At 55.6% G+C, this 57,671-nt stretch carries 50 protein-coding genes and 1 tRNA gene (2 of these 51 cut by a window edge); 6 read left to right on the forward strand and 45 right to left on the reverse strand.

The window, feature by feature from the left end; all coding sequences use genetic code 11:
* The 11 genes from argT to pdxB form a co-directional block, all read right to left on the reverse strand.
* Positions 1–305 carry the 5' portion of a lysine/arginine/ornithine ABC transporter substrate-binding protein ArgT gene (argT, locus tag ACEPLT_RS15810; protein WP_008502593.1) on the reverse strand. It extends 478 nt beyond the left edge of the window, so only the first 305 of its 783 coding nucleotides appear in the window; it begins with the start codon at positions 303–305; its stop codon lies off the left edge, out of view.
* A 291-nt stretch (positions 306–596) separates the two neighbouring features.
* On the reverse strand, positions 597–1,166 hold the full coding sequence (locus tag ACEPLT_RS15815; RefSeq protein WP_023344598.1) for a UbiX family flavin prenyltransferase: 570 nt from the start codon (positions 1,164–1,166) through the stop codon (positions 597–599).
* Positions 1,167–1,255: 89 nt separating this feature from the next.
* Entirely contained in the window at positions 1,256–2,773 is a 1,518-nt protein-coding gene (gene purF, locus ACEPLT_RS15820; RefSeq protein ID WP_021241570.1) for an amidophosphoribosyltransferase, read from the reverse strand.
* A gap of 33 nt (positions 2,774–2,806) precedes the next feature.
* A complete protein-coding gene (gene cvpA, locus ACEPLT_RS15825) occupies positions 2,807–3,295 on the reverse strand; it encodes a colicin V production protein (protein WP_000262116.1) in 489 nt (162 codons plus the stop codon).
* Positions 3,296–3,460: 165 nt separating this feature from the next.
* Positions 3,461–4,159, reverse strand: a complete 699-nt coding sequence (dedD, locus tag ACEPLT_RS15830; protein ID WP_008502596.1) for a cell division protein DedD — start codon at positions 4,157–4,159, stop codon at positions 3,461–3,463.
* Positions 4,149–5,417 (reverse strand): bifunctional tetrahydrofolate synthase/dihydrofolate synthase, encoded by a 1,269-nt coding sequence (folC, locus tag ACEPLT_RS15835; RefSeq protein WP_232929079.1) that lies wholly within the window; start codon positions 5,415–5,417, stop codon positions 4,149–4,151. Before folC ends, dedD begins: the two co-directional genes overlap by 11 nt.
* A gap of 70 nt (positions 5,418–5,487) precedes the next feature.
* Positions 5,488–6,393: an acetyl-CoA carboxylase, carboxyltransferase subunit beta gene (accD, locus tag ACEPLT_RS15840; RefSeq protein WP_008502598.1), complete on the reverse strand. Its 906-nt coding sequence runs from the start codon at positions 6,391–6,393 to the stop codon at positions 5,488–5,490.
* Between the two features lie 154 nt (positions 6,394–6,547).
* Positions 6,548–7,207: a DedA family protein gene (locus tag ACEPLT_RS15845; protein ID WP_008502599.1), complete on the reverse strand. Its 660-nt coding sequence runs from the start codon at positions 7,205–7,207 to the stop codon at positions 6,548–6,550.
* 28 nt (positions 7,208–7,235) lie between these two features.
* On the reverse strand, positions 7,236–8,048 hold the full coding sequence (truA, locus tag ACEPLT_RS15850) for a tRNA pseudouridine(38-40) synthase TruA (RefSeq protein ID WP_021241572.1): 813 nt from the start codon (positions 8,046–8,048) through the stop codon (positions 7,236–7,238).
* Complete coding sequence (locus ACEPLT_RS15855; protein WP_023325776.1) at positions 8,048–9,061, reverse strand: aspartate-semialdehyde dehydrogenase; 1,014 nt, start codon at positions 9,059–9,061, stop codon at positions 8,048–8,050. The genes truA and ACEPLT_RS15855 overlap by 1 nt, the downstream gene beginning before the upstream one ends.
* A 67-nt stretch (positions 9,062–9,128) precedes the next feature.
* Positions 9,129–10,265, reverse strand: coding sequence for a 4-phosphoerythronate dehydrogenase PdxB (gene pdxB / locus ACEPLT_RS15860; RefSeq protein WP_023294134.1), 1,137 nt, complete (start codon positions 10,263–10,265; stop codon positions 9,129–9,131).
* A gap of 113 nt (positions 10,266–10,378) precedes the next feature.
* Between pdxB and flk the strand changes: the two genes are divergently transcribed.
* Positions 10,379–11,383: a flagella biosynthesis regulator Flk gene (gene flk / locus ACEPLT_RS15865; RefSeq protein ID WP_232929075.1), complete on the forward strand. Its 1,005-nt coding sequence runs from the start codon at positions 10,379–10,381 to the stop codon at positions 11,381–11,383.
* A gap of 88 nt (positions 11,384–11,471) precedes the next feature.
* Here the strand turns inward: flk and ACEPLT_RS15870 are convergent, their stop codons facing one another.
* Both ACEPLT_RS15870 and fabB read right to left on the reverse strand, forming a co-directional pair.
* A complete protein-coding gene (locus tag ACEPLT_RS15870) occupies positions 11,472–12,650 on the reverse strand; it encodes an MFS transporter (protein WP_063435553.1) in 1,179 nt (392 codons plus the stop codon).
* 207 nt (positions 12,651–12,857) lie between these two features.
* Positions 12,858–14,075: a beta-ketoacyl-ACP synthase I gene (fabB, locus tag ACEPLT_RS15875; RefSeq protein WP_008502605.1), complete on the reverse strand. Its 1,218-nt coding sequence runs from the start codon at positions 14,073–14,075 to the stop codon at positions 12,858–12,860.
* Between the two features lie 158 nt (positions 14,076–14,233).
* Between fabB and mnmC the strand changes: the two genes are divergently transcribed.
* A complete protein-coding gene (gene mnmC / locus ACEPLT_RS15880; protein ID WP_232929073.1) occupies positions 14,234–16,231 on the forward strand; it encodes a bifunctional tRNA (5-methylaminomethyl-2-thiouridine)(34)-methyltransferase MnmD/FAD-dependent 5-carboxymethylaminomethyl-2-thiouridine(34) oxidoreductase MnmC in 1,998 nt (665 codons plus the stop codon).
* Positions 16,232–16,328: 97 nt separating this feature from the next.
* Here mnmC and ACEPLT_RS15885 read toward each other — a convergent pair whose 3' ends face one another.
* From ACEPLT_RS15885 to prmB, 6 genes are read right to left on the reverse strand one after another with little or no spacing between them, the layout of a single operon-like run.
* On the reverse strand, positions 16,329–16,604 hold the full coding sequence (locus ACEPLT_RS15885; protein ID WP_008502607.1) for a YfcL family protein: 276 nt from the start codon (positions 16,602–16,604) through the stop codon (positions 16,329–16,331).
* 13 nt (positions 16,605–16,617) lie between these two features.
* Positions 16,618–17,163: an elongation factor P hydroxylase gene (locus tag ACEPLT_RS15890; protein WP_126324835.1), complete on the reverse strand. Its 546-nt coding sequence runs from the start codon at positions 17,161–17,163 to the stop codon at positions 16,618–16,620.
* Complete coding sequence (locus ACEPLT_RS15895) at positions 17,163–17,972, reverse strand: sulfite exporter TauE/SafE family protein (RefSeq protein ID WP_032652837.1); 810 nt, start codon at positions 17,970–17,972, stop codon at positions 17,163–17,165. Before ACEPLT_RS15895 ends, ACEPLT_RS15890 begins: the two co-directional genes overlap by 1 nt.
* Positions 17,972–18,796, reverse strand: coding sequence for a penicillin-insensitive murein endopeptidase (gene mepA, locus ACEPLT_RS15900; RefSeq protein WP_008502610.1), 825 nt, complete (start codon positions 18,794–18,796; stop codon positions 17,972–17,974). Before mepA ends, ACEPLT_RS15895 begins: the two co-directional genes overlap by 1 nt.
* 2 nt (positions 18,797–18,798) lie before the next feature.
* Positions 18,799–19,884 carry a chorismate synthase gene (gene aroC / locus ACEPLT_RS15905; RefSeq protein ID WP_055321853.1) on the reverse strand — a complete coding sequence of 362 codons (1,086 nt, stop codon included), beginning with the start codon at positions 19,882–19,884 and terminating at the stop codon, positions 18,799–18,801.
* A 60-nt stretch (positions 19,885–19,944) separates the two neighbouring features.
* Positions 19,945–20,877 carry a 50S ribosomal protein L3 N(5)-glutamine methyltransferase gene (gene prmB, locus ACEPLT_RS15910; protein WP_232929071.1) on the reverse strand — a complete coding sequence of 311 codons (933 nt, stop codon included), beginning with the start codon at positions 20,875–20,877 and terminating at the stop codon, positions 19,945–19,947.
* Positions 20,878–21,022: 145 nt separating this feature from the next.
* Here prmB and smrB point away from each other — a divergent pair, with 145 nt between their 5' ends.
* Complete coding sequence (gene smrB, locus ACEPLT_RS15915; RefSeq protein WP_023344606.1) at positions 21,023–21,574, forward strand: endonuclease SmrB; 552 nt, start codon at positions 21,023–21,025, stop codon at positions 21,572–21,574.
* A 46-nt stretch (positions 21,575–21,620) separates the two neighbouring features.
* On the opposite strand, the gene sixA is transcribed toward smrB, so the two are convergent.
* From sixA to ACEPLT_RS15935, 4 genes are all read right to left on the reverse strand, one after another.
* Positions 21,621–22,106 (reverse strand): phosphohistidine phosphatase SixA, encoded by a 486-nt coding sequence (sixA, locus tag ACEPLT_RS15920; protein ID WP_014884683.1) that lies wholly within the window; start codon positions 22,104–22,106, stop codon positions 21,621–21,623.
* Positions 22,107–22,315: 209 nt separating this feature from the next.
* The gene (gene fadJ / locus ACEPLT_RS15925) at positions 22,316–24,463 is read right to left on the reverse strand and encodes a fatty acid oxidation complex subunit alpha FadJ (protein WP_232929070.1); all 2,148 of its coding nucleotides are present in this window, start codon (positions 24,461–24,463) and stop codon (positions 22,316–22,318) included.
* Positions 24,463–25,773, reverse strand: coding sequence for an acetyl-CoA C-acyltransferase FadI (gene fadI, locus ACEPLT_RS15930; RefSeq protein WP_045414722.1), 1,311 nt, complete (start codon positions 25,771–25,773; stop codon positions 24,463–24,465). The genes fadJ and fadI overlap by 1 nt, the downstream gene beginning before the upstream one ends.
* Positions 25,774–26,051: 278 nt before the next feature.
* Positions 26,052–26,336, reverse strand: a complete 285-nt coding sequence (locus ACEPLT_RS15935; RefSeq protein WP_008502617.1) for a YfcZ/YiiS family protein — start codon at positions 26,334–26,336, stop codon at positions 26,052–26,054.
* A 372-nt stretch (positions 26,337–26,708) separates the two neighbouring features.
* Between ACEPLT_RS15935 and fadL the strand changes: the two genes are divergently transcribed.
* Positions 26,709–27,992 carry a long-chain fatty acid transporter FadL gene (fadL, locus tag ACEPLT_RS15940; protein ID WP_232929068.1) on the forward strand — a complete coding sequence of 428 codons (1,284 nt, stop codon included), beginning with the start codon at positions 26,709–26,711 and terminating at the stop codon, positions 27,990–27,992.
* 44 nt (positions 27,993–28,036) lie between these two features.
* Here fadL and mlaA read toward each other — a convergent pair whose 3' ends face one another.
* Entirely contained in the window at positions 28,037–28,789 is a 753-nt protein-coding gene (gene mlaA, locus ACEPLT_RS15945) for a phospholipid-binding lipoprotein MlaA (RefSeq protein WP_008502619.1), read from the reverse strand.
* 315 nt (positions 28,790–29,104) lie between these two features.
* Between mlaA and ACEPLT_RS15950 the strand changes: the two genes are divergently transcribed.
* Both ACEPLT_RS15950 and ACEPLT_RS15955 read left to right on the forward strand, forming a co-directional pair.
* Entirely contained in the window at positions 29,105–30,034 is a 930-nt protein-coding gene (locus ACEPLT_RS15950; protein ID WP_063417320.1) for a formate/nitrite transporter family protein, read from the forward strand.
* Between the two features lie 75 nt (positions 30,035–30,109).
* Positions 30,110–30,181 (forward strand) — tRNA-Arg (locus tag ACEPLT_RS15955).
* 40 nt (positions 30,182–30,221) lie between these two features.
* On the opposite strand, the gene ACEPLT_RS15960 is transcribed toward ACEPLT_RS15955, so the two are convergent.
* From ACEPLT_RS15960 to tssB, 21 genes are all read right to left on the reverse strand, one after another.
* Positions 30,222–31,553: a VasL domain-containing protein gene (locus ACEPLT_RS15960; RefSeq protein WP_248248953.1), complete on the reverse strand. Its 1,332-nt coding sequence runs from the start codon at positions 31,551–31,553 to the stop codon at positions 30,222–30,224.
* 104 nt (positions 31,554–31,657) lie between these two features.
* A complete protein-coding gene (locus ACEPLT_RS15965; RefSeq protein ID WP_032675270.1) occupies positions 31,658–32,128 on the reverse strand; it encodes a hypothetical protein in 471 nt (156 codons plus the stop codon).
* 14 nt (positions 32,129–32,142) lie between these two features.
* Positions 32,143–32,598 carry a type VI secretion system baseplate subunit TssE gene (gene tssE, locus ACEPLT_RS15970; protein WP_025912749.1) on the reverse strand — a complete coding sequence of 152 codons (456 nt, stop codon included), beginning with the start codon at positions 32,596–32,598 and terminating at the stop codon, positions 32,143–32,145.
* Positions 32,598–33,143 carry a type VI secretion system lipoprotein TssJ gene (gene tssJ, locus ACEPLT_RS15975; protein ID WP_032675272.1) on the reverse strand — a complete coding sequence of 182 codons (546 nt, stop codon included), beginning with the start codon at positions 33,141–33,143 and terminating at the stop codon, positions 32,598–32,600. The genes tssE and tssJ overlap by 1 nt, the downstream gene beginning before the upstream one ends.
* Positions 33,121–34,206 (reverse strand): type VI secretion system baseplate subunit TssG, encoded by a 1,086-nt coding sequence (gene tssG, locus ACEPLT_RS15980; protein ID WP_032675273.1) that lies wholly within the window; start codon positions 34,204–34,206, stop codon positions 33,121–33,123. The genes tssJ and tssG overlap by 23 nt, the downstream gene beginning before the upstream one ends.
* On the reverse strand, positions 34,170–35,924 hold the full coding sequence (tssF, locus tag ACEPLT_RS15985) for a type VI secretion system baseplate subunit TssF (protein WP_032652876.1): 1,755 nt from the start codon (positions 35,922–35,924) through the stop codon (positions 34,170–34,172). The genes tssG and tssF overlap by 37 nt, the downstream gene beginning before the upstream one ends.
* Positions 35,925–35,966: 42 nt before the next feature.
* Entirely contained in the window at positions 35,967–37,568 is a 1,602-nt protein-coding gene (gene tssA / locus ACEPLT_RS15990) for a type VI secretion system protein TssA (RefSeq protein WP_232929064.1), read from the reverse strand.
* Positions 37,568–41,017, reverse strand: coding sequence for an ImcF-related family protein (locus ACEPLT_RS15995; protein WP_050595305.1), 3,450 nt, complete (start codon positions 41,015–41,017; stop codon positions 37,568–37,570). The genes tssA and ACEPLT_RS15995 overlap by 1 nt, the downstream gene beginning before the upstream one ends.
* Complete coding sequence (locus ACEPLT_RS16000) at positions 41,014–42,150, reverse strand: hypothetical protein (protein ID WP_232929059.1); 1,137 nt, start codon at positions 42,148–42,150, stop codon at positions 41,014–41,016. Before ACEPLT_RS16000 ends, ACEPLT_RS15995 begins: the two co-directional genes overlap by 4 nt.
* Positions 42,140–42,400: a PAAR domain-containing protein gene (locus ACEPLT_RS16005; protein WP_071993462.1), complete on the reverse strand. Its 261-nt coding sequence runs from the start codon at positions 42,398–42,400 to the stop codon at positions 42,140–42,142. Before ACEPLT_RS16005 ends, ACEPLT_RS16000 begins: the two co-directional genes overlap by 11 nt.
* Positions 42,401–42,514: 114 nt before the next feature.
* Positions 42,515–43,645 (reverse strand): T6SS immunity protein Tli4 family protein, encoded by a 1,131-nt coding sequence (locus ACEPLT_RS16010; protein ID WP_032675275.1) that lies wholly within the window; start codon positions 43,643–43,645, stop codon positions 42,515–42,517.
* A 43-nt stretch (positions 43,646–43,688) separates the two neighbouring features.
* Positions 43,689–44,819, reverse strand: coding sequence for a T6SS immunity protein Tli4 family protein (locus tag ACEPLT_RS16015; RefSeq protein ID WP_159427015.1), 1,131 nt, complete (start codon positions 44,817–44,819; stop codon positions 43,689–43,691).
* Positions 44,812–46,434 (reverse strand): lipase family alpha/beta hydrolase, encoded by a 1,623-nt coding sequence (locus ACEPLT_RS16020; protein WP_032652879.1) that lies wholly within the window; start codon positions 46,432–46,434, stop codon positions 44,812–44,814. Before ACEPLT_RS16020 ends, ACEPLT_RS16015 begins: the two co-directional genes overlap by 8 nt.
* Before the next feature lie 3 nt (positions 46,435–46,437).
* Positions 46,438–48,939, reverse strand: coding sequence for a type VI secretion system Vgr family protein (locus tag ACEPLT_RS16025; RefSeq protein WP_232929057.1), 2,502 nt, complete (start codon positions 48,937–48,939; stop codon positions 46,438–46,440).
* Positions 48,936–51,590: a type VI secretion system ATPase TssH gene (gene tssH / locus ACEPLT_RS16030; protein WP_232929055.1), complete on the reverse strand. Its 2,655-nt coding sequence runs from the start codon at positions 51,588–51,590 to the stop codon at positions 48,936–48,938. The genes ACEPLT_RS16025 and tssH overlap by 4 nt, the downstream gene beginning before the upstream one ends.
* Positions 51,591–51,748: 158 nt before the next feature.
* On the reverse strand, positions 51,749–52,240 hold the full coding sequence (hcp, locus tag ACEPLT_RS16035; protein WP_023325816.1) for a type VI secretion system effector Hcp: 492 nt from the start codon (positions 52,238–52,240) through the stop codon (positions 51,749–51,751).
* A gap of 5 nt (positions 52,241–52,245) precedes the next feature.
* On the reverse strand, positions 52,246–53,952 hold the full coding sequence (locus ACEPLT_RS16040; protein WP_232929053.1) for an OmpA family protein: 1,707 nt from the start codon (positions 53,950–53,952) through the stop codon (positions 52,246–52,248).
* The gene (gene tssL / locus ACEPLT_RS16045) at positions 53,949–54,638 is read right to left on the reverse strand and encodes a type VI secretion system protein TssL, short form (RefSeq protein WP_032675281.1); all 690 of its coding nucleotides are present in this window, start codon (positions 54,636–54,638) and stop codon (positions 53,949–53,951) included. Before tssL ends, ACEPLT_RS16040 begins: the two co-directional genes overlap by 4 nt.
* Positions 54,635–55,975 carry a type VI secretion system baseplate subunit TssK gene (gene tssK / locus ACEPLT_RS16050; protein ID WP_032652888.1) on the reverse strand — a complete coding sequence of 447 codons (1,341 nt, stop codon included), beginning with the start codon at positions 55,973–55,975 and terminating at the stop codon, positions 54,635–54,637. Before tssK ends, tssL begins: the two co-directional genes overlap by 4 nt.
* Positions 55,976–55,992: 17 nt before the next feature.
* On the reverse strand, positions 55,993–57,537 hold the full coding sequence (tssC, locus tag ACEPLT_RS16055) for a type VI secretion system contractile sheath large subunit (protein WP_025912767.1): 1,545 nt from the start codon (positions 57,535–57,537) through the stop codon (positions 55,993–55,995).
* Positions 57,538–57,569: 32 nt separating this feature from the next.
* Positions 57,570–57,671, reverse strand: the 3' portion of a protein-coding gene (tssB, locus tag ACEPLT_RS16060) for a type VI secretion system contractile sheath small subunit (protein WP_008501580.1). It continues 396 nt past the right edge of the window; the window shows 102 of its 498 coding nt (coding positions 397–498); its start codon lies off the right edge, out of view; the stop codon is at positions 57,570–57,572.

Here is a 57,671-nt window from a genome sequence, read left to right on the forward strand (position 1 = left end):
TCCTGCTGGCGTTTTTCAGTGATGGAAAGAGAAGAGATAATGGCGTCGATTTTCTTGGCTTTAAGCGACGGAATTAACGCGTCAAAGTCGCTGCCCACCCATGTGCATTTCACCGCAATACGTTTGCACATTTCATTACCCAGATCGATATCAAACCCCACGAAATCGCCTTTCGCATCCTTGGAAGAGAATGGCGCGTAGGTTGCGTCTGTACCGATACGAACCGTCTGTGGAAGCGCTGCGTAGCTACCTGCTGCCGCACTTAACCCCACCAGCAAAGACAGAGCCAGAACCGTCTTCTTCATACATTTACCCTCAAGTACCGTGATTTTATTATGTATTGTGTTGTGTGTTGTGTTGCAGGCTTCATCTTGCAGGTCTTATGCCACATTGCCGTCTGGTTAAAACTTCGACGTTAAATATGTTAATAAAACGTTGCGATACTGCCTTAATGGTGAAAGATAGCAGGTCTGCCGAACGAACCGGAGAGAGAAAAAGGGAAAAAACGAATTAAATGTCGAGGATATGATCGCCGTTGCATAATTGCCCTGAAACAGGGCAACGTGTCTTTTCATGCACCGGCTATGTGCACAGATTCAGGCACCCTGCCAGCGGGTGAAGAGATCCTCGGGCAGGTCGATGTCGAACTGATCGAGTACGCGGTTAACGGTCTGGTTGATAATGTCGTCCAGCGTTTGCGGACGATGGTAGAACGCGGGCACCGGCGGCATGATGACAGCACCCAGCTCAGCAGCCTGCGTCATTAAGCGCAGATGGCCCAGGTGCAGCGGCGTTTCCCGCACGCACAGCACCAGAGGACGCCGCTCCTTCAGCACCACATCCGCCGCACGCGTCACCAGGGTGTCGGTATAGCTGTTCACAATGCCGGAGAGCGTTTTGATTGAACAGGGCAGGATCACCATGCCGGCGGTTTTAAACGAGCCTGAGGAGATGCTGGCGGCGATATCACGGGCATCGTGAACGACATCCGCAAGCGCCTGAACATCACGCAAGGAGAGATCGGTTTCCAGAGAGAGGGTCTGCCGCGCCGCCTGGCTCATCACCAGATGGGTTTCGACGTCCGCCACGTTACGCAGAACCTGTAGCAAACGTACGCCGTAAATCGCACCGCTGGCACCGCTGAGCCCAACTATGAGTCGTTTCATGATTTTCGCCCTTACTGATTTCAGGGCAGACTGTGCAGGATTTTGCGGGGAGTTGCAAGTGAGGGCATACGCCCTCACCTGCCGGAACATCAACCTTCGTTGTGCATCTCTAAGCTTTCGAGATCGTTTTGCAGCTGAACGGCTTTGGCGTCGTCGTTGCGCAGCGAATCAAGATAGTCGAGGTACTGCTGGTCAACGTCTTTGGTCACGTAAATGCCGTTGAACACGGAGCATTCAAACTGCTGAATTTCCGGATTCTCGGCACGCACCGCGTCGATGAGATCGTTGAGGTCCTGGAAAATCAGGCCGTCAGCACCGATGATCTGGCGAATTTCATCCACTTCACGGCCATGAGCGATCAGCTCGTTGGCGGTTGGCATATCAATACCGTACACGTTCGGGAAGCGAATCTCCGGCGCAGCAGAGGCCAGATAGACTTTCTTCGCACCCGCTTCGCGTGCCATCTCGATAATCTGCTCAGAAGTGGTACCGCGAACGATGGAGTCATCCACCAGCAGAACATTCTTGTCGCGGAATTCCGCGCGGTTAGCGTTCAGCTTGCGGCGCACGGACTTACGGCGCAGATGCTGCCCCGGCATGATAAAGGTGCGGCCAACGTAGCGGTTCTTCACGAAGCCCTGACGGTATGGCTTATCCAGAATGCGGGCGATCTCCAGCGCGATATCGCAGGAGGTTTCCGGGATAGGAATCACCACGTCGATGTCGAGATCGTCCCACTCGCGGGCAATCTTCTCGCCGAGCTTCGTGCCCATGTTGACGCGCGCGCTGTAGACGGAAATCTTGTCGATGAACGAATCCGGACGGGCAAAATAGACGTATTCAAACAGGCACGGGTTGCTGACCGGGTTGTCGGCACACTGACGGGTGAACAGCTGGCCCTTCTCGGTGATGTAGACCGCTTCGCCCGGCGCAACGTCGCGCAGGAATTCGAAGCCCAGGGTATCCAGCGCCACGCTCTCCGAGGCAACCATATATTCGGTACGGCCATCGCCGAGGTCGCGCTTGCCGAGCACCAGCGGACGAATGCCGTTTGGATCGCGGAAGGCCACCATGCCGTGACCGATGATCATCGCCACGCAGGCGTACGCGCCGCGGATCTGACGGTTTGTCGCGGCAATCGCGGCAAAAATGTTGTCCGCTTCCAGCGGATAGTGACGGAAGTTATCCAGCTCGCTGGCGAACACGTTGAGCAGGATTTCAGAATCAGAGGTGGTGTTAATGTGGCGACGTTTCTCTTCGAACAGCTTTTTACGCAGCTCATGCGCGTTGGTCAGGTTGCCGTTATGGGCAAGGGTGATGCCATACGGTGAGTTGACGTAGAAAGGCTGTGCCTCAGAGGCGCTGGAACTGCCAGCGGTAGGATAACGAACGTGACCGATCCCCATATTACCTTGCAGACGCTGCATATGGCGGGCTTCAAACACATCGTTTACCAGGCCATTCGCCTTGCGTAAACGGAAGCAGTTGTTTGCATCAATGGTGATGATACCCGCAGCATCCTGTCCACGGTGCTGAAGCACCGTTAACGCGTCATAAATCGACTGGTTTACCGGCATGAAACCGGCGATACCGACAATACCGCACATTCGTCTTTTCCTCGTTAAGCCACATCTCAGGGTTTATGCCCTGGGCAAAAAACTCGACGAGCTTTGCAGATAGTCAAAGAACCATCTGATGATGAAGCTGAACTCTGGAATGAGCTGCGATTTCTGCCAGTCTTCACTTTTGGAGAACCCGGTAAAGGTATCCAGGAAGAACAGGATCGCGGCCACAATCAGCACGCCTCGCAACGCCCCGAAACAGATCCCGAGTACCCTGTCCGTTCCTGACAGACCGGTTTTCTCGACCAGCTGACCTATCACGTAATTGACGATAGCGCCGACAATCAGCGTTGCGATAAACAGCACCGCGATAGCGATTCCATTTCGGACCAGTTCATCTTCAAAGCCCGTGAACCAGACAGACAGGTAAGTGTAGTAATGACTGGCGACAAAGAAAGCACAACCCCAGGTCACCAGCGATAACGCTTCACGAACAAAGCCACGGATCAGGCTAACCAGACAGGAAAAACCAATCACCGCAATGATGGCGTAATCAATCCAGACCATATGTGTCCCACGATTAAACGCCCTGTCATCCAGTTCGGGGCGAATTCTAACAGAAAAAGAAAACGTTTGCGTAGAGATTTCCTTCCCGCGCGTAAATAAAAAAGGCGCTGAAAAAATGTTCAACGCCGTGGCTTATCGCCTCTCTCTTACAGGAGCAGGTCGTGCTTAGTTCGCGCTGTAGCCCATCACCACACCGCTCAGGCCGGAGATCTGCTTCAGCTCACCCAGCGACCCTTTCAGTTTGTCTTTAGACGCTTCTGGCCCCACGAGGATACGGGTAATTTTACCCTGCACCGGCGTGGAAGGTGAAGTGTAAACACGATATCCCGCACTGCGCAGTTTACCCACCACCTCATTCACCTTGTCCGCATTTTTCAGCGCACCGAGCTGCACCACGTAGGCTTTGCCCGTTGGGGCAGCAGCGTCCTGCTGCGTCGGTTTTGCTGGCGGAGGCGTCTCTGACGCTGCGGCGAGCTGTTCTGCCGCTTTATCACGCTGCGGTTTCGGCTGCGGCTTCTCAACCGGCTTCGGTTTTTCAACCGGTTTAGGCTGCTCGACCGGCACAGGATCGATATCGCTGTTGCTCGTGGCCGCCAGGCGAGACGGATCGAGCGACGGTGCGGCGGCATCCCCCGCGCGCACCTCTTCCGCCGCCCCTTCCGGAGGCTGAGCAGGCAGCGCCTGCGTCGCCGCGGGCAGCATATCCGGCTCATCGCGGTCGCCCGGTTTCGGCACCAGCGGAATCGCGGCAAACTCATCCTGATAATGCTTTTTCTGCCCGTCGAGCAGCCCGGGAAGAATAATCACCCCGAGCGCGACCAGCACAATGGTTCCTGTTAAACGGTTCTGAAACTTACTCGCCACCGGTTCTCCCCGCGTCCATCACTTCCATGACATGTGCCACCGTGTGGAATGAACCACACACCAGCACGGTATCTTCTGGTTTAGCCTCCGCCATCGCGGCATGCCAGGCCTGCGCCACACTACTGTAGATTGCGCCTTTGCCGAGATGTTCCATCAGCTGCTCAGCCGTCGCGCCGCGTGGCCCCTCCAGAGGAGCACAATACCAGCTATCGACCACACTCTCCATGCAGGCCAGCGTCCCGCCGATATCTTTATCATGAAGCATACCGATAACCGCCAGCACGCGCCCGGTTTTTGGTAACGATTTGAGACGTCCCGCGAGATACGCCGCCGCGTGGGGGTTGTGCGCCACATCCAGAATCAGGCGCGGTGACTCGCTCACAATCTGGAAACGTCCTGGCAGAATCGCGTTTTGTATACCCTCGCGGATCGCCTGTTCGCTGACCGCGAGGCCGCTGGCGCGCAGTGCCGCCAGCGCGGTTGCCGCGTTTGGCTGCGGGACCTGCGGCAGCGGCAGGTTATCCAGCGCCCCCTGCGCGTCGCTAAAGCGCCAGCCGTTGTCCTGAACCTCATACTGCCAGTCAACGCCGCGGCGCAGCAGCTGTGCGCCCTTTTCGTTCGCCACGTCAGCAATGGTGTGCGGCATGTCCGGCTCGCCCACCACGGCAGGTTTATTTGCCCGGAAAATACCGGCCTTCTCGCGGCCAATGCTTTCACGATCGGGCCCCAGCCAGTCGATATGATCCAGCGCGATGCTGGTCACTACCGCCACGTCTGCATCGACGATATTGGTCGCATCAAGACGTCCGCCAAGACCAACCTCAAGGATCACCACATCCAGCTGCGCCTGTTTAAACAGCCACAGGGCCGACAGGGTACCGTATTCAAAATAGGTTAATGAGATCTCTCCGCGCGCGGCTTCAATTTCCGCGAACGACGCCGTATGCGCGGATTCCGGCAGCTCGCGGTTCTGCACACGAACCCGCTCGGTGTAGCGTACCAGGTGTGGAGAGCTGTAAACGCCAACCCTGTAACCCGCCGCCATCAGGACGGATTCCAGCGTACGGCAGGTCGTGCCTTTACCGTTGGTTCCCGCGACGGTGAACACGAAAGGCGCCGGTTTCAGCACGTCAAGACGCGCCGCAACCTGGCTTACGCGTTCAAGCCCCATATCGATGGTTTTACTGTGCAGGTTTTCCAGATAAGAAAGCCACGCGGCCAGGGGCGACGTGGCTTGGGGAATGCTTTTATTTTCCATAATGCCCGGTTGTCATTAACAGATTAGAAAGCAAAAGGGCAGCGCCAACCGGCCCTGCCCTTTTCAGTTATCAGGCCTCGGGTTCCTGATCCGGTACCACCACGCCTTCACGCGGCTCATCCGGGTTCGGCGCTGGCAGATTCATCAGCTTCGCCAGGATGCGCGCCAGCTTTAGGCGCATTTCCGGACGGCGGACGATCATGTCGATGGCGCCTTTCTCAATGAGGAACTCACTGCGCTGGAATCCCGGCGGCAGTTTTTCACGAACGGTCTGCTCGATAACGCGAGGACCCGCAAAGCCGATCAGCGCTTTTGGCTCAGCGACGTTCAGGTCGCCCAGCATCGCGAAGCTCGCGGAGACGCCGCCCATGGTTGGGTCGGTCAGCACGGAGATGTACGGCAGACCGCGCTCCTGCATCTTCGCCAGCGCTGCAGAGGTTTTAGCCATCTGCATCAGGGACATCAGGGCTTCCTGCATACGTGCTCCGCCGGAGGCAGAGAAGCAGATCAGCGGACAGTTGTCTTCCAGCGCCTGCTCAACGGCACGCACGAAGCGCGCACCGACCACGGAGCCCATTGAGCCACCCATAAAGGAGAACTCAAACGCAGCGGCAACAACCGGCATCCCATGCAGGGTACCTTTCATGACGACCAGCGCGTCTTTCTCACCGGTCTCTTTCTGTGCGGAGGCCAGACGATCTTTATATTTTTTGGAGTCGCGGAACTTCAGCACGTCTTTTGGCTCAAGCTCGCTGCCCAGTTCTACCAGAGAACCTTCGTCCAGCAGGCTATGCAGGCGGTTGCGCGCCGACATACGCATATGGTGGTCACACTTCGGACACACCTCAAGGTTGCGCTCCAGCTCTGCGCGATACAGAACCTGGCCGCAGCTATCACACTTCGTCCATACCCCTTCAGGAATGCTCGCTTTACGCGTTGGGGTAATGTTGCTTTTAATTCGTTCAATCCAGCTCATTGATAACCTTTCTGCCTGAACCTGGTCGTATGCCAGTTTTGCTATAAGAGGCGAATAATGCCATTTTTGCCTCCAACAGACCATGAATGTTGCACATTAAAACATAACAGCCCGAAACTTTGGATAAAAAAGTGGTCGAACCGCCAGCGTGCATTTACTTCGCTTGCTTTGCCGCCGCACGTTTATGACGAATGATTTCGATAACGCCCGGCAGTACGGAAAGCACAATAATCGCTACAATCAGTAACTTAAGATTTTCCTGAACCACAGGGAGATCGCCAAACAGGTAGCCTGCATAGGTAAACAGCAGTACCCAAAGCAGCGCCCCCACGACGTTATACATGGCAAAATGACGATAGGACATATGTCCCATTCCCGCCACAAACGGTGCAAATGTACGCACAATAGGCACAAAGCGCGCAAGGATAATGGTTTTTCCGCCATGGCGTTCATAAAACGCATGAGTTTTATCTAAATAACTGCGACGGAAAATTTTTGAATCGGGATTGCTGAACAGCCGCTCACCGAATACGCGTCCAATCGTGTAGTTGACCGCATCACCGACGATGGCGGCAATCACCATCAGCACCACCATAAGATGCACATTCAGATCGTTGGTGGGCAGCGCCGATAACGCCCCGGCGACAAACAGCAGTGAATCGCCCGGCAGGAACGGCGTGACAACCAGCCCGGTTTCACAGAACAGAATGAGGAACAGAATGGCATAAACCCAGACGCCATACTGCGCGACCAGCTCTGCCAGGTGAACATCAATATGCAGGATGAAATCAATCAAAAAACGAATTACGTCCATATTGTCTAAGCCTTAATTGCACCTTTGTTTAGTCCGCTAAAAACAGCGGCCCCATTGGCGGTTTCGGCAGGTCAAACCGATCCGGATAGTCTACCGAGACCAGATACAGCCCTTCCGCTTTCGCCGTGGCTGCCGCAAGCGTTCTGTCCTTCGCTGCCAGCAGGTCTGCAATCCAGCTCTCCGGCTGGTGTCCGGCACCCACTTCCATCAGGCTGCCCACAATATTCCGCACCATATGATGTACAAAGGCATTGGCTTTGATATCCACCACCACATACGCGCCAAAACGGCTGACGTGAATGTGCATGACATTACGCCACGGCGTGCGGGACTGACACTGCACCGCACGAAACGAGGTAAAGTCATTTTCACCAATCAGACACTGCGCCGCGCGATGCATGCGTTCCGCATCGAGCGGTTCATAAAAATGCGTCACGCCCTGGCTTAACACCGCCGGACGCAGACGCTGGTTGTAGATGACATAACGGTAACGACGCGCGGTGGCGCTGAAACGCGCATGAAAATCATCCGGCACAGCTTTCACCCAGCGCACCGCAATGTCACCAGGCAAATTCGCATTTACACCCAGCGTCCAGGCGGCATCCTTACGCACGGCGGTGGTCTCAAAGTGTACCACCTGCCCCGTGCCGTGAACGCCTGCATCCGTACGGCCTGCGCACAGGACGTTAATCGGCTCGTTTGCCACCTGAGAGAGCGCTTTCTCCAGTTTCTCCTGGACGCTGCGCACCTCATTCTGACGCTGCCAGCCATAATATTTACTGCCATCGTACTCAATACCGAGGGCAATTTTATGAACCGGCTTTTGTTCCACGTCTGACATCAGTACAGATACTCCTGCACCAGTTTTTCAGCGATCTTGACCGCCATCAGCGCGCCGCCGAAACGAACGTTGTCGGCAACGGACCAGAACTGAACCTGCTCCGGCATACCGTAGTCGTTACGCACGCAGCCAACGGAAAGATGCGCGCTGCCGGTGGCGTCGCCTACCTGCGTCGGGAACTCACTCTCTTCAGAGAGAACGATGTCTTCCCCGCGGCCAAACGCATCGCGCGCCTCTTCTGCCGCCAGGGGACGCAGCGCTTCAAAGCCGACCATCTGCGCGTGACCGTAGAAGACCGGGGACTGCACGACGCTTGCGGAGATCATCAGGCCATCGTCCTGCAGAATTTTACGCACCTCATCAACGATACGACGCTCTTCGCGCACGGAACCCTCGCGGTCCGGCAGCAGCGGCAGCATGTTGAACGCCAGCTGGCGGCCAAAGAAATCATCTTCGTCAATCGGGATACCGTTCAGCAGCTTCGCGCTCTGCCCGGCCAGCGCGTCAACGGCCTTTTTGCCGTTTGCGGACGCGGACAGCAGGCTGGTCACGGTAATGCGCGACAGGCCGCCGTCGTCGATCAGCGGTTTCAGGGCGGTCAGCAGCTGGCTGGTCAGGCTGTTCGGTACTGCAATGACGTTACGGTTGCGGTAGTCAGCCAGTACAAACGGGTTCACGTCCGGCACCACCAGCGGCACATCCGGCTCCATGGAGAACAGACCGCTCAGATCGATGACCAGGCAGCCTGCGTTGGTCGCCTCTTCAACGTACGCCGCAGTGGCTTCAGCGCCCGCGGCGAAAAACGCCAGCTGCGCCTGCGTCCAGTCGAACGCCGCCGCATCCTGAACCATGACGGATTTATTGTTAAAACGCAGATGCTCACCCGCGCTATCCGTTCGCGCCAGCGCATAGATATCGCCCACCGGGAACTGACGCTCAGCAAGCGTTTCGAGCAGGGCTTCGCCCACGGCACCCGTGGCACCTAAAATGGCAATGTTCCAGCCTTCAGACATGGTGGTTTACTCCAGAAATAAAAAAGCGTCCCTGTCGGAGTATCCGACAGGGAGCATTAAGAAGACATTAATGCGCCGGGTGATGAACGGCGTTAAACCCCAGCTTGTGCAGCAGCGTCGCCGCCGACGCGTCGTCGCACATCACATAGAGGGAAGACCACTCGCGGCGCTCAACGTAGTTCTTGCGCAGCTTATCAAACTCACCCGGGATCCCCGCCACTTTACGCAGCAGCGCATCATCGCGGCGCACATCATACACCAAATGCACCAGCCTTTTCAGCGTTGCCTGATCGAGCGGACCGTGAAGGGTAATGCGGCCAAATTCAGGCGCGGGGAGTAAGGTATCCAGCGCCACCTGCTGCGGATGGCCGATAAAGGCGCTGTAGGCTTCGAAGACCTGCGTCGTACCGCGGGCTTTCCCTTCGAGGGTATAACCAGCGATATGCGCCGTGCCCACATCAACCTTATTTAGCAGCTCAACGTTGAGGTCCGGCTCAGGCTCCCAGACGTCCAGCACCACGCTGAGGTCTTGTCCTTCGTTCAGACACGTCAGCAGCGCGGCGTTATCGACTACCGGACCACGGCAGGCATTTATCAGAATAGTGCCAGCCTTCAGACGGCGAATTAACGCCTCATCGGCCAGATGCAGAGACTTATACGGCCCCTCTTTAAACAGCGGCGTGTGGAACGTCAGCACGTCGCACTGTTCAACCAGCTCGTCCAGCGAACGGAAATCCCCGTCATCGCCGTTGTCTTTGCGCGGCGGATCGCACAGCAACGTGCGGATCCCTAACGCTTCCAGGCGCTTTTGCAGGCGTCCGCCGACGTTACCCACGCCGACAATCCCCACGGTGCGGTCTTTCAGCGCAAACCCGTCGCGCTCGGCCAGCATCAGCAGCGAGGAGAAAACGTATTCCACGACGGCAATCGCGTTACAGCCCGGCGCGGCGGAGAAACCGATTCCGGCCTGCTTCAGCCATTTATCATCCACATGATCGGTCCCTGCCGTTGCGGTCCCAACGAACTTAATCGCCTTACCGGCGAGCAACGCCTCATTTACTTTGGTCACCGAGCGCACCATCAGGGCGTCGGCATCGTCCAGTTCGTTGACCGGGATCGGGCGACCAGGAACAGCCTTAACGTTACCCAGGCGGCTAAACAGCTCACGGGCGTAAGGCATATTTTCATCAACGAGGATTTTCACGTCTGAGTACCTGTTTGAGAGGAAGAAAACCTGCCAAGTGTGCCATAATCTGGCCGCCAGGCATATACGTCTGCCAGGTTTACGCTGAGTTTTGACTTTAAGGATTTTTGACGATGCAGCCCATTTCAGGTACGCCGCCACGCCCTCCGGGTGAAGGCCCCGTCACGCCAAACGTTGCCGGTGAACAACCGCTATCCACGCAACAGCGCACCGTGCTGGAGCGACTGATCACGCGCCTGATTGCGCTGACTTCACAGCAAAACGCGGAAGTCTGGGCCGGGGTGAAGCATGATTTAGGCGTGAGGAACGACGCACCGCTGCAGTCGCGCCATTTCCCCGCTGCCGAGCAAAATCTGAACCAGCGTATTACGAACGCGCAGCAGAACCACACCACGCGCCAGATTGTTTCTCAGCTGACGGAGCTGCTGGGCCAGGGAAATAACCGCCAGGCGGTGAGTGATTTTATTCGCCAGCAGTATGGTCAGACCGCGCTGGGCCAGCTTACGCCCGACCAGCTCAAAACCGTGCTGACGCTGCTGCAGAACAATGAGCTGTCGATTCCGCAGCCGCAGGTGCGCCCGGCGACCGAGCGTCCGCTGCTGCCCGCCGAGCACAATACGCTCAAGCAGATGGTGACAAAGCTGGCCGCGGCCACCGGCGAGCCGACGAAGCTTATCTGGCAATCCATGCTGGAGCTGTCGGGCGTGAAGGCAGGCGAGCTGATCCCGGCCAAACAGTTTACCCATCTGGTGACCTGGCTCCAGGCACGCCAGACGCTCAGCACCCAGAGCGCCCCTACCCTGCATACTGTGCAGGCCGCACTGAAACAGCCGCTTGAGCCGCACGAGTTCGAGGTGATTCGGGATTATGCCCAGCAGAACTGGCAGGCCACGCCGCAAACGGTACTGACTACCGCGCAGGTGCAGGATCTGCTCAACCAGATCTTTATTCGCCGCGCCGAGCGCGAAGGCGGCGTACCGGAGGTGAGAAATATTCAGCCGATCTACAGCCCGCTGTTTGCGCCGGTCATGGAGACCTTCAGAACACTTTCTGCGCGTCCGGGATTGATGTTTATTGCATTACTGATTGCGCTGGCGATTTTCTGGCTGGTTGCCTGATATTTTGCCCGGTGGCGCTGCGCTTACCGGGCCTACAACGGCTCGAACCGTAGGCCGGGTAAGCGCAGCGCCACCCGGCAACAACGACTCACGTTCTGCGAAACGCCACCAGCGTCACCACGATCCCCACCACCGCGGAAACCGCACCGGCCAGGAAGACGGACGGATAGCCAAACGAGGTGGCTAACACCCCGGCCAGCGGCCCGGTTACCCCGTATGAGATATCCTGAAACGCCGCATAGCCGCCGAGCGCCGTCCCGCGCACCTGCGGAGCCACGCGCTTCACCACTTCTACACCGAGTGCCGGGAAAATCAGAGAACAGCCGCAGCCGGTCAGCGCCGCACCAAGCAGCGCAACGGATGCCACGGGTGCATTCCACAACAGCAGAAGACCGATGGTTTCAATGACCAGCGACGCCACCGCCACCTTCACGCCACCAAAGCGATCCGGCATCCAGCCAAAAAGCACGCGCATCAGCACAAACGCGCCGCCAAACGCGGTAAGCGTAAAACCGGCCATTGCCCAGCCGCGGCTCATAAAATAGAGTGAGACGAACGTCCCAATCACCGCAAAACCCACGCCCTGCAGCGCCAGGCCCAAGCCCGGCTGCCAGATTTGCCCGACCACGCTCCACAGGGAAGGACGCTCGCCTTTGTGCGCGGGCACCTTACGCACCGAGCCGTTAAACGCCCATGCTACCAGCGGCAGCGCCATGGTGGTGGCAGCCAGCGCCGCAAAACCGAACTGGCTGTTGATCAGCAGACCAAGCGGTGCCCCGGCGGCCAGCGCGCCGTAGATGGCCATGCCGTTCCAGGACATCACCTTGCCGGAACGTGCTGGCCCTACCAGCCCCATTCCCCAGGTCAGGGTGCCGGTCAGCAGCTGGCTTTCACCGAAGCCGAGAATTAAACGGCCCAGCACCAGCAGCGCAAATTTATACGCCGCGTCGACCGGCAGAACAGCCGCCAGCAGCCATGCGCCGCCCGCCAGGCCGCAGGCAAACATGCCCTGCAGCGCCGAACGTTTGGCACCGTGCTGGTCCGCCAGCCGTCCGGCGTAGCCGCGGGTTAAAACCGTCGCTAAAAACTGAATGCCCACGGCGATGCCGACCATGGTGTTGCCATAGCCCAGCTCCTGGTGTACGAACAGCGGGATCACCGGCAGCGGCAGGCCAACGGTCATATAGGTCAGGAATACCGCAAAGGCGATACGGAACAGCGAGACGTTCGCTGAAGGGGTTGTTTCTGTTTGAGTTACTGCAGTCATGCTTTACTCCGAAATGAAGAGTAAGGCGGGGAAATGCCACGCCCCCTCTACCTGATTATCAGGATTAAGGTGCGTTGGTTGACGTTAAACGCTTACGCATTATCGTGAGGATAATGTTGAGTGGTGAAGTTTGCCTGTGAGATCAGCCGCTTGTCAATGCATAAAAAAGGGAGCCTTATGGCTCCCCTTTCGAATCAAACATAAAACTTATGCTTTCAGCTTACGCATGACCAGCGTGGCGTTGGTGCCGCCGAAACCGAAGCTGTTGGACATGACGGTAGTCAGCGTCGCGTCCGTTGGTTTGGTCACGATGTTCAGGCCAGCAGCCTGCTCGTCCATCTCTTCGATGTTGATGCTTGGCGCGATAAAGCCGTTTTCCAGCATCAGCAGAGAGTAGATCGCTTCCTGTACGCCAGCCGCACCCAGAGAGTGACCGGTCATGGCTTTGGTCGCGGAGATTGCCGGGCTGTTGTCGCCGAAGACTTCACGGATCGCACCCAGCTCTTTCACGTCGCCTACCGGCGTAGAAGTACCGTGAGAGTTCAGGTAGTCGATTGGGGTATCAACGCCGTGCATCGCCATCTTCATGCAGCGCACCGCGCCTTCGCCGGATGGCGCAACCATGTCGGCGCCGTCAGACGTTGCGCCGTAGCCCACGATCTCAGCATAGATGTGCGCGCCACGTGCCAGCGCGTGCTCCAGCTCTTCAACCACAACCATACCGCCGCCGCCCGCGATAACGAAACCGTCACGGTGCGCATCATAGGTACGGGAGGCTTTGTCCGGGGTCTCATTGTACTTGGTGGACAGTGCGCCCATCGCGTCGAATTCGCAGGCCATTTCCCAGCCCAGCTCTTCGCCGCCGCCAGCAAATACGATGTCCTGTTTACCCAGCTGGATCTGCTCAACAGCGTTACCGATACAGTGTGCGGAAGTCGCACACGCGGAGCTGATGGAGTAGTTCACACCGTGGATTTTGAACGGGGTCGCCAGGCACGCGGAAACCGCAGAACCCATAGCTTTCGTGACCACGTACGGACCTACCGCTTTCAGACCACGCGGGCTACGCATGGCGTCAGCACCGAATACCTGCGCTTTAGATGAGCCGCCGGAACCGGCAATCAGACCCACGCGCGGGTTGTTCTGATAAACCTCTTCGCTCAGGCCGGAATCTTTGATCGCTTCCTGCATGGAGAGATAAGCATAAATAGAGGCATCGTTCATGAAACGAACCACTTTGCGGTCGATCAAACCGGTGGTGTCCAGTTTGACGTTACCCCATACGTGGCTACGCATACCTGAATCTTTAAACTCTTCAGAGAAAGTGATCCCGGAGCGTCCTTCACGCAGAGATGCCAGGACTTCCTGCTGGTTATTACCGATGCTGGAAACAATGCCCAGGCCAGTAATCACTGCACGTTTCATTCAATACCTCTGTAAGTCGCACTATAGTAAGTTTCGAGTCGCACAATAGCGTACACTTGTACGCCGAACAAGTCCGATCAGACATTTTCTGCGGAAATTTGCACCGATGGACTCACATCGTTAAGATCGTGCCACTGCCTGTCAGACGAGTAACTTACGTGAAACAAAACGCTATACAACCCGCCAACCTCGAATTCAACGCTGAGGGTACACCTGTTTCCCGAGATTTTGATGACGTCTATTTTTCTAATGATAACGGACTCGAAGAAACTCGCTATGTTTTCCTCGACGGAAACCAGCTCAGCACCCGCTTCCCGGCGCACCCGCGGAGCCTGTTTGTGGTCGCGGAAAGTGGATTCGGCACCGGTCTGAATTTTTTAACCCTCTGGCAGGCGTTTAATCAGTTCCACGCTGCTCACCCTGAGGCTACGCTACAAAGATTACATTTCATCAGTTTCGAAAAATTCCCGCTCACCGCGCACGATCTGCGGCTTGCCCACCAGCGCTGGCCGGAGCTTGCGCCCTGGGCAGAACAGCTTCAGGCGCAGTGGCCGCCCCACATCGGCGGCTGTCACCGCCTGATGCTGGACGGCGGACGCGTCACGCTGGACCTATGGCTCGGCGACATCAACGACCTGACCGACAGGCTCGACGATTCGATGAATCAGAAGGTCGACGCGTGGTTTCTGGACGGTTTTGCCCCTGCCAAAAACCCGGACATGTGGAGCCAGCATCTGTTTAACGCGATGGCGCGGCTGGCGCGCCCTGGGGCGACGCTTGCCACCTTCACCTCGGCGGGCTTTGTCCGCCGTGGGCTGCAGGAGGCGGGCTTTACCATGCAGAAGACCAAAGGCTTTGGCCGCAAGCGAGACATGCTGGTCGGCAGGATGGAGCAGACGCTGGACATCCCCGCTCAGACGCCCTGGTTTGCGCGCCGCGCCAGCGCATCGCGCGACGTAGCGATCGTTGGCGGTGGGATCGCCAGCGCCCTGCTCTCGCTCGCGCTTCTCCAGCGTGGCTGGCAGGTCACGCTCTACTGCGCTGACGACGCGCCCGCCAGCGGCGCATCCGGCAACCGTCAGGGGGCGCTCTATCCGCTTTTAAGCGCACACGATCCGGCCCTGTTCCAGTTTTTCCCCGCGGCCTTTACCTTCGCCCGCCGCCTGTACGACGCGCTGCCAGTGGCATTCGACCACGACTGGTGTGGCGTGACGCAGCTCGGCTGGGATGAGAAGAGCCAGCAGAAGATCGCGCAGATGCTGTCGCTGGGCCTGCCGGAAGAAATTGCCCGCGCGGTAAGTGCTCAGGAGGTGGCGGACACCGCTGGCGTAGAAACCGGGTGTGGGGGCATTCAGTACCCGCTCGGCGGCTGGCTGTGCCCGGCCGAACTGACCGCGGCGGTCATTGCCCTGGCGCAGTCGCAAGGGCTGACGGTGCGGTATGCCCACAAGGTGGAATCGCTCAGCCGGACAGAACGCTGGGATCTGCGTTTTGCTGATGGCAAGGAGGCGAGCCATGCCAGCGTTGTGCTGGCCAACGGGCATCACATCAGCCAGTTTATCCAGACAGCAGCGTTGCCGGTTTATCCGGTCGGCGGCCAGGTAAGCCATATCCCCACCGCGCCTGCGCTCGGCAAACTGCGCCAGGTGCTGTGCTATGACGGCTATCTGACACCGCAAAATCCGTCTAACGGCCATCACTGCATCGGGGCCAGCTATCATCGTGGCGAAACGGATATGCGCTATAGCGAAGTGGATCAGGCGCAAAATCGCCAGCGCCTGATTGACTGTTTCCCGGATGCGGCGTGGGCGAAAGAGGTTGACGTCAGCGAGGGTGACGCGCGCTGCGGCGTGCGCTGTGCCACCCGCGATCATCTGCCGATGGCGGGCAACGCGCCGGACTATGACGCGACGCTTGCGGCCTATGAAGATCTGGCTGAAAACAAGGAAACGGCGGTGGCCGCACCGGTGTATCCGGAGCTGTTTATGCTCGGCGGGCTGGGTTCCCGTGGGCTGTGCTCTGCGCCGCTGCTGGCTGAAGTATTAGCCGCGCAAATGAGCGACGAGCCAATTCCGCTGGACAGGGTTACGCTTGCGGGACTGAATCCGAATCGCTTGTGGGTAAGGAAACTGCTGAAGGGGAAAATGGTTAAGTAAGGTGCGGCCTGGTGCCCTCACCCTAACCCTCTCCCACAGGGAGAGTGAAAATTAGTAGGCCCGGTAAGCGCAGCGCCACCGGGCGAAAAACAATGACTTAGCGTTTAGCCTGCTGGAACAGGTTGTCCCACATGCCCAGCACCAGTGACTGGTCCCGCGGAGAGAGCTCCCCGGCCTGAATGGCTTTCTCCAGACTGCGGGTCACTTCCTCATGAACAGCGTCGGCAGAGTGATCGTCACCTGCTTCCAGCTCGGCTACCGCGAGCGTCAGGTGACCACGCAGATAACCGCTGGCGAACAGCTCATCATCGCTGGCGTGTTCCACCATGTCATCAATTAACGCCAGAATGCGTGATTCAAATTCTGCGATCATCTTCTTTCCTCTGTTAAAGATCTTCCGGCCAAGGGAAGCTTTCCGCCGCAATCGCCGGCGTGTGGTAATAATTCTGTAAGGCCTCGATCAGGCGCGCCGGACGTGTCGGGATGCCTTTCTCAAGGTATTCCATCACCTGCGCATGCACGCGGCGCTGGAAGACAATACGGTCTGGCTCGAAGTCCCCTTCGAGGTTGTCGCAGCTGACGTTGAACGGGAAACCCGCCGCCACGCAGAACAGCCATTCCAGCGCCTGCGGTTTCACTTCCACATCCTCAAACTGCCCCTGCGTCGCGGCGTCTCGCCCGTCCGGGCAATACCAGTAACCGAAGTCCACCAGCTCGCGACGCGCTTTTCCGGCGATGCACCAGTGCGAAATTTCGTGCAAACCGCTGGCGTAAAAGCCGTGCGCAAAGACGATGCGGTTATACGGAACCTCGTCATCAGCAGGAAGATAGATCGGTTCGTCGTCGCCTTTAATCAGACGGGTATTAAAATCGTCAGCAAAACAGCCGTCAAAGATCTCAATCAGCTGTTCATATTTATGCGTACTGTTCATTAGTGCATCCCCAACCAGGTGAGGATCTCCTGTCCATGGCTGTCATAAAGAAGTTTGGCGCTCATCACGGCCGAGACGATAACGATCATCGGACGGATCAGCTTTTGCCCTTTGCTTAATACCAGGCGCGAGCCCGCGCGCGCGCCCAGGAACTGCCCTGCCATCATCACAAACCCGGTTGCCCAGATGACCTTGCCGCCAATGATAAACAGCAGCAGGCCGCCGACGTTCGAGGTCGCGTTGAGCACTTTGGCATGGGCGGTCGACTTGGCGAGGTTAAATCCGGCCAGCGTCACAAACGCCAGCGCGTAAAACGAGCCTGCCCCCGGGCCGAAGAAACCGTCGTAAAAACCGACGCAGCCCCCGGCAATCAGCGCAAACGGCAGGCCGTGCAGACGACGCTGACGGTCTTCCTCGCCGAGTTTTGGCATCAGCAGGAAGTAAAGACCGATACAAATAACCAGAATCGGCAGGATCTGGCGCAAAATATCCGACTGCACGTGCTGCACCAGCAGCGCGCCCGACGTGGAACCGATAAAGGTCATCAGGATATTGAGCTTCTGATCGGCCAGGTTCACCACCTTGCGGCGGATAAAATAGAGCGACGCCGAAAGCGAGCCGCCGCAGGCCTGCAGCTTGTTGGTGGCAAGCGCTTGCGCCGGGCTCATGCCCGCCGCCAGCAGCGCGGGTACGGTTAATAGCCCGCCGCCGCCCGCAAGGGCATCAATAAAACCGGCCAGCATAGCCACAAAGAACAGCACCACCAGCAGCAGCGGTGACACCATAAACAGATCGACGAAATTATCCATTAAAGTACATGCTCATCCAGTAGCGCCTGGCAGGAAGGCGGCAACGGAGGCGGTGTCTTCTTCTCAGGCTTAGAGGTTCCAGGTTTTGCCGGTTCAAACCAGCTTTGCAGTTCCGCACCACAGCCATCGCCTGGCGGCGGTAGCGGCTGATCTTCGCATTCCAGGCTGTTCGCCGGGCAGCGCAGACGAACGTGCATGTGCGCACGATGCTGGAACCACGGGCGCACTTTGCGCAACCAGTCGCGATCGGTTCCCTCATCGAGGCAGAGCTGTTGCTTGATAGCCGGGTTGACGAAGATCCGCGTGACGTCGTTATCTTTTGCCGCCAGCTTAATCAGGCTGAAGATATCCGGCGTCCACAGTGAGGGCACAACGCGCTTACCGTCGCTCGACACCAGATCCAGCGCCTGCGGTTTCAGCAACTGGGCTGAACTCCAGCGCGCTTTAGGCAGTTGCAGGAAAATATCGACATCCAGTCCGGTCTGGTGACTGGCGTGTCCACCATTAAAACGCCCGCCGGCAGGCATCCCCATATCGCCGATCAGCATCGTGCCCAGCCCCAGATTATGCACCTGGTTTCCCAGCCGCTGGATGAACAGCACCAGATCCGGGTGGCCGAAGTAACGACGCTGGTCGGTACGCATCACCTGATAGGTATCCGATTGCAGCGGAAGTTCCTGCGCGCCGACGATACAGCCGTTGGAAAAGGCGCCGATGGACTGCGCGCTCCCCGCCACCGGATGGGTGATTTTTTGCCACGGCGTGGCGGCCAGACTGGCTCCACTGGCAAGCAGCGCCAGCAGAGCAATTGCGGTTTTTTTCATGTTTACCAGCGTGGAATGGTGGTCGTCACATCCGCATTCTGCGCGCGCTGGCGCAGGAAGTGATCCATCAGCACGATCGCCAGCATCGCTTCTGCGATCGGTACCGCGCGGATCCCCACGCACGGATCGTGACGTCCTTTAGTGATCATCTCAACTTCTTCGCCATCGCGGTTAATCGTGTGGCCCGGCACGGTAATGCTTGAAGTTGGTTTCAGCGCGATATTGGCAATAATCTGCTGCCCGCTGCTGATCCCGCCCAGAATGCCCCCCGCGTGGTTGCTCTGGAAGCCCGCTTTCGTGATTTCGTCGCGATTCTGGCTGCCGCGCAGGGATACCACGTCAAAACCGTCGCCAATTTCAACGCCCTTCACCGCGTTGATGCTCATCAGCGCGTGCGCGATGTCGGCATCGAGACGGTCAAATACCGGCTCGCCCCAGCCTGGCGGGACGCCGTCGGCCACGACGGTGACTTTCGCCCCAATGGAGTCGCCCTCTTTTTTCAGACCGCGCATCAGTTCGTCCAGCGCGTCCAGCTTGTCGGCATCCGCACAGAAGAACGGGTTTTGCTCGACCTGATCCCAGTCTTTGATCGCCAGCGGAATGTCGCCCATCTGGGTCAGACAGCCGCGGATCACGATGCCAAATTTTTGCTGCAGGTATTTCTTAGCAATGGCGCCAGCCGCCACGCGCATCGCGGTTTCACGCGCAGAAGAACGCCCGCCGCCGCGATAGTCGCGAAAGCCGTACTTTTGTTCGTAGGTGTAGTCGGCATGGCCCGGACGGAACACGTCTTTGATGGCGCCGTAGTCCTGGGAGCGCTGATCGGTGTTTTCAATCAGCAGACCAATGCTGGTGCCTGTAGTGCGTCCTTCAAAAACGCCGGAGAGAATTTTGACCTGGTCCGGCTCGCGACGCTGCGTGGTGTAGCGAGAGGTGCCCGGACGACGACGGTCGAGGTCGTGCTGCAAATCGGCTTCGGTCAGTTCGATGCCTGGCGGTACGCCATCAACGATACAGCCCAGCGCCAGCCCGTGCGACTCGCCAAAGGTGGTCACGCGGAATAACTGTCCAATACTGTTTCCTGCCATCACGGCTCCGATGTTGTTGTTTGTGTTTGAGCGTTGTGAAACGGGCCGAAGCCCGCTGGATTAATCTTTATAGATGCTGAAGTGTTCGCGCGCGTCGAGCAGCTGCGCTTTGGTCAGCATAAAGACGCCGTCACCGCCGTTGTCGAACTCAAGCCAGGTGAACGGCACATCCGGATACTGCTCTATCAGATGTACCATGCTGTTGCCCACTTCACAAATCAGAACGCCGTCGTCGGTCAGATAATCCGGCGCGCAGGCCAGAATGCGGCGGGTCAGCTTCAGGCCGTCAGAGCCTGACGCCAGACCCAGCTCCGGCTCGTGGCGGTATTCGTTCGGCAGATCGGACATGTCTTCCGCATCGACGTACGGCGGATTGGTGACGATCAGATCGTACTGCAGCATCGGCAGATCGCGGAACAGATCGGAGCGAATTGGCGTAACGTGATGGATCAGGCCGTGCTCTTCAATGTTGTGCTCGGTCACGGCCAGCGCGTCGGTGGAGATATCAACCGCGTCCACTTCCGCTTCCGGGAAGGCGTAAGCGCAGGCAATGGCGATACAGCCGCTCCCGGTACACATATCCAGAATGTGCTGCGGCTGATGGCTGATCAGGCCGTCAAAGTGGTTGTTAATCAGCTCACCAATCGGCGAGCGCGGCACCAGCACGCGTTCATCGACATAGAACTCGTGGCCGCAGAACCAGGCTTTGTTGGTCAGATAGGCGACCGGAATACGCTCGTTCACGCGACGGATTACGCGCTCAACGATGCGGTGTTTTTCGCTCGAGGTCAGGCGCGCGGTGCGCATGTCTTCCGGAATATCCAGCGGCAGGTAAAGGGACGGCAGCACCAGCTGCACGGCTTCATCCCACGGGTTGTCGGTACCGTGTCCGTACCAGATATTGGCGGCGCTGAAGCGGCTAACCGACCAGCGCAACATGTCCTGTATGGTATGCAGCTCGTTTACTGCTTCATCGACAAATATTTTATCCACTCTTTCCTCCAGGGCATGCTCGCATAATTTTCGGCGGCTAGTTTGCCATGAAGACGGCGATAAATCAGCAATGACGCGTACCGCTTGAGGTTAAAAAATGCGTTTAGTCGGGTACACTATCGGAAATACGAGATGAGAATGACGAATGAAAAAGAAAACATCGCTCAGCGAGGAGGATCAGGCGCTCTTCCGCCAGCTAATGACCGGGACGCGGAAAATCGCGCAGGACACCATCGTCCATCGCCCGCTGCGTAAAAAAATCAGCGAAGTTCCGGTCAAACGGCTGCTGCAGGAGCAGGCCGATAATAGCCACTACTTTTCAGACGAGTTTCAGCCGCTGCTTAATACCCAGGGCGCGGTGAAATACGTGCGCGAGGACGTCAGCCATTTCGAACTGAAAAAGTTACGCCGGGGAGATTATTCGCCGGAGCTGTTTCTGGATCTGCACGGCTTAACGCAAATGCAGGCGAAACAGGAGCTGGGGGCGTTGATTGCCGCCTGTCGCCGCGAACATGTTTTTTGCGCCTGCGTGATGCATGGCCACGGGAAACATATCCTCAAGCAACAGACGCCGCTGTGGCTGGCTCAGCACCCACACGTAATGGCGTTTCATCAGGCACCGAAAGAGTACGGCGGAGATGCCGCCTTGCTGGTATTGATTGAAGTTGAGGAGTGGCAGCCGCCAGAGTTGCCCTGACAGAAGGGCGGGAAAGATATAGCACCCCGCCCTGTCACACGTCACGTCAGATCGCTTTTGCCATCTTCAGGTTGCACGGGCTCATTTGCCAGTTGAAGACCCCTTTGCCGGTTTCGTCGAGGGTGACGTTGGCAATCGCGGAAGTGGTGAACATAGGCGGCGTTTCGCCCGGGCACAGCTCAGATACCAGATAGCCGACCAGCGGCAGGTGGGAAATGACCAGTGCGGAAGCGACACCTTCATTGCACAGCGCCTGAAGATAAGCGCTGACAAGGCCGACATCACCGCATGGTGTCAGTTCGGGGAGAACATCCACACTGGACGGCAGGTTCATACACTCCCCTACCACATCCAGCGTCTGTTCTGCACGCAGGAACGGACTCACAAGAACGCGTTCAATGTCCACTTTTTGACCTTTAAGCCAGGTTGCCATCAGACGGGATTCGTCGCAGCCACAGACGGTTAAAGGACGTACTGAGTCACTGGCGGCATCGAGTGCCGCGTCGCCGTGACGCATGATGAAAACTTGCATATTGCACCGCTTTTGTTAACCAGAATCACCGGCGTTAACTACCCGCGATAAATGCTAAGAGGTAGAAAACCCGATGGCCGGGCATTGTGCCTGATCCATTCGATGAATGAAACGCTGTTTTTTACCTCAATGGCGTAAGTATAGTCAATCTCTGTTTACAAAATCGCCAGAACAGGTTCATTCACCTCAGGATTTACCCTTCTTTGACTTCAGTTTACGAAATCAGTTTCCCGTGCAGGCCAAAATGTCTGGCCCCGTTCCGCCATCTGCAATAATTCGTCACACGGTGTAAACCGTGGGCCATATTGCGAGGCCAGACGTTGCAAAATGGCAACCACTTCACCCGCGCCGAGTGTATCCATGTAGCGGAACGGGCCGCCAAGGAACGGCGGAAAACCAATACCAAATACCGCGCCGATGTCGCCATCGCGTGCGCTCTTGATCACCTGCTCACCAAAGCAGCGCGCCGCTTCATTGAGCATCATCATCACGCAACGTTCAGCGCACTGAACGGCAGACAGTTTTCCCTGACCGGTGGTCGAAATAAGCCCATAAACCGAAGGGTCGACCTGTTTCTTGCTTTTACGCCCTTTCGCGCCGTAAAGATAGAAACCGCGTTCATTTTTTCTGCCTTTGCGATCGTCCTTCAAAATTGCAGAAACAATGTTTGCAGGCGGGCTAAAACGATCGCCATAAGCTGCCTCCAGCACAGGTATAATTTTAGTGCCGGTGTCTATTCCCACCTCATCCAAAAGTTGGATTGGGCCAACGGGGAAACCAAACTTTACCAGCGCCTCGTCGACGTGCTCGATCTTCTCGCCTTCCGTCAGCAGCCGCATGGCTTCATTAATATAGGGCGCCAGAATACGGTTGACGTAGAAGCCGGCTTTATCTGCGACCACGATCGGCGTTTTACCCTGCTTCTTCGCAAGTTTGACTACCGTGGCGATGGTTTGCGGACTAGTAGTCTCGTGTGGAATAACTTCCACCAGCGGCATTTTTTCTACCGGGCTAAAGAAGTGCAGCCCGATCACCTGCTCCGGACGAGCGGCTTTCGCCGCGATATCGCCAATCGGTAATGACGACGTGTTGGAGGCAAAAATGGTATGCGGGGCGCAATGCTGCTCAATGTCTGCCACCATCTGCTGCTTAAGGGCCAGATCCTCAAACACGGCTTCAATCACCAGATCGCGGTGCACAAAACCGCTGTAATCCGTCGTACCGGAGATCATTGCCAGGGTTTTATCACGCTCGCTTGCCTTGATATGGCGGCGTTTGACCTTTTGATCAAGGTTCTGCCAGCTGTACTGCAGCGCGTGGTTGATTCCCTTAGGGTTAATGTCTTTGATGCGTACCGGCAATTTGCCTTTGCTGGCGGTAACAAAAGCGATACCGCCGCCCATGAGCCCCCCACCCAGTACGCCAATGGCACGCAGAGGCGCAGGCTCCGCCTTGCTGCCGGGATCTTTTTTGACGTCAGTGCTGGCGAAGAAGATGCTGCGCAATGCCTGTGACTGCGGCGTCATCGCCAGTTCGCCAAAGGCTTTGGCCTCCGCGGCATAGCCGCTGCTGCTGCCCTGCGACAGCCCGGTTTCGATCACGTCGAGGATCCGCTTTGCCGCCGGGTAATTGCCTTTGGTTTTTTGTTCGGTCTTTTTGCCCACCATATTGAACAGGAGCGTTCTCCCCAGCGGACCGGCCAGCACGCGCTCGCGAACCGGCAGAGGACGTTTTGCCTGACGCCCTTTCAGCGCAAGCTCAACGGCGGCCTCCAGCAAAATGGACTGCGGCACGACGTCATCGACCAGACCGGCTTTCAGCGCCTGACGGGCACGCAGCTGTTTACCGGTTAAGATCATCTCCAGCGCCGTGCTGACGCCCACCAGCCGCGGCAGACGCTGCGTTCCGCCAGAACCTGGCAGCAGGCCCAGCTGCACTTCCGGCAGGCCCAGAATGGTTTTCGCATCGTCAGTACAGATGCGGCTGTGGCAGGCCAGCGCCAGCTCCAGCCCACCGCCCAGACACGCACCGTGGATCGCTGCGATGACCGGGATTGGGAGACTGTTGATCTCCGACATCACCTGCTGGCCCTGACGCGCCAGCTCTTCGGCTTCCAGCGCGCTTTGCGCCCGGGCAATCATGTTGATATCCGCCCCGGCGATAAAGTTGTCGGGTTTGGCAGAGATAAACACCAGGCCGCGAATGGCTTTGTTCTCGCGGATCTGCTTTAGCATCGCGCGCACCTGAACGCCAAATTCGGCCTTCAGGGTATTCATCTTTTCATCAGGCACATCAATAGTGATAACGGCCACGTTATCGAGGCGAACCGTCAGATTAAATGCAGATGGCATATCCATTATTCAGCCTCCAGAACCATTGCTGCGCCAAGGCCGCCCGCCGCACAGGCGGTAACAAGGCCAAACCCACCGCCACGGCGACGGAGTTCATGTAATGTTTGCGTGATCATCCTCGCCCCTGTAGCGGCAAACGGATGACCGTAGGCGATAGAGCCACCCAGCACGTTGAATTTACTCTGATCCACTTCACCCGTGGCATGCGCGCGGCCCAGCACATCACGTGCGAAACGCTCGCTTGCCAGCAGCTGGACGTTTGCCAGGGTTTGCGCGGCAAACGCTTCGTGCATATCAATCAGGGTTAAATCAGCCAGCGTCAGCCCCGCGCGATCCAGCGCCAGCGGCGTGGACCATGCCGGACCCAACAGCATGTCCTGCCAGACGTCAATGGCGGTGAAGGCGTAGCTGCGTAAATAGCCCAGGGGAGTAATGCCCAGCTCTTTTGCACGGGATTCGGTCATCAGGATCACGGCGGCAGCCCCGTCCGTCAGCGGCGTACTGTTCGCCGCCGTCACGGTGCCGTGCTTGCGGTCAAACGCCGGGCGCAGTTTGGCGTAATCCGCCAGCGTTGACGTGCCACGAATATTGTTATCTTCCGCAAGCGGTTCGCGATAGGGCGGAATATAGGCGGTCAAGACCTCATCGGTCAGCTTGCCTTCCGACCAGGCTTTTGCCGCAAGCTGATGTGAACGATGCGCCAGCGCATCCTGCTGTTCACGAGTAATGCCGTAGGTTTTGGCCATCTGCTCGGCGGTGTCGCCCATGCGCAGGCCGGTGGAGTATTCCGCGACGGCAGGAGGTACAGGCATCAGGTCGCGCAGACGTAAACGCGAGAAGAGTTTGAGTTTCTGACCCGTCGTACGGGCTTTGTTGGCATCCACCAGGATGCGCGCCAGCTTTTTACTGACCCCAATTGGCAGTACCGAAGAGGAGTCCGCTCCCCCCGCTATCCCGGCGCGAATGGTGCCCGCCATCAGGCTTTCGGCGACGTTAGCCACGGCCTGGAAGCTGGTTGCGCAGGCGCGGCTGACGCTGTAGGCATCGGTATGAACATTCATCCCGGTACCGAGGACGATTTCCCGCGCAATGTTGGGGGCTTCAGGCATCTGCACGACCTGGCCGAAGACCAGCTGTTCGATGACCTCCGGCGGAATTTCGCTGCGAGCCAGCATCTCCCCCACTACCATTTTCCCCAGGTCGACGGCCGGTATGCCATGAAACGCCGTTGCCTGACGCGCAAATGGCGTGCGCAATCCACTGACTATGGCAATGCGATCGCCCTGACGGGTAATAAGCGGTAATGCCTGACTCATAACACTCCCCTGTAAAAAAATATTCGCAAACACTAAGTGGTCTGACCTGATAATAGTCTTAACCATTTTTTTACATTCAGCCAATCGGGGAAACGAAAAAGTGCGAGCTAAAACACAGAGAAGAAAAAGAAAATGCCCCTGTATGGCAGGGGCATTTGTGCGGTATGTTGCCGGGTACGCAAGGTAAAAGCAAAACGGTAACCCGTAGGTTACCGTTTTTAATGCTTGCGCCCTCTCCCGTGGGAGAGGGTCGGGGTGAGGGCATCAGGCCGCAGGAATTAACGCAGACCCAGCTGGAAAATCAGCGTTTCAGCTTCGCAGGCAAAAACAAAGTCGATATCCAGCTTCACGCCGCCTTCCACTTCGGTAAAGGTCGACTTGATTTCACACGGCTCGGATTCAACATCACGCGCACGCTTGCTCAGCGCGGCCAGGGTCTCTTCCGCTTCGGCGCGGTTGGTGAACACACGGCTGTAAGACGCGGTGCAATCGGAGTTGTCCATGATGGTGCCAACATCCATACAGCAGCAAACCGGGGTTTCATCAGCACTGCATTTACTCATAGCTCAATTTCCTCTGTATTCGCGCAGCGCGCGAGATAAACACGATGCTGCTATTTTACGCCCCGGCGCGGGCTCTCTCCAGCCGTTAATGGCGCAAAATCGGATAAGTGACCAATATCACACTAAAAAATGATCTAAAACAAAAACCACCCTTTTGGGTGAGTCGCGATGGTCACAATTTTGCCAACCAGATCTCGTTTCACGAAACATGTTTGAAAATATTAATAAACAAACTTGCAACATTCAGGCTGGTCGGACCTATACTCTGGCCACTGGTCTGATTTGTCTGTCATACCTCAGACCCTACACTTCGCGCTCCTGTTACGGTATGTAACAATTATTGAATAAAAATAACTCAATGAGGTTATGGTCATGAGCCAGAAAACCCTGTTCAACAAGACTGCGCTGGCAGTCGCAGTGGCACTCGTCTCCACTTCCGCATGGTCAGCGGGCTTTCAGTTAAACGAATTTTCTTCCTCTGGCCTTGGCCGCGCGTATTCAGGGGAAGGCGCTATTGCTGATGATGCGGGTAACGCAAGTCGTAACCCCGCATTGATCATGATGTTTGATCGTCCGACTTTCTCTGCCGGTGCGGTTTATATCGATCCTGATGTCAACATTTCTGGCAAGTCGCCTTACACGGGTGCGAGCCTTAAAGCGGACAATATTGCCCCAACAGCATGGGTCCCTAACCTGCACTTCGTTTCGCCTATCAATGAACAGTTTGGCTGGGGAGCATCCGTAACCTCTAACTACGGCCTTGCTACCGAGTTCAATAGCAACTACCCGGCTGGTGAATACGGCGGTAAAACAGACCTTACTACGCTGAACCTGAACCTGAGTGGTGCTTATCGCCTGAACGACAACTGGAGCTTTGGTCTGGGCTTTGATGCCGTCTACGCCGATGCCAAAATTGAACGTTACTCCGGGGAGCAAACTGCTCGCCTGCCAAAAAACAGCAATAAAATTGCCAGCCTTGAAGGTGATGAGTGGGGCTATGGCTGGAACGCCGGTATCCTGTACGAGCTGGACAAAAACAACCGTTGGGGCCTGACCTATCGCTCCGAAGTGAAAATTGACTTCGACGGCGATTACAAGAGCGGCATCCTGAAGCCTGTGAACAACGTGGTTCCTGGTGCGGGTACCACCATTCCTTGGGGAACGTCAAACCAGACCGTTCCAGGTTCGCTGTCACTGCATTTGCCAGAAATGTGGGAAGTCTCCGGTTATAACCGCGTTGCACCGCAATGGGCGATCCACTACAGCCTGGCCTATACCAGCTGGAGCCAGTTCCAGGAGCTGAAAGCGACCGGAAGCAATGGTCAAACGCTGTTCTATAAGGACGAAAGCTTCCACGACGCTTATCGTATTGCGTTGGGTACCACCTACTACTACGATAAAAACTGGACTTTCCGCTCCGGTATCGCATTTGACGACAGCCCGGTTCCGGCAGACAAGCGTTCCATTTCCATTCCGGATCAGGACCGCTTCTGGATAAGTGCAGGCGCGACTTATGCGTTCAACGAGAATGCATCTATCGATGCGGGCGTATCTTATATGCACGGTCAGAAAGTGACGTTCCAGGAAGGCCCTTACGAGTTTACCTCTGAAGGTAAAGCCTGGCTGTTCGGTACGAACTTCAACTACGCGTTCTAATCGCACAGGAATTGAAAAAGGTGAGCATTGCTCACCTTTTTTATTTACTCCGAATCGATATCTTTTAGTTCGTTCTCGATCGCCTTCGCGTTTGGATTCTCTTCCGGTTTCAGCTTACCGCCGTTAGCAATAAAGTCATGATTCTGGAAGTACGCTTCTCGCACCATAATATACGGGTCAGAAGACTGGCGCAGTAAGCCATCAGAGTCGAGCAGTTGCGCACGGGTTTCAATCCCTTCCACCGTCCATTTACCCACCGACAGCGGCCAGGTCAGCCACGACAGAACCGGATACAGCGTATCAACCATATCGCCGCCGTCATCACGAAGGGTGAAACTGCCGTAGAACGGTAATTGCATGTACGGACCGTACCCGACGCCATAATGTCCCATTGTGCTGCCGAAACGGTGCGGCTGCTCACGCTGCAGTTTCGGGTTCGCCATGCCTGCGACGTCAATAAAGCCGCCCATCCCCAGAATGGAGTTCAGGAAGAAGCGGGTAAAGTGCACCATCCCTTGATACGGGTCGCCCTGCAGGAAGTAGTTCACCATTACCGCAGGCTCTTCGAGATTGCTGGTAAAATTACTTAACCCGTTACGCGCGGGCTGGGGAACATAATCGCGCCATGCTACTGCCACCGGGCGAACCACATACGGGTCCAGCACGTTGTAGTTGAAGTTATACATGGAGCGGTTAAATCCTTCGAGAGGATCGGAGCGTCCCGTTTGCTCCCCGGAGCTGGCGCAGCCCACAAGCATCGTCGCGCCAAGCGCAAGCGCCGACAGCCGAAGTTTCATAAATATCTCCCTGTTCAGTATGGCTATCGTTGATTGCCATCCGTAACGGAGCCGTTGATGCTCCGTCTGTAAACGTGCAAGCGATTGTAACAGCACGTTTACCGATGTCTATGAGCACAATTACGGGCAGTAATCACCGTGACTCTGATCTCAGCATAGCCTGGCTTTTGGAATTCGTTTCGCTGGCAATTTTATAATGTCTTTGAAAGAGATGTATCACCTTTGTTGTCATTGCCGCCAATTTAAGAGCATCCCCACAGGCATCCCGATAAAAGCCGCTACGCTTAACAGAAAGATCAACCTCCGGGAGCAGATATGAAAGAAGTGGGCGAAGAAAAAATTGGCGAGAGCGATGAGGAACTTGAAATTGAAAGCGAGGAGAAAGCGCGTGGCGAGAAAATAGAAATTGATGAAGATCGCCTCCCTTCCCGCGCGATGGCCATCCATGAGCATATACGCCAGGACGGTGAAAAAGAGATGGAGCGCGATGCCATGGCCCTCTTCTGGTCAGCTATCGCCGCAGGGCTCTCAATGGGCGCGTCTCTGCTCGCCAAAGGGATATTTCATGTTCAGCTGGAAGGTGTGCCGGGCGGTTTTTTACTCGAGAATCTCGGCTATACCTTCGGCTTTGTGATTGTCATCATGGCCCGCCAGCAGCTGTTTACCGAAAACACGGTGACCGCCGTTCTGCCGGTGATGCAAAACCCTACCCTCGGCAACTTCGGTTTATTGATGCGTCTGTGGAGCGTCGTCCTGCTGGGTAATATCATCGGCACGGGCATCGCGGCCTGGGCGTTTGAGTACATGCCGATCTTTGATGAACCCACCCGGGATGCATTTGTAAAAATCGGCATGGATGTGATGAAAAACACCCCGATCGAAATGTTCTCTAATGCCATCATCTCCGGCTGGATCATCGCCACGATGGTCTGGATGTTTCCTTCAGCAGGGAGCGCAAAAATTGTCGTGATCATATTGATGACCTGGCTGATTGCGCTGGCTGACACCACGCATATTGTGGTCGGTACCGTAGAAATACTGTATCTGGTCTTTAACGGTACGCTTCACTGGAGCGACTTTTTCTGGCCGTTCGCCTTACCGACACTAGCAGGAAACATCTGCGGCGGAACGTTTATCTTCGCGCTGTTAAGCCATGCCCAGATCCGTAACGACATGTCGAACAAACGCAAAGCGGAGCTTAAAGCGCGGGAAAATGATGATAAATCGACAAAAAAAACGTCCTGAATGGTGACTCTTTGAGCAGTCAGGCGGCGATGCGCTTAACGCAAAGTGTAAATGACGCTATACTCGTGCCGCCTCGTCCCCTTAGTTAAATGGATATAACGAGCCCCTCCTAAGGGCTAGTTGCAGGTTCGATTCCTGCAGGGGACACTTTGACCTTCACGCGCATTCACCTGTCTATCGCCAGAATTCACTGAGCAGAAGAATCCTGTTTTATTTGAGCGTAACGCGCAGCAAGCTGTCTTAGGCGCAACTCCAACTGGGTCTTTTCGGCTTCAGGAAGCGCATCTCCGGCTGGATGCTGTGACAGGCGTCGGAGTTGTTCTTCAGCCGGTATTGTTTGGTTAAATGACTGTATAGTCGAAAAAATCACCGACTTAAGCTCACTCACCGTGATATATTTTCCTTTTTGCTCATCCAGACTGCTCAGCCGATGACTCAGTTGCTGAAGCTTCATCATTCCCTCATACCAACTGTTCATAGCGTCGACAGGCAACGCTGCCGCGTTAAATTTTTGCTGCCACTGCACGGCGAGCGGCTTCGCCTCCTCCGGCCGCACTGTCTGGAGTTGCGCTAACAACTGAAGGCTGTAGGAAATATTCCAGTCAGGAGGCAGCTTATCCAGTCGGGCAAGCTGCTGTTGCGTTTCAGTGATAAATGTGGACGGTAAAGTACCTTGCTGTGCTAACGCGTCTTGCTGAACAGGTGCAAGCACTTCAGGTAACGGCGCCAGCGAGGCAATAGCCTGAGTCGTTAAGGGATCGGGTCTGGACAGAAAGCCCCCTCCCCACGCCACGGCGACGCCGATCGCCAGCATAGAACACATCCCGGCGACAAAGGGTTTCCATGCTCTGGCAGCTCCGTGGGCTGTCCTACGATCCTCTGCATTTGGCTGATTTTCCGGCTGCACAACATAGACCCATTTCACTTCGCCAACCGATTCCGCCCTCTCCTGAGGTAAGTCACGACCGGGCAGCTTAATCGCATTCAAATCTGATGCGTCATTACGGATTTCCAGCCGTTCAGCATTCGAACGTACCAACGTTCGTAATGTATCGAACTGGCTAAGGTGCTTCAGTTCAAGGCGCTGGAGCACCGAACCCAGCCGGGTAAGCAACGCTTCAGCGCTATAAAGCTCACTGAGATGGCTGTTGTTGAGTGGAAGTATACGCATGCGCTGCTGCAGGCGCTGGCTCAAGCCGCTAAGAATTTCCATACGAGCATGTAATGTCTTCGGCCAGAAAACGTCCCACTGATGGCTAATCAGGGCCTCCAGAATCGCCAACCCTTCGTTCAGGCCAGCTAACCCCGACAGATGAGTCCGGGCAAAGGTGTACCAGGCTGCAGTCTGCAACTCCACACCGTTCTGTTCGAACAGAGAGAGACAGCGTCTTTCGACATATTGCCAGTTCACATCCGGGCGAGCAGGATGCGTCAGCTTGCTGAGTTCATCGCGGAGGGCGGCGTAATCTGGCAGCGTGCGCGGGTCACCGCCGGTTTTTAACGTTATATGTGTGGTCATCCTGGAGGGCCTGCATATCCGTTTCGGTTAATTTCGTTAGTTGATCTGTAGGGCTATTTGGCGATTTAAAATGCAATGACGCATTAAAGGAATGAATGTTATCGCTATGGCAGCAGCGCTAAAATCAGACCGAAAAACACACCTTCATCAAATAGTTGTCCGGATCGGGATGAGGTATCAGGGGGAGTAAAGATCCAGCCATTTGCGTTCCCCACCCGCATGAACAGGCGTCCTTGAGAAATCACCTTGTCCCCAGAACAGAAAGTCACCTCGACACAACCGGCGACGCCCTGTCCATACAGAAAGATCGGCATAAATTTTACTGCCCGGCTGTCATAACGCAGAACAATACCGGAAATCTCAAAAGCCCCGCCCTCCACCAGCAGATCCGGAACGGATACGGTCAGTGGCTCCACATTCAGTCCCGTATCCGTCAGCCACGCGTCCATTTGCTCCTGAAGCTGAGCCATCCGCTGGCGAAACTCTGCAATATCAGCCTGACTCTTGCTGATGGCAGGAACTGGTGCAGGTTGTCGTGCCTGCAACTTTTTCAGGAACTGTGATTTTACTGACATGATGTTATCAAACCTTATATACGGAGGGTCGTATCGAGATATTGTTGTTGCCTGAGATGCCTTAACAGGACCCGTCCTTCGGGCATAAACTCAGTCCCGTAGCGCACCAGACCAATCCCTTTAAGTTCTGCGTCAATGGCATAACGCAGTTCGCCGGGGACGTTCTGTTCCAGCAGGACAACGGTTATTTTTTTCAGGCGGGGTTCATACTTGAGCAGGACGGCAGATAATGTGCCCATCAGCTCATGGGCCGTTCCCGGCATGCCCTGCAGAATTTTGGTCATATCCGGCAGCCCGTAGTCTGGCAGGTGCGACAGCGTACCGGCACGACAGTTGAGAACGCGCTGCATGTTATCCAGCACCGAGAGGATGACCTGATTTTCTTCACTGACCTGACTAAGGTTGAGTCCGCCTGTAAAATTTCCCGTTAACATTTCATACAGCGAAGGCGCGTTATGTCCGTAGGGCATCAGTCTTCCTTAAGCGGCTGTAGCGTCAGAGAGTTATCACCTGCTTCCAGGATACGTGGTTTATCCGGATCCAGGTCACTGCGTTTGATAACCTGCTTCCAGGCGTTGTTGTCCATATCCGGATGGCGGAAGAGCCCTACCACCGCGACAAACTGCGCCTTTTCTTCCATTGGCATATCAAGGTTTGCATCGCCACCCGGTTTCACCACGACATCACGACTGGCCAGCATGTCGTCTTTCAGAATGGTGCTATCATCCTGAAGCAACTGCTGATACACCGTCTTATCAAAGGTTTTGCGGTCTTTGAGCTGATAAACCCTTATCACCACCGGCTGAGACAGCGAGTTACTTTCACGGGAGTCGGTGTTCAGCGCCTCACGTGCGGTGAAATCGAGGTGCAGCACCTTGATTTTTTTGTAGAACACGGCGTTAAACGCCGATTTAGTGCCATCGGTGACGCTCTGCGTCACCCCGCAGCCTGCCAGGCTGAATGTCAGCAGCGGTAGCAGCCAGCGCGAAGTCTTAATTGAATTTGTACGTAACACGTCGGTTTCCTTGTTGTGGTGTTGAGGGCTGCAGGCCGGTGTAATAGCCCAGTTCCGTCGTGAAGGTCTGCGGGATATCGTCCAGGAGATATTCGTCTTCCGCGCCCAGCACGCCATTCATCCCCAGCCAGAAGCGACCTTCACCGAGCGGCGGCGCAGCCAGCAGGCAGGTCCGGGTGGTCAGAGTAATTTTTGCCTTAAAACGCCACCCGAGATAAACCCGCAGCATCACCAGAAAGTCCTGATACAACAGACCGTCCGGTTTCCAGCCCTGCGCTTCCTGTTCGTTATCCGTCGTGAGCGCAATCTGCAGTTGACTGCTGGCATCCATCGCTTCGTCACCCAGAGGCGTATTGCCATCAAGCAGAAACGCTTCGTCACCGTAAAAACCCAGCGGCCTTTCAATCTCTACAGGCCGGAGACAATACGGACTCACCTGCACCGTCGTATCGGGGGCCAGCAGGCGCACCAGTGCCTGCATCCCTTCCTGAGTTTTGCCCGGCTGCTGCAGCACACCCAGTAGCGCCAGAAAGCGGGACACTGGCGTGGCTATATGGTTCGCGGTGCCTGGTATGCCCAGCCCCACCAGACCCAGCAGCGACTGCGAAATGGAGTCAGTTCCCCCTGGCTCAAACGTGGCCGGATACGAGTATTTACGCCAGACGCGGTAAAACTGCGTCAGGATGCGATGACTGAAAATATCCAGAAACCCCTGCAGCGCCTCATGTCCTTCCCGGCGCTGGGAAATGTCATCGAGATAGGCGGTCGGTAGAGGCGAATCAACACCGTACATCCCCATAAAGGTCGTGCGGATAAGCGGTGGCCTGCTGTCATCATCCTCGTCATACTCGACAGCCTTCAGTTCACTGGCCGGGAACCCCATCCCAGGATGCGGCGCAAAGCGTACCGGGTCATCCGCCGGATGGCTGGTAGAGCCCATCAGCGGCCTGTCCGGATGGCGCTTCTCCAGTAGCTGGCATAAACGATAAAAGTTGATGCGGTGAAGATCGGCCTCCAGCCGCGGGGTCAGCCGGGAATGCGGCGGTTGTGCTTCTCTTCCCATTCCAGGCGCTCTCCGGTCGGTTGCAGAATAATAATCAGGCGGTTAAACAGATAGATATCGGTGTACAGTGCAAAGAAGCGGCTCAGCATCTCGCCGAACAGACAGATATCGCCGCGCCCGGCAAAGCCGTTGCTCTCAAGCGTCACCTCAATCTGCACCCCGCGCACCAGATATCCCTGCTCAAAGCGTTCCGTTTCACTGTGCTTCACATCGATAATCGCCTCCAGACGACGGCGGTTCATCTCGCTGTCGGTCCACTCGTACAGCGCCAGCGTGCCGCGCAGCACGTCGGCATTGTCCATCATCGACAGGAAACCGCTGCCGAGATGGCTCAGCACACGCCAGTGAAAGCGATCCTGCGCCGGGGGATAACAAGGCAGCGTCGGCGCACACAGGTTACGCACGGCGATACTGGCTGAAGTGGTTTTCATCACTGTATCGAGCACGGTACTTTGCAACGCTCTGCGAGGTAGTTGGCCATTGGTGCCGGTTAGCGTCAGCGACAGACTTTCATCCTCCGGCACCGTGTGGTTATCAAACGCTTCCCCGCCGAGGATAAGCCAGGTGTTATGCAACCCCGACGGGCCACGGCGCACGCGGGTGTGGTAGTAATATTCCGGGGCTTCATGGCGCATCATTCCGCCCTTGTGGCGGAAGCTTGAAAATGGCACGTAGGTATGCTGGCTCGATGACATAACCGAATCCACCGCATATATCTCGGTATGGCCATCCTGCACGCGCATCGGGCGCAGCATGTATTCGGTCTGCAGGGAGTTTAGCGTCAGCGGGTCAGATTCCAGCGGGAACAGGTTAATCACCGGCACACAGTTCAGGCGCAGATGCTTTTCGGTAAAGCTGAAATCATGCTCCCAACGCTCTGCCAGCACCACCTCGATTTCAAACCAGGGGAGTTCAGCCGGAAAGAGTACGGTCTCCAGCCCACGCAGGCCGGTGAACATGAATTTCTCGCGGAAGGTGAAATACTCCAGCAGCAACTGGTAGCCGCTGAAACTGCTGTCTCCCTTCGGCCACAGCCTGTCATCATCACCAAACCCCAGTGCGGTGAAATACCCGTCCATCGGTCTTCTGTCCGTGTCACCCGGCATGCGCAGCCAGAGACGGGCCGTGTTCATGGTAAAGGCTTCATGCATGGCGCAGGCCAGCGGTGCGTCAGCATTGAAGTAAAATGGGATCTGGCTGAGATCGACACGGCTCCAGTCGGCAAGGAGGCTGCAGTTAAAACGCAGGCTGATGACCGAACGCCCGTCAGGGTCAGTCGACAGGCGGGCCTGCTCCAGCGCCAGCGGCTGAAGGGTCATCTCTCTGGTGGTGGTGTAGCGGCAGCGTGTTCCCTTCTCACCGATGGGCCGTGAGTTCACCTCGAAGCCTTTGACGATACGCATCGGCTCTTTCATCTCACGCCAGTCAGGGGTGAACTCCACCACCGACATCGACGGAATGGTGCGCAGGTAATGCGGCCACAACAGGCTAACCAGCCCTTCGGTCAGTTCCGGCAGATCGTCATCGAGCTTCTCGCGAAGCCGTCCCATCAGGAAGGCAAAGCCCTCAAACAGGCGCTCCACATACGGGTCGCGCGCGCCCGCTTTATCGAGATTGAGCATTGCCGCCTGCTCGGGGTGAGCACGGGCAAACTCTTCGCCGGCTTCCAGCAGATAGCGCATTTCAGCGTCGTAATAACGCAGGGTTAAGTCGTCCATAAAAAACCTGAATTTAGGAATGTTAAAGGTAGCCAGGCGTTTTTATCCGCAAAGCACCGCACTGCTTGCCGGGTCGAGCGCAATCAGACCGGCAAGAAGCTGGTCCATCTCAGGCTGAAGACGTGATTTATCGGTTTCACTGCGTGTAGCTTTCATGCGTAGCAGTCTGAGGCGACGGGATTTCACTTCAAATAACAGCGCCGGTGTCCACTGCGTGAGGGTGATTGACCGTGCGGCGCTATCGAGTTCACCCAGCAGATGCAGGGCCAGCTCATTTTTACCCTTTTGCTCGGCTATGCGGGCCATCAGCAGGCGCAGCAGCCATTTGTCTTTGGTAGAGTCGCAACTAGGACGGGTCTGGAGCCAGTGAAGTGTGGCATCCAGACCGTCAGTGTCCGCTTTCTCCAGCGCTTCCGGCTCGAGGAGCAGGATATCGTTATCTGTCTCACCAGCAGCACTGACCGGCTCATCCCGCCAGTTGGACAAATCGTCCAGCACGCTCTGATTTATCCAGTTGAGCGTGACCTCATCGGCAAACGGCGTTCCGTCATTAAAGGCCAGCGTTTCAAGCCCTGTGAGACGGCTCAGCAGCCCTTTCAGATCGGCGATGATGATATCGGCCAGCACATCGTGCCCCAATTTCACCAGAGCCTGGTGGATATACCATTGCAAATCCAGCCAGAGGTGATTAGCACCACGCGAGAAGCTGCTGTCCGCCTGCTCCAGTATCTCCAGCCAGCTCTGCTGCAGGTACAACCGTTTAAGCATTGCCCGCTGGTCAGCCCGCGGTGGTTCGATACGTGTTTTCCCTTCGGCATCCGGTGCAGGGATCGCTCTCAGCGTGTCATGGCGCAGGCTTTTCATCAGCCGGTGTGCGGCAAGCCAGCCATCAGGCTGCTCGCGCAGATATCCCGTCAGGGTACGGGCCTGGGCCAGCAAATCCTGACCGGAGGTGATGCGGTTCAGAACCGGCGCATCTGACTCGGTCGCATGCGTAAAGGGCTGTGACTGCGCCTTATTCCCTGCGTTCTGCGGTACCACGGCATCCACACCCCCGGCCTTCATCAGGCGAGACTCCAGCCCGCTGTACAGGGCATTCAGCTCTGGCCGCGATGCTTCCGGCTCGGTCTCCAGACGGGTACTGATGAGCAGCAAGGCCCCGGCGGTACGCTGTGCATCCTCGCGGATGACCTCCGGAAACAGTGACAGACTGTCCAGGACACGGCTACCGGCAAGCCATTCCAGTGCAGCCTTGCGGCTTCGGTCCCGCTGCGGGTGAAGCTGCATGCCGTAGCGCTGCAATAATCCGGCAAGCAGTTCAAGCCCTTCGGCAAAGCCGGCTTCGCCATCCTGGTGCAATCGCGCCCAGCAGTAATAGGTCGCAATACGGATGTCTTTGGCCGTGGTGGTCAGTAACTTTTCAGCAAGCGTGCATATCAGTTCGGTATCAATACCAGAGAGCTTATTAACCTCTTCGCGGATACGCTGAAAATCATCGTCATATCCCGGGTCTTCCCCGGTCGGACTGGCTACGCTTACCGGAGCAAGCCAGGGCTGCCAGTTATCCGTGCGCGTCTGCGCCTGTTCACGCAGCTGAGCATCGTCAGCCTGACAGGCGATAACCAAATTCTGCAATGTGCTCATTATTCGACGCCCTCCATGTCATTGTTTTCCGTATTAGCCATCAGCGCCTGAGCGGTGGCCGCGCTGTCGACACTGAATATGTGATCCGGCAGCGTGAAACCACGCAGATCCAACAGCGCCAGCGGGCCTTTTCCGAGCTGGGAGCGCAGCACCCACTGCAGGGTGCGACCATCCGGTGCGGTAAAGCTCATCATCCACTGGCTGCGGTCCAGCTGCTGACGCTTGCTCAAGTCCAGCCAGCGGATAAAGCCCCAGGTCCCGCTGTAATCCCCGAACAGACGCGCACTGGCGTTGACCGTGGTCCATGTCAGCATCGTTCCCGGCTTGTAAGTCTCTCCCGGCCAGCGGAAGCTTTGCCAGTCGGCCATCTGGTTGAAGTAGTGCAGCTTTTGTCCATCAATGGTTAGCTGCGTCTCCACCACCTGTGGCACAGGACGCGCCTGCAGCTCAAAGCTGATGCCCTGACTGCCATCGGTGAACAGGATGTCTGACAGCTGGCTCAGCTGGTTAATGGCCCGCAGGAAGGCCGGGTTAAAATTCAGTCCCTGGCTGTTGACCTTATCCGGTACCCACTGGCTACCCTCTTTGTGTAGCACACCATTGAGCTCTGTCGACAAGAAGCGTTCTATCCGTCCACTGTCCTTACGCACAAATTCAGCCAGCATCGGTAAAGAGGCATCGCTTTTGCTGGCAGCAAACGGGAAACGACCGTCAAAGGCAGTCTGCCAGTTCGCGACAACCGAGCGGCTCCATTTGTCATTCAGACTGGCTGCCGACGGCTGAAGTACGGTCTCCCAGGCCTGGGTCAGCGGCTGCACAAACATTGTGCTGCCAAATCCGCTCCACTCCTCGCCAAGACTTGCCGAAATCAGGCTGCCGTATTGCTGAGTGTCGGTGAGGTCCACGCTTTTGCCCTGGAATACGGTCTGCGCCAGGGTCTGCATCATTGCCTGTGGGTCAGAAGCGCTGGCCACCTGCTGCAGTCGCAGACGCACGCGAGTGATACGGGTCAGATACGTCTGCAGACTCAGGGAGTTGTCCGCCGACATGACATTACCACCTTTGTTTTTACCCAGAAGCTGCAGCAGCGGGCCAAAGGTATCGTCCAGCGGCCCCTGCGGCCCTGACGCAGACTGATCAATGGCAGGTTTATCTTTTCCACCGACGAGATCTTTAGCCGATTTGATGAGGGAGTCCGAAAGACCTTCGCTTTGCTGGCCTGTCTGTCCCTGCCAGGCGAGGGTATTCATCAGGGCAATCAGTGGCGACTGGCGGACATCGCTCATCAGCGTCAACTGGTCGGTAACGTCCGCAATATTGTTTGCCGGGTTCCAGTGCAGGCTGTTGAGGAAATTCAACCAGCTGCCGGCAAAGTCAATGAAATAACGCTCTGTCAGGCGTGCTTTGAGCGCTTCCGGCGACAGATCCGCCGATACGGCTTTACGGGAATCACTCAGCACCCAGTCAATTTCATCCCGGCGGGAATTTGCAGCCTTTTCGATAGCCTGCTGAATACCACCTTCCCAGGCCTGGCGGGTGAACATGCCCGGCACGACCTCCTCGGTAGTAAAAAGTCGACGCGCATCGGTACCGCTGGTCATGTCCTCCAGGGAGACATCGGCGAAGTTACGACGCACTGACTTGAGCATGTTTTCATACAGTGTGCTTTCAGCGTTACGACGCCCAATTTGCTGCAGCAGCAGCTGGCGACTCTGGCTGACCAGCTGCGCATCCGGTGTGATTTTCCATTGTGGCTGCTTAGGCAGTTCGGTGATGTAGAAGGCCCACAAATCCGGCGCCAGGCTTTGCCACAGACCGGTAGAAATACCCATTCGTGTCGGCTGCACGGTTTTCAGGGTCTGCGCATAAAACGCGCCGTCGACTTTATCCGGACGAGACATCATCAGCCAGGCTTTAAGCTGGTCATAACCCGGCTTCGCCAGCTGTGCACGCTGGTCGCTGTTGGGGGCAGAGTTTGCCAATGCGCTGAGTTTTTGTGTCAGCGCCTGATTCGCCGGGTCGCGTATCAGGCGGTTGTTTGCCACGCCGTACCAGGGCAGCAACGCATCGAGCAGCTGCTGGTTATGGTCCAGACCGAAGCGCTGGTACCAGGGCGCTCCTTCCTGAATACGGTGCTGCAGGCGGCCAGCGTCATTACGCAGGGTATGCAGAGCCGTGAGCTGGTAATCCGATACGGAAGGATGCTCCACCAGCGCATGCGCCTGCTCGGCAACAGAGATTATCTGCATGCGGTTGACCGCGAACGACAGCAGTGTACCCGCTCCCCAGATACCAATAATGGTCATCAGTGTCCAGGCAAGGGTCTGCTCCCAGGCCATACCGACACGGCGGCCACGCACACGGATGCAGTCATCAACGATACCCTGCCATGTTGCGGGCAGAGCAAGGGCATGGCGTTGTGATTCGGGGATATATTTCTCAGGTTCGGCTGTCCCCTCAGTAGTATGAACAGGGTAACTGTCCGGCAGGCTGAACATCAGACCACGCAACGGAACACGCTGCTGAGAGGCAGCCAACCATGGCACCAGTTGTTGAGTCCAGCGGACGATACCGCCGTCTTTGAGGTACTGGCCCAGACGCAGCAGGAAATCGTGGCCGTTGTTCTCAGCGACCTGACTTACCCCCTGTATCCGCAATGCAGGCAGCATCAGCTCAAGCTGACGGCTAATATCGTCAGCTTTGGCATGCAGCGGGAAACGGGCTCCTACCGCCTGTTCAGTACGTTTTGCCTGCGACCATTTGCTGTCACACAGTTGCCACAGCCAGACCGGCGCTGAATAACGGAGCAATTCGCTGATTTTTTCCAGGCCACGTAAATCGTTGTCGCTAATCTGAGGGGTGAGATTAAGCGACTGCGGTACGACGCGAATTATTCCGTCCAGAGGACGACCGCGACGCAGTTTACGCAGCGCGGTATATTTCTCCCGGCCAGGCTCTAATGCCAGGCTCCCGCCGTAAATCAGCACGGTGCGGTTGCCTTCAAGCCACTGGCTTTCCTGCAGGCCAGGTACCAATTGCTCTATAGCGGCTTCATTGCCAGTGACGAGCAGCAGGTGGACTTTGCGTCGCCAAAGGACGCCATAACGAAGATTAAGATGCTGTTTTAAATCGGTATAATCTCTGATGGTTGTGCTCACATCAGGAGTTGTTTTAGTTTCAGCACTTGAGGGTTCCGGTGGTAAATAAATGAGTTGTTTTTTTCTTTGCTCCCAGCGCCAATAAAAAGGAGAGCAAATAGTGCCTAAGAATAAAAAACTAAATACACCACCCCACACCGACCAAATTTGGCGATATGTCAGTCCATATTTAAGCAAGGCATCTTGATTAATAAATAGTAAAAACGCAGTTATACCCGCAAGGCCAACAATTAAAACAAGATAGCCCCAAAATCCATAACGTGCTGACTGTAATTCCTTTTCCTGGGTCATAAATAAAGTTTCCGAGTAATAAAACAAAGCAGTCTGGACTGAGGTGATGCCTGAATAATTAATAATTGGTTAGCTTCAGTCTTTTGAGCCGCGTCAACCAACAATGCGAGTGAAGCAGGGAATACCATTTCACCAGGGGGACCAAAAGAAAAATCAATCAAATTAAAAGGATGTTTCTCTGGAAGTTTCCACTGACATCGATCTGCATACTGAATCAGTTTTGAATTAATATCAGCAGGAATACCAGAAAGCCAGACATGGCGTAAATCACGCTTGTCAATTCGATTGTATTCAAAAAGCATATCTAAATCTTTTTCAATATTCTCATAATCCACAGGCATAACACGGCCTAATCCGGCAAGTACCGGTACAGCATGTTGTCTGGAAAAAGTTGAGGATGATAAAAGCTGGGCAGAGACCATTTCGCTGAATTGTTTCGATACACCTGCCAACCAGCATTGGAAACTAAGAACTAATATCAAACCATCAAAATTAACGTTATCGTGGAATTTTCCAATACACTCAACGGAACAATTTACTTCAGGAAGCAGTTCCCATTGAGACAGAATAATCTGGCATACGTTCTTTTTGTCCCAACCAGAGGGTTGCAATACATAAATAGTATGCAAAAATTTCCGATAACCAGGATACTGTTGCTCAAGCTGTTTGTCGATCATATCAGACAAAACACGAAGGGAGCCCCAGGAATGTGACAACGACCTGACTTTATCTGGATATGCTGGAATATCAGACAGAGGTCCAAGAAAACTCGCGGCCCCGTTTTCCTCAGGAGTAAAGATAACATTACCAACCACTGACAACTGCTGTCGGCTCCAGTGCTGCCATAAAGCCTTAGTTCTATCAGTTTCTTCTTTCCAGGCAGAAAGAGCGCTCCTTGACTGCTCATAACGGTTTAGCGCTGCGCCAAAAATACATAACCATATGAAAAATGCCGGAAGTAGCAGGAAAAATACTATTTTAGTATATGCCTCCGTTCCCCACAAAGAAAAACCAAAAACAGAACAAACCATTAAAATAGAAATAAGAACAATCCCCCATCGCTTGTATGACAAGCTGGCAATTGTACTTTTTTCGGGTACTTTGGGGATAGGCCACATAATATTAAGACTCAATAGTATTTTCGATGTGAGAACTAATGACTTTGCATCCACAGGAACAGGCGCAGTTATTAACAACAACGTTCACCCCATTTTCTGACGCTCCGGGATCACCTTCTTTTATCGGATTAACTCCGTGTTCTGGACATGAAACCAAATCACCGACCAAGGCAACCTGAATACCATTGATAAACATCGTCGACGACGCGGTAATCACCTTTCCACCATGGGTGGTATCATCACCCAGGCAAACAATTCCAGGCATATCTTCCTCTTTTTAAAAGTTAATTCACGACAATATAATAGTTTGCGACCAAGACAGCGCCCCACTTAATTATTATCGATAAAATTTTAATTTTCGCTGTATGAAAATATATACTCAAAACGCGCCGGGGCGCACGCGTACGCTACGGCTGATCGTATCCCAGAAGGCGATAATTTCCCCCTTACTGTAGGAAGTTGGCGGCATGCGTTGATTATCAAGGGTTAGTATAAAACCCGGAGTCTTATAACTGGCCGTCATTTCATTAATATACATTTCAAAATTATATCGTGGTTCATCGTTGTCTTCCTGCAAGCCCGTTGCCAGAAACTCCTGGGCCTGCAGCCCGTTAACACTAAAGGCCCCTTTTCTTTCTATGCCTCCCCGTGAACGGGAAATATTGCTTGTTATTTCTCCCATTCTGTCCAGCATCGTGTTTTCTTCACGCGTAAAGTTATCAGTGGAAAGCGCAACGCGTATATTGTTGAAAGTACTACTGATGAGCCCTATGTTAATATCCTCCTGATCCCTTGCCGTCGGGTCGGTGGCAATAAACGCATGGGTGATACAGGAACCTGGTTTCGTCGGAATGAAGTCATTATCCCTGCCGCTAATTCTTGTCATCAGCGACTGCATCTGGCTGACATCACTTGTGACATAATTTTGAATTGGATCGCCATTTCGTTGTCTTTCATAACGTGAAGCTGAATCATTGACCGTTTGCTTCTGAAACTTGATAACCACACCATTGCTATAAATATATCCTTCCAGAATCCGCATTGCGTCCGCGGCACCTCCGTTTTCATTCCGTTCAAAAATAACACCATCCATACCAGTGGGTAACGGCCAGACTTTTTTTAAAAACGGCATATCCTGTGCGTCTATGGTTTTACTGTTTTGTAGCGCCTTTTCACGTAATGCTATTAACTGCACAAAACCTGGGTGGTACATTTTCTTTGTCGCCAGATAGGTTTTATACATATCCTCAGGCCGGGAAATCACCGCCGCCCAGATATTGTTATCCAGCGGTGCAGCGTCATTATAAGCCGTAAAGGATGATGGCAGGTCGAGCATATAGCGCCCGACGCAGTAAGGTTTCATTTCAGCGTTTATTTTGTTCATGGTTACCTGCTGTGATGACGTCAGTGTCTGCGGTGATGGATTGTAAGGGCGAAAATACTGATATACCCCGAATCCCAGTGCGAACAAAACAGCAAAAATAATGACTTTCCGTTTTATTTTATCCATTGTATAGCCTCCCTGTTATTTATCCGTGATCCTTTCCGGCTGGTCAAAACGCGCCGGGGCGCACACGTACACTACGGCTGATCGTATCCCAGAAGGCAATAATTTCCTCCTTGCTGTAGGAGGTTGGCGGCATGCGTTGATTATCAAGAGTGAGTATAAAACTCGGAGTCTTATAACTGGCCGTCATTTCATTAATATACATTTCAAAATTATATCGTGATTCATCGTTGTCTTCCTGCAAGCCCGTTGCCAGAAACTCCTGGGCCTGCAGTCCGTTAACACTAAAGGCCCCTTTTCTTTCTATGCCTCCCCGTGAACGGGAAATATTGCTTGTTATTTCTCCCATTCTTTCCAGCACCGTGTTTTCTTCACACGTAAAATTATCAGTGGAAAGCGCAACGCGTATATTGTTGAAAGTAGCACTAATGAGCCCTATGTTAATATCCTCCTGTTCCCTTGCCGTCGGGTCGGTGGCAATAAACGCATGGGTGATACAGGAACCTGGTTTTGTTGGAATAACGTCATTATCCCTGCCGCTAATTCTCGCCATCAGCGACTGCATCTGGCTGATATCATTTGCGACATAGTTTCTGGCTGGGCGCCCTCTTCGTTGCTCATTATATATAGAGCTCGAATCATTAATGGTTTGCTTCTGAAATTTAATAACTACGCCATTAGTATATAAATAGCCTTCCAGTGTTCGAATAAAATCTGCAGTACCCCCATTATCATTCCGTTCAAAAATAACACCATCCATACCGTCCGGCAACGACCAGACTTTTTTTAAAAAAGGCATATACTGAGTGTCAATTGTTTTAGTTTCTCGCAGAGCATTTTCGCGTAATGCGATTAACTGCTTAAAACCCGGATGGTACATTTTCTTTGTCGCCAGGTAGGTTTTATACGTATCCTCGGGTCTTGAAATCACCGCAGCCCAGATATTTTTATCCAGCGGCGCAGAGTCATTATAAGCCGTGAAGGACGATGGTAAGTCGAGTACATAGCGCCCGACGCAGTAAGGTTTCATTTCAGCGTTTATCTTGTTCATGGCTACCTGCTTTGATGACGTCAGTGTCTGCGGTGATGGATTGTAAGGGCGAAAATACTGATACAACCCATATCCCGCTACGATGAAGGCGACCAGGATCATTGCTTTTTGTTTTATCTTATTCATGGTAAGCAAGCCCTGTATTTTTTACCTGCTGTGCAATTTTTATAATTGAGCGAAGAGTAAACCAGCGCGCATCCATGGTGTTGTCAGGTTTGTACGCCCCCTCGTGGTCAACGCCCACACCGAACTGGGCCTTTAACTTCGGAGAATTAATCACTGCCGCTCTGACCGGTACAGTGCCGTCACCGTCTTCCACAGGAGGTAATAATTCATATTTGCGGGTAACATAACCCTGGTCAGGTGTTTCCAGTGTTGCATAGCGGATGGTCTGGTTAAATTTGTCTGCCGGGTAGAAAACTTCCCCCTGTTCGCTGACCTGAGAGCGGTAAGCTTCTGGGGTATGTTTTCCACTTACGTCCTTCCAGTGCAGTTCTGCATAAGAGGGGTAATTCTTCCCATCATTTCCATAAAAGGCATAGGTATGTTCATGGTAATGCCCATTAAGCCCCTCTATAAATATTTTGACTTTACCATCAATAATATCTACATAAGATTGCCAATCTTTTTCCAACTGGAGCTTATCCATCTTTTTGTTATCCGGATTAATAAAGCGCTCCTCACATAGCCCCCACCACGCCGATCGCTCAGTGTAGATATCTTTGTAGGGGTCTGTCTGAGGCAAAGGCTGTTGAAGTCCCTCGACGTGAAACCAGCCCATACCGTATCCTTTGCCAGGCAGGAGCTGTAAAGGGCCCGGCGATTGCGCCAGTACAGGGGTCATTTCAGCGCCACTGCTGCCAATCACTAAACCAACCGGCACTGCCTCTCCCGCTTTCATACGCTTATAGGCCATCGGGGCACCGCGGTCCGGCATCACCCCATGTACAATACCCAGAATATTTTTCTGTCCGAAATCTCCGTCCAACAATTCCGAATAGTAACGGGCAACCAGCCCTCCCATTGAGTGGGTCACCAGGATCACCTTTTCGCATTTGCGTCCGCTAGCTTTGTAATCGCCAATAATCTTTTCAATACGATCGGCTAGTGCTTGCGCAGAATCCATATTTGACTGTAGCCAGTTATAGCCCACTGCATGAACCGGAAAAAGGTACTGATAGCTAAGAGCCACTTCCTCAGTGGTAAGGGGACTCTCACCCGTTTCGGCTCCTAATGCTTTATCCAGCAGCCTCTCACGCAAGGTCAGGCAACCATTTTTGCTGGTCTTATTTGTTAACATTATCTGGTTATCGTTCAGCGCTTCCTGGAGCCAGGGGAGGAAAGTGCCATAGCTCATCGCCCCCACTTCTCCCCAACCTCTCTCCCTGCGCGATGAAAATAACAGCCGCTCTTCCGGACTTTCGGTCTCGATTTTCCCGCTGGGATCAACCACGGTTTTGGTAGGATCCAGTAATTTTTTTCTTTTCGCGGGCCCCCTTCCAATCCAGGGTAACATGCTTGTATTACCATTGACGGTCCAGACCGGTTTGCCATCATCTGGATTCATCAAATTACTCCCCATCACCCCCGGTAAAAATACAACCGGGATGACTCTGTCCGGCATCTTATAAAGTTTGAGCCATTGCTCCTTTTCTTTCGGCGTGGCAATGACCTTATAGAGTGGATGACCAAACTTGTCGTACCCCAGCAGGACACTATTGCTGTCAGTGGCTTCAATCATCGGTTAGTCCTCATCCTTCAGGTTTATTTGCATCAATGCAGGGTCCATCAGGTTTTGCTTTTCCCCACGGCCGGATGCCGAGGTCATTAACTCCTGCACGGTACCATCGCTGTGCGTCAGGCTGATTTTCTGACCCGCTACGGGTGTCTCAGAATAGGGCCACAGAACTTCAGGCCCCATTTCAAATTCGCTGCTCTCCCACTTCTGGGCCGCCTGACTAAAACTCTGTCCACCAAACTTCTGCCACACCGCCCCGCGCTCGATGATTTTGTCCGGCGCCGCACACTCCACCGTTCCGTCTGCTATCCGGATATATCCCCCGCCGCTCGTCAGAATGATTTCCTGCTTCGCGCTGATGATGAGTTTTCCCTCACTGCTGCTGATGCGGATATCCTTCAGCGCATCCAGCGTCATCTCATCCCCCTGCGCCTGGATCTCCACTTTCCCTTTGCCGGCAAACATTTTGATGCCCAGCTTTTGCGCATACAGACTTACCCGCTCCCCGGCCGCCACGGTGAATCTTTTCAGTGCGCTGAAATCCGTGTGCCCGCCGCTGGTGCTGATGATGTTGTCTCCCGCCGACTGCTGCAGGCTTTTCCCTGTCACCTGCGCTATTCCTTCCGGCGCCGAGACCAGCAGCGCCGCTTTCTTTAAATCCGTCAGCGCCTCTGACAGCAGCGCCTTCTGCGTCTGCACATCTGCCAGTTCAGCCCTCGCCGCCTCTGCCGCGCTGCGTAACGCTTCAGCCAGCGACCGCGCCTGCTCCAGCTGGCTCATCGCTGCCTGCATCTCCAGCACCTGACCCTGCGCCCTGGCCTGCCCGTCAGCACTGATAAAAATCCCCTTCTGCGCCCGTATCGCCCCCCAGCTGTCCGTCCTGAGCTCAAACCCCTCACCGCGCTGCTGTTTCTCACTGTCGACCAGGTGGCCGAGGTTCAGCTGGCTCTTCCCGCCGTACTCCGTGCTGACCTTGATGTGCTCTTTTCCGCGCTCGTCATCGAGGCGGATTTTGTTGTTCGCCGGGGTACGCAGGACGTTGCGTTTGTAGTTGCGGATGGTGACGTGGTCGCCGTGCGCCGAGTCGTGCAGCACGCCGGCAATGTACGGCCGGTCCGGGTTACCGTCCTCAAAGCCAATCGCCACTTCGGTGCCCGCCAGCAGCGGCAGGTGCAGGCCGTAGGTGTCGCCGGCGTACGGGCGCGACTGGCGTACCCACAGGCTCTCGAACCCGGTTTCCCAGTTATCACGGTCAAACAGCATGTTGACGCGGTAACGACCGTCTTTATCGATATGCCCGTAGGTGTCATTTTCGGTGGTGCTGGTGACGCGGGCCGGTAAGGTGCCAGCCATCACCGGGCGTGAGCCAGGTTCCGGGCGGAAACCAAAATCGGTGCTGTCCGGGATGCCGTCAAAATCAACCGCAAAGTCCTTATCACGGCGGGCATATGTGTGCATCGCCGTGATGACCACGCCCTGCGCAAACACGTCCGCCACTTCATACCCGCCGGTGACTTTCAGTACCTGACCCGGTGAGAGGGTCGGACAGCTGGTGATGCCCTGCGCCCGGGTCTGACCATTCAGGTAGCGTTCGTGACGAAGACGGGCATAAAACGCCCCGGACTCCGGGGCCGGATTACGGTCATAGGTGCTGCCCGGCGTCAGGTAGTTATCCGCCCAGTGATAGGCATCACCGTACGTGGTGACATCCCCGCGGGTCGCATCCACCAGGGTGTTCATGTCCTGCGTGGCCTGACGGTAGTTGTAGTCCCGGGTGCTGACCTGCTTCTGCACCACGTTGTGATGGCATTCCATTCCCCAGACTGAATCCACGCCTTTTGAATGCTGGCCCGATGGCGGTACCGACGGCAGTGTCAGACCTTTTTCATACCCCTGCTGGCTGTCGTAAAACTCCACCACGTCAATGTTGAGGCGCGTGTCGGTGGTGAAGCGAAACCAGATGCCGACCTCACCCAGCAGGCGGGTGATAAAGTGCAGGTCGTCCTCACCGTACTGCATCACCTGTTCACGGCGCGGGTATTCTTTTGACAGCGAGAACAGAAAATCCTGACCGCGCATACCGTGGCGCTCGCGCAGGATTTTTTCCACGATTTGCGGAACCGACATGTCCTGGTAAATGGCGTTCTGGTGCGAGCGGTCGAGCAGCGCCAGACGTGGCCGGAGCGTCAGGGCGTAGCGGGTTTCATCTTTTGACGTGCTGAGGCGTTCAAAACCGGTCACCACGCCCTGAAGGGTGCGCACGGCCTGCTGCACTTTAATGCCGTAACCCTGGTCTACCGGGGCCTGCAGCGTCAGCGAACCGGGCTTCATCAGCATCGCCTCTCTGGCGATAGCGTGGTCGCTGCTGGTGAATTCAATACGGTAGCGGAACGGCGTGCTCAGGGCTTCATCGCCTTCAAACGCCAGCACGTCGAGCGCGGACTCACAGCCTTTCACCGCCAGCAGGTGGTGGCTATGACTGTATCTTAATGGAGGAGTATTACTCATGCGTCCACTCCCTGTTTCACATCAAATTCCAGCCCGATCCCCTCTTCCTCACTCCAGCTAAAGCGTAATGACTGTGGTTTCATTTTTGCGGCCATGTGGGTCAGCAGTTGCTGACTCAGCACCGGCAGAATCTGCTGGTTGAGCAGGCTGTCGACGTTGCGCGCGCCGGTGTCCGGCAGCAGGCAGGCGGCGGTCAGCGCGTCATACAGGCTCTCATCAATATGCGTGCTCAGGCCGTAGTGTCGATGCAGGCGCTTGCTGACCTGTGATAGTTTCATTTCCACGATGGTACGCATGGCTGCTTCCGAGAGGGGGCGGTAAATCACGGTCTGGAAGCGGGCCAGCAGCGCCGGCTGGAAGTGATCGCGCAGTATCGGACGCAGCAGCTCGTGAAGATCGCCTTCGCTGGCCTCCGGCTGTTCGTCAAGCAGCTGCATCAGGTGGTCGCTGCCGAGATTCGAGGTCATCAGAATGACGGTGTTGCGGAAGTCGATTTCACGTCCTTCGCCGTCGCGCATAAAGCCGCGGTCAAAGACCTGATAGAACAGGTTCATCACGTCGCGGTGGGCTTTTTCGACTTCATCGAGCAAAACCACACTATACGGGCGCTTGCGCACGGCTTCGGTCAGGATCCCTCCCTGGCCATAACCGACGTAACCCGGAGGGGAGCCCTTCAGCTGGGAAACCGTATGCGGCTCCTGGTATTCGGAGAGGTTAATCGTAATGAGTGACTTCTCACCGCCGTACATGACATCGGCCAGCGCAAGCGCGGTTTCGGTTTTCCCCACCCCGCTCGGTCCCACCAGCAGAAACACGCCCTGCGGACCATTCTCGGAGGTGAGACCCGTTTTTGCCGCACGCAGACGCTGGGCGATGGCCTCGAGCGCCACATCCTGCCCGACGACACGTTTACCCATTTCATTTTCGAGGGTCAGCAGTTCGGTCTGCTCATCTTTCATCAGCGATGACAGCGGAACGCCTGTCCAGTCAGCAATCACGTTGGCAACGGTGCGTACATCTACATCCAGGGAGAGCAGCGGGTTGCTGTGCTGCATGCCGTTCAGTTCCTGCTGCAGCGCGCGCGTCTCGCTTTGACGGGAGAGGTCCTGGCGGCTTTCCAGCAGTTGTTCGGTGAGCTTCAGTTCCTGCCCGTACTGTGTTTCAAGCTCGTCGAGAGCAACGATAAGAGCGTTCTCTTCCTGCTCAATGACGGTCAGGCGTTCACCATGGCTCTGATTGCCGACAGCAATATCTTCCAGCAGCGCCTGCTTCTCCATTTCAAGAGAGGTAATCTGCGAGCGAATGCAGGTCAGCTGTTCCGGCACCGTGTCGAGGCTCATCCGGACGCGCGCTGCGGCGGTGTCGAGCAGATCAACCGCCTTGTCCGGCAACTGGCGGCCCGTCAGATAACGGCGAGAAAGCGTAACAGCAGCGCGCACCGCATCGTCGGTAATGTGCACGTTATGGTGCTCGGCGTAACGGGATTTCAAACCACGGAGCATCAGACAGGCGGTGTCGTCGTCAGGCTCATCGACTTTTACCATCTGGAAACGACGCTCCAGGGCCGCGTCGCGTTCGAAGTACTGCTTGTACTCGCTCCAGGTAGTGGCCGCAATGGTACGCAGTTCGCCACGCGCCAGCGCCGGTTTTAGCAGGTTCGCTGCATCGGCGCCTCCCGCCTGGTTGCCCGCGCCGATGATGGTATGCGCTTCATCAATAAATAGCAGGACCGGGGACGGGGATTGCTGCACCGCATCGATGACGTTTTTCAGCCGCTGTTCGAACTCGCCTTTCACGCCTGCACCGGCCTGCAGCAGGCCCAGGTCAAGGGTACGCAGAGTGACCGTTTTCAGTGATTCAGGCACATTACCCTCGGCAATACGCAATGCCAGACCTTCAACCAGTGCGGTTTTCCCCACGCCCGGCTCGCCGACCAGAATCGGATTGTTTTTGCGGCGACGAGAGAGGATATCCACCATCTGACGGATTTCTGTGTCACGGCCAAACACCGGATCGATCTTCCCTTCCTTCGCTTTGGCGGTGACATCGAGGGTGAATTTATCCAGCGTGTTCTGCAGCGCAGGGCTCAGTTCCCCCTCTTTCATTTCCGCACCAGCCGGACGCCCGACAAACTCCACCTCACCACCGTGGTTCTGTGTCAGCTCGGCTTCGCGCTGCATTTCCGGACGTTCATCCGATTGCGCATCCAGCAACGGTCGCAGGCGATCCAGCTGGCTCTGAGCAAGCGTTAACAACGGCCAAAGGCCGTCACAACGTGCCAGTTTTGGTTTTTCCACCAGGGCCATCAGCAGATGGATGCTGCGAATGTGCTCTTCGCCATTAAGTGAGGCAAGTAGCCAGGCTTGCTGCATCAGAGTCTGGATGTCATCAGAGAGCTGGGGCCGATGGCGCACGGAGCGAGGTTGTCTGTCGAGCCAGCCAAGCAAATCCTGCCAGATGCTATCCATATCCCATTCATAGCGACGCGCCAGCACCGTCAGGTCACCCTCCCCCTGCTCCAGCAGCTTCAGCAGCCAGTGCTCCGGCAGAATTTCGGCATGGGCACGGGTCTGACAGAGCGAAGCTGCGCCTTCCATCGCTCGGGCACAGTAAGGGTTCAGACGACGTAACAGGATGGCTGGATTTTCCATGAGATTCTCTCTTTGTCGGTTCCTGGACACGCTACCGCCCCTCGCTGTTCACCAAAGCGCATAAGGTCAGGCAGGCAGATTGTTTTTTCTTTGCTGAGTGCCCGCATCTCAGGCACTCAGCAAAAAACTGCGGACAGGAAAACCTGCCCGCATCAGGATTACGCCGTGGCGCGTTCGTTCCAGGAATCGGAATGAATGATGTTGCCGTCTTTGTAGGTCCAGGTGATTTTTTCGTAACGCAGTTCAACGCGTTCAAGGTGGTTGTGCTTCTCTTTAGAAGGATCCTTGATGTCATACATTTCAGGATTCACCTTCACTACCTTCACGTTTTCCAGTTTGGTGTTGAAGTACTCCACTTCCTGGCCCGCGTCGTTGATTTTGTACCACTTGAACTCAGCGGATTTCAGGGTCTGACCGGTGGTCACCGCCTTGTACAGGTACGGGCTGGAGGAATCGATTTCCTTCGTGAACAGGAACGGCGTGTGGATGCGGGTGCCAGTCAGCTTGCCGGTGTTGTTGTCGGTCGGGATGTACAGGTTATGCTCCTGTGCAACCACTTCGATGCTGCCTTCACGATCCTGAACGTCAACAGACCCTTTGATGTCCGCGCCGCCGTCGTCCTTCAGCCAAAGATAAACAGGAATTGCCATGTTAATTACTCCGTTTTATTTTCTGAGACGCCATCATCCTGCGATGGCGCCGGGTGTTTGCCGGGTATCTGACAGGCATTCGCCTGCGGTACCAGACTGATTTCGACACGGCGGTTGAGCGCACGCCCTTCCAGGGTGTCGTTGGTTGCGACAGGACGGCTTTCGCCATAGCCCTGCACCGCAAAACAGCTTTCGGGCACGTCGCCCGTGTCCCGCATCCAGTTGCGCACCGCTTCGGCGCGTTTCAGAGACAGCGTCTGGTTAAGTTGCGGATTGCCGGTGTTATCGGTATGCCCAGACACGACAATCAGCCAGCCCGGTTTCGCTTTGATGCCAACCAGTGAATTCACCAGCATCCTGGTGGAACCCGCTTTCAGCACGGACTTGCCGGAATCGAACAGCGACATGCTGTCGAGCCTCACTATTTTCGGTGCTGGTTTTGGGGTTGGCTGCGGTTTAGGAGGCGGCGGCATATACGAGCGGATCGCTTCCAGAAGGGGCATCCGCAGACGTTCCCCCTGATAAAGCCCGAGGCCCAGCCGGATCGGTACACCGTTACGTGCATAGTCATCCAGCAGCGCCGCATTCTCACGAAGGGCCGCAACGGCGCTAGCCTTCGGGCCGTAGTCATCCATGGAGAGACTGTCGTAACGGGCTATATCGAAGCTCACGCGATGCAGCAACTGGCGATTGTTCCAGCCACTGCTGAGCAGCGCGGCGATGGCCGCCAGGGTGAAAAGACCAAGGGCACAGCGCCAGGTGCGGGCGCGGGGAGTAAGTCCACTTCCTTCCGGTAACAGCGGCAGGATGAAATCCGGGAAGGGTGATATCACCGTGCTGTCCGTCCCTACCGGTTGCCAGCCGGCTACCTGCTGCATGGCAGTATGACGCGATAACCATGCCGTCCAGGCAGAGGACGCAAGGCTTCCGGCAAGAATCGGTCCCATTCCCCACAGCAGCGCTGCAGGTGCAATGACCGGAACATCAGGATTCTCATCGATGAATACCGCCTGGACATGCTGATGGAACCAGCTCATCAGGCTGTTCATCAGCACCTGCTGCTGCATTACAGGCGCACCGCCAGTGGTGACCCACGCGGCGATCGAACAAGGCGCATTCGACTCACGCCAGACAGTCCACCCTTCACCCGGAATAGCGGCCTGCCAGAGCATGTCATCCGTCATCGCGCTGCCAATCTGACCATTCAGAATGAGTGGCACAGACTGTCCCGTTTCTTTACGCAACTGGCTGATTTGCCAGCGCAGAGCCAGCAGGCGACTGGTGAGGGCTTCGCTGTCGACATGTTTCTGCGGGCAGACACTGACCATCACCGACAGCTGACGCCCCCAGTCCGGGCGCTGCCACAGAATCTGACGGGCAACCTGCTCCAGATCCTGATGGTCCTCAACGCGGATCCAGCATCCCTGCGTGACGATCAGTACTGGTGACTGCTGCGGCCAGGTCAAAGGCATATCGCCACAAACCAGCACCACAGGTTGACGGTAAGTAGTTTCAGGAAGGTCATCCAGACGCAGGTTGACGTCAAGCTCCGCACGAGGTCTGGCGATATACCAGAACGCGACGATAACCCCGATCATCGCCAGCAGAACGAGCACTGAAGCCAGCCGGGTTAACGGCAGAAAAGCCAGACAGACCACAGCACTCAGCAGGGCAGCCCACAGCGCAAGCCCGCGCTGTTGTACAGGACTCATTTTACGACTCCCGGCAACAGGGTCAGCAGCATATGATCGAGCCAGCGATCCAGTCCCCACCAGAGTGCGGCAAGAACAATCACGCTCAGGCCGATACGCGCGGGCCATGACGCCAGCCAGCCTCCCGCTCCCCGTCCGCTGCGGCTCTCTGCCAGAACGGGATGGGTCTGCGGGTAGCTGAACGGTGTAACGCGCTCGTTGAGGGCGCTGACCAGCTTCTGGCGTTCCGGATCGTTTAGCGCACGAAAGTTTCCCAGGAATCCGAGCATCATTACCCGCTGGAAGCAGGTCAGTACGGCATTATCTGGTGCAGGTTCACGCAGCACATCGCGCATCCTGTCACACAAAGTGTCACCCGCGTCCATTGTGCCGAGGAAGTGTCCCTGCAGGGGAATGTCATACCACTGCACACAGGCATCATCCTCTACACCGCGCCCTTTGACCGCCTCATCAAGCAATGCACATTGTGCAGTGAGGATATGCTTACAGCTGGCTTCATCGAGTTCACTCGCTTTCAGTTCACGCTGAACGCGTTCCACATCAGCGATACAGCGTTCCCACAAGACCCGACCTTCGCCTTCCTGAAACTGCGGGCCATAGCGAAGGCTGATGACCTGAAGCCAGGTATCCTGCAGCAGTGCGTCAATATCAACAGACACGACAGCGCCGTGTTTACGTTCACTCATGTTCTCAATACCGCAAAGAGTTCAAGTTCAGGCTCGCCGAGCATGCCCGGGACGTAAAACATACATGTCCCACTCTGGAGCATTTCAGTCGCCAGAGGATGGGAGAGATCGAGACTGAAATACTGATTTTCCAGACGCAGTGGAATGGCGGCTGGCACATGGCGCAGCGGCGTCAGCGGCACGCCCACGCGGGAAGAGTTGACGATCCCGCGCACATGGTCAGGGCTGCCCACCTTACACTGGCGCGGAAACTGCTCCTGCAGTTGCGCCACCGGAATCGGTGAGCGCACAGAAAGATAGTAATCAGCCCCTTCGCGCAGACGCGGGTCATGCAGGCGAGCCTGCCAGAAGTGCAGCCGTGGGTCATAGTCGAGTGCCAGGGCCACCACGCGTGACGGCAGGCTGGCTTCAAGCAGATCGCCCAGCAAATCAAACAGCGGTGGAAATACCGCATTGAGTTGCTCGTGATGCCAGGCCGGTATGGCGCTCACCTGATGTTCCAGGGAAAAGGTCAGCAGGCTCCCCGCAAGGCGAGAAAGTTCCGGATACAGACGTTCCGGTGGGCTTTGAAGATTACGCTGGAACTGACCCAGCACGGGCTCGGCACTGTTCAGCGCGTTGAGCAGCCAGAACAGGGACACGTCGGCCACGGCGAAATCAGCCATGCGCTCATTGCTTTCACGCCGCATTGCCATCAGACGGCACAGTCGCGCCCGCAGTTGTGTCAGTAGTTGTTCCAGTTGGGTAACCAGCCAACGGCTGCCCTGGAGGGTCAACAGCGGAGGAAGAAATGTTTCATCCAATAGCCATGTACCCTGCGAGTCTTGCTGCAGGCGGGCGACCGGACAAGTCAGATAATCGCTGTTGTTCTGATGGGCAAAACGCAGCGTCAGTTCAGGCTGCATCACGGCAATCTGACGAGTGTCTTCCCCAAAGGTATTGCGTACATCCCGCCAGCGCTGACGATATCGCACCGGACGCTCGGCCACCTCATCGGGTTTCAGGCAGTTGCCGCCGTTCGCCCGCAGTAGCGGGAGTGCCAGCACCACCGTCACCTCCTGCGATTCGCTTTCAAGCGACAGTACCGGTGGCAGCGAATCAGCATTGTCTGTATCAATCAGCGTACCGTCCTGAAAACGGACATGCAGATGACGGGCCTGAAGACGTCCAAGCCTGAGAGCTTCCGGCTCGAAGGTAGCATTTATCACCCCCCACGGGCAGGAGAGGCCCAGCCGGGCAATACACTCGGCAGACCAGGCCGCATACGCGACCTGTTGCTGAAAATGCTGGGGAGCGACCATAATGCCCCTACCCCATAACGGTTGTTCCGTTTTCATCGGCTTCCTGCCTGTTATTACGATTTCGCTTTCGGCATCTGGGAAACCAGCGACAGGTTGACGTCCATCCCTTCCACCTGGAAGTGCGGAATCGCATACAATTTCACGCGGAAGAAGCCCGGGTTATCTTCAATATCTTCCACCACCACTTTTGCATCACGCAGTGGATGAGACGCCTGCAGCTCGTCACCCGGATCGGTCATTTCGGTTACCAGAGTGCGGACCCAGGTGTTCAGCTCCAGCTCCAGCAGTCGGCGATCCTTGGTGGTACCGATGTTCTCGCGCTGAATCAGCTTCAGGTAGTGGGCGATACGCGACAGCAGGAAGATGTACGGCAGACGCGCGTTGATGCGGCTGTTGGCGGTCGCATCAGCGGTGTCATACAGCGCCGGTTTTTGGGTGGAGTTCGCCGAGAAGAAGCAGGCGTAATCGCGGTTTTTGTAATAGGACAACGGAATAAAGCCCAGATTCGCGAATTCGAATTCACGCGTTTCAGGGATCATCACTTCACTCGGGATTTTTACCTGATTGCCGGTACCCAAGTCATACAGATGGATAGGCAGATCCTGAACCGCACCACCGGCCTGCGGGCCACGGATTTGTACACACCAGCCATTATTGATGAAGCTACGCACCATGTTGGACGCGAAGGCAAACGACGCATTCGTCCACAGGTATTTGTCGTGATCCGGACCTTTGACTTCTTCGACATAGTTGAAGCTGCGAACCGGAACGGTATCCGGGCCATACGGCAGGCGTCCCAGTACGCGGGGCATCACCAGACCAATGTAGCGAGCGTCGTCCGTATCGCGGAATGATTTCCACTTGATGTACTCGGCGCGATCAAAATAGTTGCCAATATCTTTAATCGCAGCGACGTCTTCCATTGACTCCTTGAGGAAGAATTTCGGGCCTGCTGAGCCGATAAACGGCATATGTGCAGCTGCGGATACTTTTGAGATGTTGCGCAGCAGAGCGACATCCTGCGCTGAAGCATCGAACTCATAAGCGGAAATCAGCGCCGCAATCGGCTCGCCGCCAGGGGTATCATATTCATCAATATAGGCGTGTTTATACAGGCCACTCTGGATGATTTCCGGGCTGTCTTCAAAGTCCTGGCGCAGCTCTTCTTTAGACATGCTCAGAAGCTCAATTTTCACGTTCTGGCGAAAATCCGTTTTATCAACCAGCGACTTCACGCCGCGCCACAGGCTCTCAACCGCCTGAAACTCTTCATGGTGCATAACGGCGTCGAGCTGGCGGCTTATCTGGTAATCGAGCTCAGCGATGTGATGATCGATCAGGCTTTTATCCAGTTTTTCGACTTTCGAGCCTGCCTTGGTCAGGCATTCCAGAAAGACCTGCATACCTGCTGTCAGACGCTCGTCAGCGGTCGCATCGGACATCGCCTGTGCATCTTGCCAGATGTCCAGCGCACTCAGCTCGGAGACAGGATTCAGATTGATTTTCTCAAACAGTGAGGCGTATACACCACCCACAGCAGGACGTTCCAGCACCACGCTTTCCCCGCCAGCAATATTATTTTGTACAGACATGAGCATTCCTTGATTAATCCGTTAAAACAGCATGATGGTTAAGGTTGTTTTGAAGCCAGTGCGGACAGTTCATTTCGCAACTCAGCACTAAGCGACTGGTCAACAACGATTTTTTCCAGCTCTTTTCGGAAAGTCTGGTT

It is taken from the genome of Enterobacter sp. fkY84-1 (assembly GCF_052974705.1).

Coding starts and splice junctions, on each gene's coding strand:
- ACEPLT_RS15815 (WP_023344598.1), bottom strand. CDS start 1,166: ATGAAACGACTCATAGTTGGGCTCAGCGGTGCCAGCGGTGCGATTTAC.
- purF (WP_021241570.1), bottom strand. CDS start 2,773: ATGTGCGGTATTGTCGGTATCGCCGGTTTCATGCCGGTAAACCAGTCG.
- cvpA (WP_000262116.1), bottom strand. CDS start 3,295: ATGGTCTGGATTGATTACGCCATCATTGCGGTGATTGGTTTTTCCTGT.
- folC (WP_232929079.1), bottom strand. CDS start 5,417: ATGGAAAATAAAAGCATTCCCCAAGCCACGTCGCCCCTGGCCGCGTGG.
- accD (WP_008502598.1), bottom strand. CDS start 6,393: ATGAGCTGGATTGAACGAATTAAAAGCAACATTACCCCAACGCGTAAA.
- ACEPLT_RS15845 (WP_008502599.1), bottom strand. CDS start 7,207: ATGGACGTAATTCGTTTTTTGATTGATTTCATCCTGCATATTGATGTT.
- truA (WP_021241572.1), bottom strand. CDS start 8,048: ATGTCAGACGTGGAACAAAAGCCGGTTCATAAAATTGCCCTCGGTATT.
- ACEPLT_RS15855 (WP_023325776.1), bottom strand. CDS start 9,061: ATGTCTGAAGGCTGGAACATTGCCATTTTAGGTGCCACGGGTGCCGTG.
- flk (WP_232929075.1), top strand. CDS start 10,379: ATGCAGCCCATTTCAGGTACGCCGCCACGCCCTCCGGGTGAAGGCCCC.
- ACEPLT_RS15870 (WP_063435553.1), bottom strand. CDS start 12,650: ATGACTGCAGTAACTCAAACAGAAACAACCCCTTCAGCGAACGTCTCG.
- fabB (WP_008502605.1), bottom strand. CDS start 14,075: ATGAAACGTGCAGTGATTACTGGCCTGGGCATTGTTTCCAGCATCGGT.
- ACEPLT_RS15885 (WP_008502607.1), bottom strand. CDS start 16,604: ATGATCGCAGAATTTGAATCACGCATTCTGGCGTTAATTGATGACATG.
- ACEPLT_RS15890 (WP_126324835.1), bottom strand. CDS start 17,163: ATGAACAGTACGCATAAATATGAACAGCTGATTGAGATCTTTGACGGC.
- ACEPLT_RS15895 (WP_032652837.1), bottom strand. CDS start 17,972: ATGGATAATTTCGTCGATCTGTTTATGGTGTCACCGCTGCTGCTGGTG.
- mepA (WP_008502610.1), bottom strand. CDS start 18,796: ATGAAAAAAACCGCAATTGCTCTGCTGGCGCTGCTTGCCAGTGGAGCC.
- aroC (WP_055321853.1), bottom strand. CDS start 19,884: ATGGCAGGAAACAGTATTGGACAGTTATTCCGCGTGACCACCTTTGGC.
- smrB (WP_023344606.1), top strand. CDS start 21,023: ATGAAAAAGAAAACATCGCTCAGCGAGGAGGATCAGGCGCTCTTCCGC.
- sixA (WP_014884683.1), bottom strand. CDS start 22,106: ATGCAAGTTTTCATCATGCGTCACGGCGACGCGGCACTCGATGCCGCC.
- fadJ (WP_232929070.1), bottom strand. CDS start 24,463: ATGGATATGCCATCTGCATTTAATCTGACGGTTCGCCTCGATAACGTG.
- fadI (WP_045414722.1), bottom strand. CDS start 25,773: ATGAGTCAGGCATTACCGCTTATTACCCGTCAGGGCGATCGCATTGCC.
- ACEPLT_RS15935 (WP_008502617.1), bottom strand. CDS start 26,336: ATGAGTAAATGCAGTGCTGATGAAACCCCGGTTTGCTGCTGTATGGAT.
- fadL (WP_232929068.1), top strand. CDS start 26,709: ATGAGCCAGAAAACCCTGTTCAACAAGACTGCGCTGGCAGTCGCAGTG.
- mlaA (WP_008502619.1), bottom strand. CDS start 28,789: ATGAAACTTCGGCTGTCGGCGCTTGCGCTTGGCGCGACGATGCTTGTG.
- ACEPLT_RS15950 (WP_063417320.1), top strand. CDS start 29,105: ATGAAAGAAGTGGGCGAAGAAAAAATTGGCGAGAGCGATGAGGAACTT.
- ACEPLT_RS15960 (WP_248248953.1), bottom strand. CDS start 31,553: ATGACCACACATATAACGTTAAAAACCGGCGGTGACCCGCGCACGCTG.
- ACEPLT_RS15965 (WP_032675270.1), bottom strand. CDS start 32,128: ATGTCAGTAAAATCACAGTTCCTGAAAAAGTTGCAGGCACGACAACCT.
- tssE (WP_025912749.1), bottom strand. CDS start 32,598: ATGCCCTACGGACATAACGCGCCTTCGCTGTATGAAATGTTAACGGGA.
- tssG (WP_032675273.1), bottom strand. CDS start 34,206: ATGGGAAGAGAAGCACAACCGCCGCATTCCCGGCTGACCCCGCGGCTG.
- tssF (WP_032652876.1), bottom strand. CDS start 35,924: ATGGACGACTTAACCCTGCGTTATTACGACGCTGAAATGCGCTATCTG.
- tssA (WP_232929064.1), bottom strand. CDS start 37,568: ATGAGCACATTGCAGAATTTGGTTATCGCCTGTCAGGCTGACGATGCT.
- ACEPLT_RS15995 (WP_050595305.1), bottom strand. CDS start 41,017: ATGACCCAGGAAAAGGAATTACAGTCAGCACGTTATGGATTTTGGGGC.
- ACEPLT_RS16005 (WP_071993462.1), bottom strand. CDS start 42,400: ATGCCTGGAATTGTTTGCCTGGGTGATGATACCACCCATGGTGGAAAG.
- ACEPLT_RS16010 (WP_032675275.1), bottom strand. CDS start 43,645: ATGGATAAAATAAAACGGAAAGTCATTATTTTTGCTGTTTTGTTCGCA.
- ACEPLT_RS16015 (WP_159427015.1), bottom strand. CDS start 44,819: ATGAATAAGATAAAACAAAAAGCAATGATCCTGGTCGCCTTCATCGTA.
- ACEPLT_RS16020 (WP_032652879.1), bottom strand. CDS start 46,434: ATGATTGAAGCCACTGACAGCAATAGTGTCCTGCTGGGGTACGACAAG.
- ACEPLT_RS16025 (WP_232929057.1), bottom strand. CDS start 48,939: ATGAGTAATACTCCTCCATTAAGATACAGTCATAGCCACCACCTGCTG.
- tssH (WP_232929055.1), bottom strand. CDS start 51,590: ATGGAAAATCCAGCCATCCTGTTACGTCGTCTGAACCCTTACTGTGCC.
- hcp (WP_023325816.1), bottom strand. CDS start 52,240: ATGGCAATTCCTGTTTATCTTTGGCTGAAGGACGACGGCGGCGCGGAC.
- ACEPLT_RS16040 (WP_232929053.1), bottom strand. CDS start 53,952: ATGAGTCCTGTACAACAGCGCGGGCTTGCGCTGTGGGCTGCCCTGCTG.
- tssL (WP_032675281.1), bottom strand. CDS start 54,638: ATGAGTGAACGTAAACACGGCGCTGTCGTGTCTGTTGATATTGACGCA.
- tssK (WP_032652888.1), bottom strand. CDS start 55,975: ATGAAAACGGAACAACCGTTATGGGGTAGGGGCATTATGGTCGCTCCC.
- tssC (WP_025912767.1), bottom strand. CDS start 57,537: ATGCTCATGTCTGTACAAAATAATATTGCTGGCGGGGAAAGCGTGGTG.